Genomic DNA, 56937 nt, shown 5'->3' with positions numbered 1-56937 from the left:
ACGGCGTAGAAGGCGACATGGCCGGTGCGGCTGCGGAGGCCGGCGAGGACGGGCCGGATCAGCTCGATGGCGCGGCTGTCGTTCAAGGCTGCCGCGGCCAGGCCCAGCAGGCGGGGGCCGGCGCGGTAGCGGCCGCCCTCGGCGGCTTCCGCGAAGCCGTACTCGGTCATCGTCCTGAGGTGCCGGTGGACGGTGGGCTTGGTCAGCCCGGTACGACGCGCGATCTCCCCCAGCCGGTGAGGGCCGCCGGGAAGGACGAGCGCTTCGAGCACCTCCATCGCCTTGTCGACAGGGCCTTTCACGAGTCCCTGGTCCGCCGACCGGGTGTTGACCGCTTTCACCATGTCGCTTAGCTTAACCCAACCGCATTCCATCTGACGGAACGGAGGTGTTTTTTCATGGAACGAACTCTGCGCGAGAGCCCCACCAGCCACAGCGGTCCCAGCCGTCGCCACGTCCTGCGGACCGGGGGCCTGCTGCTGGGGGCGCTCAGCGCTCCGGCGCTCCTCGGCGCGTGCGGCACGACCGGCGGCGCGGACCGGGCCGGCAACGTCCTGCGGGTCTCCCAGCCGGGCGACCCCAAGACGCTGGACCCGCAGAAGCAGGGCGACATGGTGTCGATGAACGTCCTGATCAACATGTTCGACACCCTCACCACCCGCGGCCGGGACAACACGCTGCACCCGAGGCTCGCCCTCTCCTGGAAGGCGACCGACGCGCGGACGTGGCGGTTCACGCTCCGCCCGGGGGTGACCTTCCACAACGGTGAGGCGTGTGACGCGCGGGCCGTCGCCTTCAGCATCGAGCGCCTGCTCGACCCGGCGACCAAGTCCCCCATCGTCGAACTGCGCTTCGTCGAGGGCGTCACCGTCGTCGACCGGCTCACCGTGGACCTGCACACCACCGTCCACGACCCGATCCTGCCCGCCAAACTCTCCCTCTTCGGCGGCGTGGTGGTGCCACCCCGCCACCTCGCCGAGGTGGGCGACGCCCAGTTCGCCACGGACCCGGTGGGCACCGGCCCCTTCACCTTCGCCGGCTGGCAGCGCGACCACGAACTGCGCCTGCGCGCCTACGACGACCACTGGAACGGACGCCCGGCCGTCGACGGGGTGGTCTTCAGCCCCGCGCCCAACCCCTCGTCCTCCCTGGCCGCGCTCCAGAGCGGAGGCGTCGACCTCGTCGCCGGACTCACGCCGGACGCCGCCCAGCAACTCGACGGCTACGGCGGCGTCTCACTCGACGGCCACACCGGCATCCGCACCGCCTACCTCTCCCTGAACACCCTGGAACGCGGCCCGCTCCAGGACAGCCGGGTACGCCGGGCGCTCAACCACGCGGTCGACGTCCCCCTGCTGATCAAGGCGGTCCTCGGCGGCAAGGCCACCGAGACCCCCGCCCTCGTCCCGCGCGGCGCCTTCGGCTTCGACCCCACCGTCAAGCCCTTCACCCGCTCGGTCACCACCGCACGCGAGCTGCTCGCCGAAGCCGGCTTCCCCCGCGGCTTCTCGACCACACTCACCGCCTCCAACGTCGACGCCAACGTCGCGGAGGCCCTGTCGGGACTGCTCGCCAGGGCAGGCGTGGACGCCCGCGTCAACCTGCTCGACCCCGGCACCTACTCCGCCCGGCTCACCTCCGACAACCGGGGCGCCCTCGGCCCCGTCTACCTCGCCGCCAGCACCGTCTGGACGATGGATGGAGCCAGCATCGTCCAGTCCAACGTGCGCAGCGACCGCCGCCAGAGCCGCTGGCACTCGAAAGAGGCCGACCGGCTCGTCGACATCGAGGAACTGTCCGAGGACCCGGCCGAGCGGGAGCGGGCCTTCTCGGACCTCCAGCGCCTCATGCGCGAGGAGGCCCCGTTCGTCTTCCTCTACCAGATCGACAACATCTTCGCCCGCAACGAGCGGCCCCGCTGGACCCCCGGACCGGCGGGCGTCCTCGCCATGGAGAGCGCGGAGGTGTCCCGATGAGCGCCACCACCCTCGACACGCCACCCACCCCGACGGATGCACCAGCGCGCCGCCCGGACCGGGCGGGAGCCCTGCGCGGAGTCGCCAGGCGCCTGGCCACCGCCCTGTTCGTCCTCCTCTGCACGGCGACCGTCGCCTTCTTCCTCGTCCGCCTCTCCGGCGACCCCGTGAAGATCCTGCTGCCGCCGGACGCCACGGCCGAACAGGAGCAGGTGCTGCGCCACTCGCTCGGCCTGGACCAGCCCCTCTTCTCCCAGTACCTCGACTACCTCCGCGGACTGGTCCGCCTGGACTTCGGAGACTCCCTCGTCTACGGACAGCCGGTCAGCGAGATCCTCGCCGACCGGCTCCCGGCCACCGTCGAACTGGCCGCCGCCGCCCTCGCCGTCACCCTCGTGGTGGCGATCCCGGCCGGCATCCTCGCCGCCATGCGCCGGGGGCGGGGTGCCGACCACACCGTGATGACCGGCGTCCTGCTCGGCCAGTCCGCACCGCCCTTCTGGGTCGGCATCCTGCTCATCCTGGTCTTCGCCGTCTGGCTCCGGGTCCTGCCCGCCTCCGGGTACGGCACCCTCGCCAACCTGATCCTGCCCGCCGTCACCCTCGCCGTGTACTCCGTCGCCGTCGTCGCCCGCCTGCTGCGCTCCTCGCTGATCGACGTCCTCTCCTCCGACCACATCCGCAGCGCCCGCGCCAAGGGCTTCGGGCCGCTCCAGCTGGTGCTCCGCCACGGAGTGCGCAACGCCTCCCTGCCGGTGGTGACCGTCATCGGCCTCGAAGTGGGCAACCTGCTCGGCGGCGCCATCCTCACCGAACGCGTCTTCTCCTGGCCCGGCGTCGGCCAGCTCACCATCGAGGCGATCTCCAACCGCGACTTCCCCCTCGTCCAGGCCACCGTCCTCTTCTTCGCCGCCACCTTCGTCGTGGTGAACCTGCTCGTCGACCTCTCCTACAGCTTCCTCGACCCGAGGGTGAGGACGTCACGATGACCGTCGTACCCCCCGCCGCGACCGACCGCGCCCCGGCGAAGAAACTTGGCGGCCCGCGCTCCGTCGTCCTGCGCGCCCTGCTCCGCAACAGGCTCGCCGTACTGGCCCTCGCCGTCCTCGCACTCCTGCTCGTCGCCGCCCTGTTCGCCCCGCTGATCGCCCCCTACGACCCCAACACGCAGGACCTCCTGATCCGGCTGCGGCCCCCCGCCTGGCAGGACGGCGGCACCGGCGCCCACCTGCTCGGCACCGACCAGCTCGGCCGCGACATGCTCTCGCGCGTCATCCACGGCGCCCGCGTCTCCCTGCTCGTCGGCGCCGGAGCCGCGCTGCTGGCCGGCGTGATCGGCACCGCCGTGGGCCTGGCCGCCGGCTACTTCGGCGGCTGGGCCGACCGCACCCTCATGCGCCTGGCGGATGTCCAGCTCGCCTTCCCCTCGCTGCTGCTGGCCCTGGCCGTCGTGGGCTTCCTCGGCTCCGGCCTGTGGCTGGTGGTCCTGGTGCTCGGCTTCACCGGCTGGGTCTCCTACGCCCGGGTCGTGCGCTCCGAGGTGATGTCGCTGCGCACCCGGGACTTCATCACCGAGGCCCGCGCGATCGGCGTCACCGACACCACCATCATGCGCCGCCACCTGCTGCCCAACGTCATGGCGCCGCTGGCCACCATCGGCACCCTGCACGTCGCCGCCGCCATCGTCGCCGAGGCCTCCCTCAGCTACCTCGGCCTGGGCGTCCCCAAGGAGACGGTCACCTGGGGCGCCATGCTCGCCGACGGCCAGCTCTACCTGGGCACCTCCTGGTGGGTCGCCGTCTTCCCCGGCATCGCGCTGATGCTCACCTCCCTCGCCGTCAACATCACCGGCGACGCCCTGCGGGACGTCGCGGACCCGAAGGCCTACCGCCGATGACCAGTGAACGAGCGACCACCGACCCGCACCCGGCCGACAAGCGGCCACTGCTGGAGATCGACCACCTCAGCGTCGACTTCCGCCTGGAGAGCTCCGTCGTCCACGCCGTCCAGGACGTCTCCCTGCACGTGCACGCCGGGGAGACCCTCGCCGTCGTGGGGGAGTCCGGCAGCGGCAAGAGCGCCACCGCCCTTTCCGTGCTGCGCCTCAACCCGAGCCCGCCATGCGTCTACACCGGCGGCGAGATCCGCTTCGACGGCCGCGACCTGCTGACACTCTCCGAGAAGGAGCTGGGCCGGGTACGCGGCCGGGACATCGCCATGGTCTTCCAGGACCCGATGACCTGCCTGGACCCGCTGCAACGCGTCGGCGCCCAGGTGGCCGAGGTCCTCCGCCTCCACACCGGCATCTCCCGCGCCGAGGCCAGGAAGGCCGCCCTGGCCGCGCTGGACGAGGTTGGCATCCCCGACCCGGAGGTGCGCTACCGGCAGTACCCGCACGAACTCTCCGGCGGCCTGCGCCAGCGCGTCATGATCGCGACCGCCCTGGTGACCCGCCCCCGCGTGGTGATCGCCGACGAACCGACCACCGCCCTCGACGTCACCGTGCAGCGCCAGATCCTGGACCTCCTCGTCAGCCTCCAGGACAAGCACGACATGGCCGTCGTCCTGATCACCCACGACCTCGCCGTGGTCGCCGAGACCGCCGACCGGGTCGCGGTCATGAACAAGGGCCGGGTCGTCGAGACCGGCGAGGTCCTCGACGTCTTCGACCGGCCCGCCGACGCCTACACCCGCAGGCTGCTGGCAGCCACCCCGCGACTGGAGGCGGCATGACCACCGCGACAACCGCACCCGCGACGACCGGGCAGCCCCTTCTCGAACTGGACGGGCTACGCAAGGAGTTCGGTACCCGGCACACCAACGTCGCCGTCGCCGGAGTCTCGCTCCAGGTCCAGGAGGGCGAAACCCTGGCGCTGGTCGGAGAGTCGGGCTGCGGCAAGACCACCCTCACCCGCCTGCTGCTCGGACTCCTCGACCCCACCGCCGGCAGCGTCCGCTTCGACGGACGGGACCTCGCCACCCTCACCGCGCCCCAACTGCGCGCCGTACGCCGCCAGATGCAGGTCGTCCTCCAGGACCCCTACTCCAGCATGAACCCCCGCATGCGCATCACCGACATCGTCGCCGAGCCGCTCGTCACCCACGAACCCGAGGCCCGCGGGCGGCGCGCCCGCGCCCGCAACCGGGAACGAGTGGGCGAACTCCTCGAAGCCGTCGGCCTGGACGCCGCCATCCAGGACCGCTACCCGCACGAGTTCTCGGGCGGCCAGCGCCAGCGCGTCTCCATCGCCCGCGCCCTCGCCCTCCGCCCCCGTCTGCTCGTGCTCGACGAACCCACCAGCGCCCTCGACGTCTCCGTCCAGGCGACCGTCCTCGACCTGCTGGCCGACCTCCAGCGACAGCTCGGCCTGACCTACGTGTTCGTCTCGCACAACCTCGCCGTGGTGGCGCAGGTCGCGGACCGGGTCGCGGTCATGAGCCGGGGAAGCCTGGTCGAGGTGGGGGAGGCGGCAACCGTGCTGCGCACTCCGCAGCATCCCTACACGCGCCGGCTGCTGGACGCCGTACCGGTACTCGACCCCCGCAAGGGCCGCCGGGCCGCACGGCGCGCCGCCGCCCCGACGGGCGAGGCCGGCCGATGACCCGCCGCCCCCTACAGGCGGGACAGCACGAGCCCCGCCCCGCCGAGCAGCGCCACATCGTCGACGGCGGCCGTACCGACCAGGACCCGCGGCTGCTCGGCACCGGCGAAGGCGACCGCCTCGCGCAGCCGCTCCTCCACCAGGGTGCGGAACCGCTCACCGCCCTCCCGCGCCTCACCGTGCAGGATGAACAGCCCCGGCGCGAAGAGCTGCTGCACGTTCACCAGCCCCAGCGCGAGATTGTGCGCGTACTCCTCCACCACCTGCCCGGCCGGCGCGTCCTCGCTCCGCACCAACTCGTCCAGAGAGGCCTGCGCGAGCCCCGCGGCACGGGCCCGCGACCGCAGCCAGCCGGTCGTGGCCAGGGTCTTCCAGCAGCCCCGGCTCCCGCACGTACAGCGCTCACCGCTGGCCGACACGGTCATGTGCGCGCCGCTGCGCCCGCCGGGCGGCGCCATCACCTCACCGTCGTAGAGAACGCCCACGCCCAGCACCTCGCCGGTCGAGACCGAGGCGAAGGTACGCCGTCCCCGGCCCGCGCCGAACCAGCGGTCGCCGAGCACCTGCAACCTCGCCCGCTGCTCCACCCGCACCACGGCCCCGGTGAGCGCGCCGAGCCGCTCCGCGACCGGATAGCCGCGCAGCGCCGGCACGTCGTTGACCTCCAGGATCAGCCCGGCCAGGGGGTCCACGAGCCCCGCGGCGGCCACCCCCACGCCCAGGAGGTCGTGGGCGGCGAGGAGCTCGGCCACCTCGGCCAGCGCCTGGTCGAGGTCCTCGCCGGTCGCCCCGGCCGCGTCGTACGACACCTCGGTGCGGTCCAGCACCCGCCCCGCCATGGACACCACGGCCGCCCTGACCTGCCCGGGAACCAGCTCGACGGCGCCCAGCCGCCGCGGCGCCGGGGGAGTGGAGGGTTGCGGCGCGGCCTCGGGGACCAGTCGCAACAGAGAACTTTTGTGGACCATGAGCCGACTCTGCCACGGCCCTGTTTCGGAGAGGTAGCACCGTGAGCCAATCGAGACTGACCGAACTCACCTGGCGCGAGGTACGCCGCGCCGGGGAGGACGGCATCGCCCTGCTGCCCATCGGTTCGCAGGAGCAGCACGCCGCGCACCTGCCGATGGGGACCGACACCCTGCTGGTCGAGGCGGTCGTGGACCGGGCCCTGGCCCTCCTCGACCGCGAAACCCCGGCACCCGAGGTGGTGCGGCTGCCCGCGCTGCCCTTCGGGCACAGCCCGCACCACCTGTTCGCCGCCGCCGTCTCGCTGTCCGCGCAGACCCTCGGCGCGGTGCTGGACGACGTCCTGGACTCCCTCGTGACCAGCGGATTCCGCCGGATCATGGTGGTCAACGGCCACGGCGGCAACGACGAGATCATGCGGCTCGCGGTGAAGCGCCTGGCGCTGCGCGCCGAGGTGACCGCCGCCGCCTGCTCGTACTGGACCCTCAGCGACGGCGACCACGAAACCGGACCGGAGGCGGAGGTCGCCCCCGGCCACGCCGGCTGGTTCGAGACCTCCCTCATGCTGGCCGCCCACCCCGGCCTGGTGCGCACGCCCGTGCCCGCCCGCACCCCCGTGGAGCCACCGCCCCTCTTCGACCACCCGCCGCACCCCGGCCTGACCGTGGAGCGCCACGGCGAGTGGGAGCGGGTCGACGGCTCCACCGACGACGCCTCCGGCGCCGACCCCGACCGGGGCGGCCGGCTCCTGGACGGCCGGGCCCGGGGGCTGGCCCGCGCGATGCACGCCTTCGACCGGGCCACCAGGTCGTCCCCACGAACCGAGGAGAAGAAATGAAGATCACCGACGTCGACGTGTGGGTCGTCAACCTGCCCCTCGTCAACCCCTTCACCAGTTCCTTCGAGACCAAGACCGGCGAGACCCGCACCGTCGTGCGCATCCGCACCGACGAGGGCACGGAGGGCTGGGGCGAGACGATGTGGGGCGCCCCGGTCGCCGCGATCGTCCGGCAGATGATCCCGGACCTGATCGGGACCAGCCCCTTCGCCCGGGAGAGCTTCTTCCGCAAGCAGCACATGGTGCCCTTCTTCTACGGCTACCTGGGCTACGCGGCGACAGCCGCCGTCGACGTCGCCTGCTGGGACGCGATGGGCAAGGCCACCGGCCAGTCCGTCACCGACCTGCTCGGCGGCGCCGTACGGGACGAGGTCCCCCTCACCGCACTGATCACCCGCGCCGACGCCCCCGGCGCGAGCTCCGCCGACCTGCCCGCCGCCATGGCCGAGCACGCGGTACGCGTCGTCACCGAGGGCGGATTCACCGCCGTCAAGCTCAAGGGCACCCGCGACTGGGAGGGCGACGTCGCCATCCTGCGCGCCCTCCGCGAAGCCCTGCCCGAGGTGAATCTGCGCGTCGACCCGAACGCCGCCTGGTCCGTCCCCGACTCCGTCCGCGCCGGCATCGCCCTGGAGGAACTGGACCTCGAGTACCTGGAGGACCCGTGCACCGGCATCGAGGGCATGAGCCAGGTGAAGGCGAAGGTCCGCATTCCGCTCTGCACCAACATGTGCGTCGTCCGCTTCGAGGAGTTCGCCCCGGCGGTGCGGCTGAACGCGGTGGACGTGATCCACGGTGACGTCTACAAGTGGGGCGGCATAGCCGCGACCAAGGCGCTCGCCGCGCACTGCGAGACCTTCGGCCTCGGCATGAACCTGCACAGCGGAGGCGAACTCGGCATCGCCACGGCCGCCCACCTGGCCGTGGTGGCCAGCACCCCGGTCCTCTCCCGGGCCATCGACAGCATGTACTACCTGCACGCGGACGACATCATCGAGCCCCTGCACCTGGAGAACGGCCGGCTGCGTGTGCCCTCGGGACCCGGCCTCGGCGTGCGCGTCGACGAGGACAAGCTCCGCCACTACGCCACAGTCAACGAGCGCGAGGGGGACCTGACCGGATGAGCGAGCACCACGGCAACCAGGCCGTCCGCACCAGCGGGGCACCCCGCCCGGCGGGCGCCTACTCCCAGGGAGTGGTGGCGGGCGGCTTCCTGTTCACCGCGGGCTTCGGGCCGCAGGACCCCGACACCGGCGAGATTCCGGAAGGCGTCGCGGACCAGACCAGACAGGTGCTGCGCAACGTCGGCGCGGTCCTCGCCGCACACGGGCTCTCCCTCCGGGACGCCGTCAAGGTCACGGCGCACCTACAGCACCTCAAGCGGGACTTCGCCGCCTACGACGCCGCCTACCAGGAGTTCTTCGAAGAGCCCTGCCCCGTGCGCACCACCGTCGGCTCCGACCTGATGGACATCCTCGTGGAGATCGACGTGGTGGCGCTCCTGCCCGGCACCCACACTCCCGGGTGAACTCCCCGTGCTCGCCCGGCCCTCGGGCCCGGCGAGCACGCGCGGTGAACGGGTCGCGGCGGCCGCTCTCAGCAGCCGCCCAGCGCCCGCCGCAACGCCGCCACCTGCTCGGCCGCCGCCCGGCGGGAGAGCGTGACCTGGGGGAGGACCCCGTCGAAGCCGTGGAAGGCGCCGGGCGACAGGCGCAACTCGGCCGGTACGCCCGCCTCGGCCAGCCGCAGCGCGTACCGCGCGCACTCGTCGCGGAAGACCTCCAGCTCCCCGACGTCCACAGACGCGGCGGGGAGCCCGGACAGGTCGGCCGCGCGGGCCGGCGCCGCGTACGGCGGGACCCTCCCGGCACCGGCGAGCGGGCCGAGCAGCGCGGACCAGCCGAAGAGGTTGTCGGCGCGCGGCCAGGCGACCGCCCGGCTGAACTCCCTGCTGGAGGGCGTGGTGTTCCGGTCGTCCAGCATCGGGCAGAGGAGGAGCTGGAAGGCGAGGGCGGGCCCGCCGCGATCCCGGGCGAGCGGGGCGGTGGCGGCGGCGAGGCCGCCGCCCGCGCTGATCCCGCCCACCGCGAGGCGGTGCGGGTCGACGCCGAGCGCCTTGGCCTGCCCGGCCGTCCACCCCAGCGCGCGGTAGCAGTCCTCGACGGGCACGGGGTGGGGGTGCTCGGGTGCCGGCCGGTACTCCGCGGACACCACCACGCACCCCACGTCCCGCGCGTAGGCGGAGACCCGGGCGTCGTCCGTCTCCGGTGTTCCGAGCACCATGCCCCCGCCGTGGAACCAGACCAGGCACGGCGCGGGCACCGGGGCGCCGGCCTCGGGCCGGCGGCGAGCGCCGCCGCGGTCTCCGGGTCGAGCCGGGGGTCCAGGGGCATGGGCATGGCCTTTCTCGCACGGAGCGGCGGGCCGGGGCACGCCGGTGGAGGACCGGAGTGCCCCGGCCGGTGCCGTCAGCCTCGGGCGACCGCGAGGGAGCCGGCGAGCCGTTCCCCCGCCTCGTAGACCATGTACGGCACGCCCCGGTCGGTGCCGAAGCTGGGGGAGGCGGCGCGGCCGTTCTCCGGGGCGGCGCTGCCGGAGTCGTAGAAGACGCCGAGGTGGTCGCGGCGGGAGAAGTCGTTGCCGACCTCGCTGATCAGCATGTTCCCGCCGTTCTCCTTACCGGTGTGGTAGACGACGTAGGCGCTGCCTCCCCGGGTCAGCAGGTGGGGGCCGCTGAGGTTGTTCACGCCGACGTCCGAGTGACGGATCAGCGGCTGCTGGGCGAAGGTCCAGGCGCGGCCGTCGTCGGACCAGCCCCAGCCGATGTCACGGTGGTTCGACTGGTTGTTGACCATGAACAGCATCACGTACCGGGCGCCGCGCGCGGGCAGGTCGTGGCGGAAGACGCGGGCGTAGGAGGTCTCGTTGGTGCCCGCGGGGAGCATGTCCTTGGTGAGGACGGTGCGGTCGTAGGTGAAGGTGATGCCGTCCTTGGAGCGGGCGAGGCGGGTCGTGTGGTTCTCGCCGTGGAAGTACAGCCACAGCTCGCGCGCGTCCTCGTGCCACAGGACGTGCGGCGAGGAGACGTGGCTGACCTTGTAGTGGGGCTGCCAGTCGTTCGTGACCAGCGGGTTGGCGTGGTACTCGGTGAACGGCCCCTCCAGCGAGTCGCCGTAGGCCAGGCAGATGCCGCCGGGCGCGTCGTGCGGCGCGTAGTAGAGGTAGTAGCGCCCCAGCGGCGAGGAGAGCCGGTCGTAGACGCCCCGGATGCACGGGAAGATGATCTCGCCGGTGGGGTTGTACGTCAGCTGTGAGGGCGTGAGGAGGGGCTTGAGGTGGCGGTAGTCCGGGAAGCCGCCGGGGGCCGCGGCGGCGCTGCCCGCCCACGCGCCGCTCATGCCGAGCCCGGCGGCGGCCGCCGTCCCGGCCAGCGCGCCGCGCAGGAAGACGCGGCGGCCGGGCCCGGCCGGGCCGTCCCCGGTGTCCTGGTGCTGTGTCATGTCCTTCTCCGTCCCGAAGAGGTCGACGTTCACAGGTAGGTGGCGGCGGTGACGCAGAGACCGCCGAGAGCCACAGCCCACACGTAGGGCAGGGTCCGCAACATCACCTGCTGCGGGGTGGTCCCGGCGTACTGCGCGCTCCACACGGTCTGGGTGCTGGTGGGGTCGGCGACGCCGAACACCTGGTTGTAGGAGGTGGCGAGGCCGAGCACCGCGACGGCCGGGTAGATGCCGGCGGCGATGAGGACTCCGGCGATGCCCGCGCCGAGGCCGTAGACGTTCAGCGGCCCCCGGTAGAGGCAGAGCGGTACGAGCAGGGTGAAGACCAGCACGAACAGCACCGGGTTCTGCGGGCTGACGGCCTTGACCAGCGGCTCCAGCGACTCGACCGCGCCGGGCAGCTTCACCGCGGCGAGCAGGATGCCGATGGCGACGAACAGGACGATCGGAGCGGCCGCGACCTCGAAGGAGCCGTACAGCGTGCGCAGCAGCCGCTTGTTCATGTCGCGCGGCCGGGTCGTCGTGACCAGGGCGAACAGCACGCCCGCCAGCATCGAGGGGAGGATCGCCACCTCCAGGCCGAGAGCGAGGACCAGCGGGACGACCGGGGTGAGGAGCGCGTACCAGGGCGCGTCGCCGAGCTGCTGACGGCGCGAGGCGGGCTTCGCGGAGGCCGACGTGAGGGACCAGGCGTGTTCCACGCCCCGCCTGCGGGTCTCCACGAGCACGAAGAGGACGGCGGCGGCCAGCGCGAACGGGAAGAGCTTCAGCATGAACCCGCGCACCGTCGGCACGGGCAGTTCGAGCGCGGTGGAGAAGAACTGCCAGATGGGCAGTTCGAACGGCATGCCGGCGGCGATGCCCATGAGGATCGTCCCGGCGGCGGTCACCTTGGGGATGCCGACGGCGATCATGGCGGGGATGCCGATGATGCCGGCGAGCATCGCGGCGGGCGCGGACCCGGTGACCGTACCGACGAGGGTGGAGACCGCGAGGACGCCGAGGGCGACCACGACCGGGCGGTCACCGCCGAACTCCACGATCTTGCGCACCAGCGTCCCCGCGATGCCGGTCTCGTCCAGGAGCCGCCCCAGCCAGGAGCCGAGCAGGATCGCGATCATCGTGGCCGCGAGGGCCGGCGCGCCCTCCTGGAGGACCGTGTCCAGGACACTGTTCTCACCGGTCAGCGGTGCGCCGGCGACGAAGGCGATGACGACGCCGAGGACGACGAGCGCGAAGGCGGTGGGCAGTTTACGGGTGAGCATCGCGGCGACACCGGCCGCCATGACGAGAAGGATGACGACGCCCATGGCGTTACTTCTTTCTTCCGTGCGGGGAACCCTGCGGGCGGCCGGGGAGCGGTTCGACGGCGAGGGCCAGGGCCGCCGTCAGCAGCAGGGGACTGCGGCCCAGCCCGCAGACGGCGCGGGCGTGGCCGTGGGCGGCGATCTCGTCGGCCCCCGCGACGTGGCCGTGGACCGTGTGGCGCCCGGCGCGCAGCACCACGTGGCCCAGGGCCTGCTTGAGCGACTTCCTCGCCGGGCCGTGGTGCAGCTGTGCGTGCACCGCCTCGTGCGCGAGGGCCGCCGCCCGCACCGACCCGGCCGGGTACCAGTGCCGCCACCCGAGCCGGTCGACCAGCTCCTCGGCGAGGGCCAGCGTGTCGGTGAACAGCTCCACCGTGGGCACCGGCCGCGAGGAGTAACGGGCCAGCAGCCCCCGGGCCAGCCCGTCCTCGCTCTCCACGACCCGGGCCGACGCCTTGACCGGCGGCAGGTCCGCGCCGAACGCGTCGGCCGTACGGGCCCAGCGACGCAGCAGCTCCGCGTCACGTCCCGCGTGCGTCGGCGTGTTCGCGAGCAGCCGGGCGCCGAACTCGACGTCGTCCAGCCCGGCCAGCTCCGCGGCGGCCGCCAGGCCCGCCCGGTCCAACAGGACGGCGCTCATGCGCGCACCTCCACCACGGCGACGACCGGCTCGTCCGCGGCACGCGCCCGCAACTCGCTACGGGCGAGCGCCAGCAGCGGGTCCGGGTCGAGCACACCGGACAGGTCGGCGATGCGCGAGCCGAGCAGCAGCCGCAGCGCGGGGGCGCGGACCCCGCCGTCCCCGTACGACGTGGCCTCCTTCACCAGCCGCGCCAGCGTCTCCGGGGCCTGGCCGACGGTGGTCTCCGCGACCCGGGCGTCCGGCGCGTGCAGCCGGACCACGCCGTCGGCGTCCACCACCCGCACCGGGTGCCGGTCCGCGCGGAAACGGCGGTGCACCTCGGTGCCGTACACCGTGTGCGCGGGCGTCCCCGCGAGCACGCGCACCGCGGCGGGATCGGTGTGCAGGCTCTCGGCGGCGGCCCGCAGCCGGTCCGCCTCACCGGCCCGGTGGGCGCGGTCCTGGGTGCGCAGTTCGGTGGCGCCGGTCGCCACCGCCCGGACGGTGTGGGTCTGCGGGTCGACCGTGACCTCCACCTCCACCCCCTCGGCGGCGGCCCCCTGCGCGATGACGGCGGCCTCCGCCTCCGCCCGTACGGCGAGGATCTGCTCCTGGCCGGCGCCGGGGACGATGCGCTCGACCTGTTCCCGGACGAGGGCCAGGGCGACGCCGATGGGGCTGATCACCTCGTTGTGGCGGGCGATCCTGCCCGGCAGGCCGGTGACGGCCGCCAGGTGCGGGGTCACCGTGGCCGCGCCGCCGCCCCCGCCGACGAGGAGCGCGGTGTCCTTGTCGAGGCGGTAGTCGCGCATCATCTCCTCGGCCACCGAGCGCACCTGGTCCGCCCCCGCGTCCAGCAGCTTCGTCGCCGCCGTGGCGACGTCGGTGCCGAGGACAGCGGCGAGCGGGGCGAGCGCCGCCTCGGCCGCTGCCGGGTCGCAGCGGGCGAAGTCGCCCTCGGGTACCCGGCCCAGCGCGTTCGCCGCGCAGGTCATGGTGATCGCGTAGCGGCCCCCGGCGGCGTCGAGCACCGCGTAGTCGGCCGGGTCGTCCGCCATCGGCCGGACCAGGGTCAGCCGGGCGTCGCGCAGCTCCTGCGGGTCGGCGAAGCAGGCGTAGGGGAGCCCCGCGATGTGCGCGCTGCGCGGTCCCACGCCGACGACCTTCCGGCCGTCGACACGGACCATCGAACCACCGCCGACGCCGACGGTCCGCACGTCCAGCGCCGAGAGGTACGACGGGCGGCCCAGCATCGTCGCGTGCCGGACGGCGACCTTGCCGCGCCGGACCACGCTGATGTCGGTGGAGGTGCCGCCGGTCTCCAGGAAGAGTCCCTCGCTGACGCGTTCCTGCATCAGCGCTCCGGCGACGCCCGCGGCCGGGCCCGAAAGCACGGTCAGCAGGGGTCTGCGGCGCATCTCGTCCAGCGACATGACACCGCCGTCGCAGCGCATCACCATCAGCGGGGCGCTCACGCCCGCCTTGGTGATGGAGGCGTCGACCAGGTCGGCGGTGGCGAGCATGCGCGGCAGGATCGCCGCGTTCACCACGGCGGTCCGGGTGCGCTTGTGGAGCCCGTAGAGAGAGGTGATCTCGTGCGCCGCCGTCGTCGGCAGGCCGCGCGCCCGGGCGGCGGCCGCGACCGCGTCCTCCCCCTCCGGCCGGTCCACGCTGAACGGCTGGCTGGCGACGACGACCCGCGCCCCCTCCCGGGTGACCGCGTCGAGCGCCGCCGCCACGGCGGTCGCGTCGTCCGGGTCGTCCACGTGGGCGTAGGCGAGCGGCAGCCGCTTACCGGGCGTCAGTTCCAGCTTGCGGAAGGCCGCCAGCCTGCGGGTCAGCGCCCCGCCGGGGCCGGTGCCGACGCCGACCAGCCCGACGGTGGCCACATCGCCCTCCAGCAGGGCGTTGGTAGCCTGTGTCGTGCCGTGGGCGAGGAAGGTCACGTCCTCGGGTGTGTGGCCGGTCTGTTCCAGCAGACGGCCGAGAGCCTCGACGATGCCGTGTGCGACACCGTCCTCGTGGTGGTGGCTGGTCGGTACTTTCACCTGCCCCAGCAGGTCGAGGCTGGTGGCGTCTACGGCCACGGCGTCGGTGAAGGTTCCGCCCACGTCTATGCCGACGCGGATGCGGTGGGTGTTCATGGCTGGGCACCTCCTTGTGCGGATGGCAGGGCGAGGGCGGCGGGTACGGGTCTCGCGAGAGAGCCGGCCCCGGGCCGGGCGGGTACAGGTGGAGCTGTGCCCGCCCGGCGCTCCGCTCGCGCCCCGGGGGGCCGTGCGGTGAAGCGGGGTGTTGTCGCGGTGCGGCGGGTCAGTAACCGCGTACGTCCGGCCAGTGGCGCTGCACGCCGTCGCGGTCCAGCAGGGCGGCGAAGACCTCGAACCGCTTGTCCTCGGCCTGGACCTGACGCGGTTCCACGTCCTCGGCGACGCAGTGGGCGGCCAGGGCGCCGGCGACCTCGCCGATGTTCCATTCCACCGGGTGGAGCCGGTAGCAGCCGTTGGTGATGTGGGTCGTCCCGATGTTCTTCCCGGCCGGCAGCAGGTTGCGGACGCGGCGCGGGACGAGCGCGCCGAGCGGGATCTCGAAGGGCACCGAGCCGATGTCGACGTAGTTGTCACCGCCGGTCGAGGGGTGCAGGTCGATGCGGTAGTTGCCGACGCCCACGGAGTCCCGGTACCGGGTGCCGCCGTACGGTCCGACGAGGTCGATCGAGACGTCGTGCTCGGTGACGGTGGTGACCGCCTTGATCCGGCGCGACTCGCGCACGTACGGCGCCTTGGCCAGGCCGTCCCGGGTGCCGGTGACGTCCGGGCGCAGCCTCAGCCCCGGGAAGCCCCGGCCGCCGTCGGCGCGGGGCGCCTCGGTCTGGAGCCAGTACAGGACCGACAGGGAGAGCTGGCGTGCCTCCGCCAGCGCCTCGGCCGAGGTCTGTTCACCGCCGCCGATCAGCGGCTTCAGCCAGTAGTCGTTCAGCGGCCAGTTGACCAGCGTGATGTCGGAGTCGAAGGCGCCGGGCCGGTGCAGCTTGCGGGCGAGGATGCGGCGGAACCCGAACAGCTCCTTGTCGCCGGCGTCCGCGGACTGGTCGGCGTCGACGTCCAGCGGGTCCAGCTCCGGGTTGGGGACGAAGGTGCGCGGCACCGCCTGGAGGCTGCGCGGGTCGGGGGCGAGGAAGCCGAGCAGCGGCCCGGGCCAGAAGTCCGGCCGGTAGGAGCGCCAGAAGTCGTAGTCGGCCGGGCGCTCGATGGTGTGGTCCTCGCCCTCGTGGTGCGAGAGCGCGAAACACACCGTGATGCCCTGCTGGTTGAGGGGCTGGGCCTCCTCGGGCGCGTGCGGTTCGCCGAACTCGCTCCGCGCCTCGGCGCCGGTCACGTGCTCCACCCCGGCCAGTTCCAGCAGTTCGCCGGTCTCGGTGGCGTCGACGACGTACCGCGGCCGGAAGGCGCGCCGGTCGCCGGAGCGGAGGTCCGCCACCGTCACCGACCGCACGGTGTCGTCGTCGCCCGCCTCGGCGGCGACCGGCCGGTGCTCGGTCAGCAGCGTCAGCAGACCGGCGGAACGGTACGGCGCGATCATGGCCTCCAGGACCGCGAGCGCCACCCGCGGCTCGTGGCAGAGCTTGCTGACCCGGCCCGCTCCCGGGTTGAGGTTGCGCAGGGCCAGGGCCTCGGAGCGCAGCGGGTACCACTGCCGGTAGTAGTCCCGGACGGCCTCCCGCATCCTGCGGTACGAGGCGGTGGTGCCGAACTCCTCGACCCACGGGTGCTCGTCGGGCGGGACCGCCTGCGAGGTGAGCTGGCCGCCTATCCAGTCCGTCTCCTCGGTGAGGACGACGGTGCGTCCCGCCCGGCAGGCGGCGAGGGCGGCGGCCACGCCGCCGAGTCCGGCTCCCACGACGAGGATCTCGGGTTGGGATGTCACGGTTCTCCTTGAAGTGCTGTGCGTAGGTGTCGCTTCGGTGCGCCGCCCGCTCCTCACCGGGCGGAGTGGCCGGTCAGGGCTGCCCGGGGGCCGGGCCCGCCGTCGCGCCGGGACGGAAGGCGCAGGCCACCAGGGGTTCGGTGGCCTCCTCCCCGGCCACCAGTGCGGCGAGCAGCCGGACGGCGGCCGCGCCGAGCTGGGGCCGGGGCACGTCGAAGCCGGTGGGGACCGGATCGCCCGCCAGGTCCGGCGGCGGGCTGCCGAGGAGGGCGAGCGAGGCGTCGCGGGGGCAGTCGACGCCCGCGTCGCGCGCGGCGTCGCCCAGGGCGCGCCAGGCGTCGCCGGTGTCGGTCTCCTCCGCGACGAAGGCGGTCACGCCCTCGTCGAGCCAGTCCCGCAGCCGCTCGGCGGTCAGCTCGCGCCGGGGATCGGCGGAACGGAAGACGGCAGCGGGACCACCGGGCAGCCCCGCCTCCTCCAGCCCCTTGAGGAAGCCGTGCTCGCGGTCGGTGGAGGCCGGGGCGTCGTCGTCCTCGCGTACGAGCACGATCTTCCGGTGCCCGAGCGCGGCGAGCCGTGCGACGACCGTCCGGCTGGCGCTGATGTAGTCCGCGCCGACCCAGGCCAGGCCCTCCAGCTCGTCGCGCCGCCCGAGGTGGACGACGGGGAAGCCGTCGGCGACCAGCCTCAGCAGCTCGTCGGCGGGAGCGTGGCGTCCCAGGAAGAGGCAACCGTCGGCCAGCCGTACCCGGTTGAGGGCGTGGGGCCCGGCCGCACCGGCGCCGCCCGTGCTGGAGCCGGTGAAGAGCACCAGGTCGAAGCCGCGGGCCGCCGCCTCCCGCTCGACGCCGACCAGGAACGGGTAGTACGAGTGCTGCACGTCGGTCGGGAACGTCGAGGTGAAGCTGAAGACCCCGAGCAGGTTGTTCCGCGCGGCGGCCAGCCGGCTGGCCGCCGGGTCCGGGACGTAGCCCAGGGCCCGTACCGCGTCGAGCACCTTCTGCCGCGTCTCCTCGGAGATCGCCACGCCCTGCTTGCGGGCCCCCAGCACCAGCGAGACGGTCGCCTGCGAGACCCCGGCCAGCCGGGCCACCTCGGCCTGGCGCGGCCGTGACGTGCGACCGGCGGGGGTGGGCGTCCGCCCCCGCCGAGCCCGCTTCCTGGCTTCTTCCACGGTGTTCCTCCGGATCGCTAATGCGTATAAGTAATGCGCATTAGCGAGTACTGTGAACCCGTGTTCGGCACCGGTCAAGGGATCGCGCAAGACTTCTTTTCCGGCCGTTGTGGCCGAAGGACGATGCCGGGGAAGGAGGCGTCCCCGGCGTCGTCAACCTTTGTGGGTGGCAGCGGGTCTTCCCGGGTGACGTTCGGGACGAGAGGGGATGAAGACGAGTTGGTGGCTCTGCAAGCCTCGGTGACCTGGGTCGACGTACGGGAGAGGTTCCCGGAGATCGGGATGCCGGTCGCGGCGGCGATCACCGGGCGGTACCCGGCGGAGGGCGACGACGGTGACAGGGCGTCGGGTGAGGAGTTCTGGCTGGTGAGACCGATGTACTACACCGACCGGTACGAGACGCCGGACGGCGTCACCCACCACCACTGCTTCGTCGACTCCGACGAGGTCGTCCGCTTCCCCTACGACCGGGACAGCGACGACAGCGTGACGCACTGGGCGGAACTCCCCACGCTGCCCGGCACGGACACCCACTTCCTCGGCGGGCAGGACGTGGGGCCGGCGCTACGCCGTGCCTGGGAGACGCCCGCCGGCGCCTGAGCCGTGCCGCCGAACGGCAACGGGTGCGGCCCCGTCAGCACCTGACGGGGCCGCACCTCTTGATGTCGGCAGGCAGGTGGGCGTGGCAACGCCCGTGGTGGATCTGCCGGTCGGAGAGTCTGCTACCCGCAGTGGACCTCCGCCTGCGTCCGGGCCCGGACGTCCTCGACGGAGACGTCCGGTGCGAGTTCGGCCAGGCGCAGGCCCTCGGTGGTGACGTCCAGGACGCACAGGTCGGTGATGACCCGCTCGACGACGCCCTTGCCGGTGAGGGGCAGGGAACACTCCTCGACGATCTTGAAGCTGCCGTCCCTGGCCACATGCTCCATCAGGACGACCACCCTCCTGGCGCCGTGCACCAGGTCCATCGCGCCGCCCATCCCCTTGACCATCTTCCCGGGGATCATCCAGTTCGCGATGTCGCCCCGCGCCGACACCTGCATGGCGCCCAGTATCGCGGCGTCGATCTTGCCGCCCCGGATCATGCCGAAGCTGGTCGCGGAGTCGAAGAACGAGGCGCCCGGGCGTACGGTGACGGTCTCCTTGCCCGCGTTGATCAGGTCGGGATCGACCTGGCCGTCGGCCGGGTAGGGGCCGGTGCCGAGGATGCCGTTCTCGGACTGGAGCACCAGTTCCACGCCGGCCGGGATGTGGTTGGGCACCAGCGTCGGCAGACCGATGCCGAGGTTGACGTAGTCCCCGTCGGACAGCTCCGCCGCCGCGCGGGCCGCCATCTGCTCGCGGCTCCAGCTCATCGCACCATCCTCTTCTCGATCCGCTTGTCGGCGGCCTGTTCGGGCGAGAGGGCGACGACGCGGTGCACGTAGACGCCGGGCAGGTGCACCTGGTCGGGATCGAGCGCGCCGGGCTCGACCAGTTCCTCGACCTCCGCGACGCAGATCCGGCCCGCCATGGCGGCCAGGGGGTTGAAGTTCCGGGCGGCCTTGTCGAAGACGAGGTTGCCGTGCCGGTCGCCACGGGCCGCCCGTACCAGGGCGAAGTCCGCCACGACGGCGCGCTCCAGCACGTAGGCGCGGCCGTCGAACTCCTGGGTCTGCTTGGGAGGGGAGGCGATCTCGACGCCGCCCGCGCCGTCGTACTTCCAGGGCAGGCCGCCCTCGGCCACCTGGGTGCCGACGCCGGTGGCGGTGAAGAACGCGGGAATGCCCGAGCCGCCGGCCCGCAGCCGCTCGGCCAGCGTGCCCTGGGGCGTCAGCTCGACCTCCAGCTCACCGGCGAGATACTGCCGGGCGAACTCCTTGTTCTCGCCGACGTAGGAGGCGACGATGCGGCGGACGCGGCCCGCGTTCAGCAGCAGACCCAGTCCCCAGTCGTCGACACCGGCGTTGTTGGAGACGACCTGGAGCCGGTCGGCGCCCGACCGGAGAACGGCGTCGATCAGCACGGCGGGTATGCCGCACAGGCCGAAGCCGCCCACCGCCAGCGTCGCTCCCGAGCCGATGTCCCCGACCGCCGCGTCGGCGGAGGTGACCACCTTGTCCATCAGACCTCCCGGCCCTGTCGCGCGGGGACGACGCGTCCGCGCGCCTCACCGAAACCGATACGGGTACCGCCCGGCCCGGGGGCGGTGGCGCGCAGCACCACCTCGTCCCCGTCCTCCAGGAACGTCCGCTGCTCCCCGGCGACCGTCACCGGCTCCGCCCCGCCCCAGGTCAGCTCGATGAAGGCACCGCGCTGTTCCTTGGCCGGCCCCGAGACGGTGCCCGAGGCGAACAGGTCACCGGTGCGGGTGGGTGCGCCGTTGACCGTGAGATGGGCCAGCATCTGCGCGGGCGACCAGTACATCGCGGAGTACGGCGGCCGGGAGACCACCTCGCCGTTCCACTCGACCTCCAGGTCGATGTCCAGGCCCCAGGGCACGTCGAGCGCGAGGTAGGGGAGGACCTCCGGTTCCTGGACGGGGGTGCGCACCCTGGCCTCCGTCAGAGCCAGCAGGGGCACGACCCAGGGGGAGACGGTCGAGGCGAACGACTTGCCCAGGTTGGGCCCGAGTGGCACGTACTCCCACGCCTGGATGTCGCGGGCGGACCAGTCGTTGAAGAGGACGACGCCGAAGAGGTGCCGCTCCGCCCGCCCGGCCGCGACGGGCTCACCGAGCGCGTTGCCGGTGCCCACCACGAAGCCCAGTTCGGCCTCGATGTCGAGGCGTACCGAGGGTCCGAAGACCGGTGCCGGGTCGCTGGGGCCCTTGCGCTGTCCGGCGGGGCGGACGATGTCGGTCCCGGAGACCACGACGGAGGCGGCCCGGCCGTGGTAGCCGACCGGGAGGTGCTTCCAGTTCGGCATGAGGGGCTCGGGGTTGTCCGGGCGGAACAGCCGGCCGAGGTTGGCGGCGTGGTGTTCCGACGCGTAGAAGTCGACGTAGTCGGCGACATCGAACGGCAGGTGGAGGGCCACCTCGGCGGCGGGGTGCACCGCCTCGCGGGGGATCTCCCCGCGCAGCGCGCCGGCGATCGCGGAGCGCACCTCGACCCAGCGGTCGTGGCCCTGGGCCATGAAGGGGTTGAGCGAGGGACCCGCGAACACCTCGTCGCCGAGGAGTGTCGCGAGGTCAACGACGTGCTCGCCGTAGCGGGTCCCGACGCGGGGGGCGCGGCCGGGCGGTGAGTAGACCCCGTACGGCAGGTTGTGGATGCCGAACAGGTCGTCCTGGGGCACGTCGAGGCGGACGGTGGGGGATGTGGTCACAGGAGGTCCTTGGTCAGGTCCGGGTCGAGCAGGCCGAGAGCCGCGAGCTCACCGACCGGCTCCGCGAGGGAACAGGTGCCGAAAGAGCGGAAGGCCGGCCGGACTTCCGGGGAGAGGGCGCCGACGAGCCCGGCGACCGTGGTCGCGTCGCGTTCGGCGAGGACCGCGACGACCTCCTCTTCACCGGCGCCGCCGAGCGCGGCGCCGGTGGCCGCCAGCAGGTTGAGGTGTCCGTGCTGCTCGAAACCGGTGCGCGGGTCGGTGTTGCGCACCGCGTGATGCAGCCCCGCCGTGGCCTTGAACGGGACCTGGGCCCGTACCGCGAGGAGCACGGCGCGTGCCAGTTCCCGCTCGTCGGGGTACAGCCCGGCCCGCACCCCGCCGGTGCGGAACTTCGCCAGGAAGGGGGAGTCCGCCAGCGAGGCGATCAAGCCGGGCCGGCGTTCGTCGCGCGGCACCTCCACGTACACGGTCACCCCGGTGCGGTCGTCCGCGTTCCTCAGGGCGGTGGTCAGCCGGGGCACGATCTCCGCGGTGGGCACGCCCTCGGGAACGGCGACCTCCAGGACACGCAGCCGGGCCGTCGGCAGCGCGGCGACCGACGCCAGCGCCTGACCGGCCGCCTCGGGGGAGGGGACCGTGACCGCGAGGTCCAGGGACTGCCTCTCGTGGCCCGCCGTCAGCTCGGCCAGTTCGGGCAGCCGGGCCTGCGGCACCACGAGGGGTCCGACGAGCGGCGCGTGGGCGGCGGTGACGTGCCGGAGGTGGGCGGGGACGGCCTGGGCCAGCGGCAGCTCGCCGGGCGGAAACACCGCGGCGTCGTCGCAGAACGCGGCGAACAGCTCCGCCGGGACCGGTCCGGCGCCGGGCGGTACGGAGGCCGTCACTTCCCGGCCTCCTTGCCGCCCTTGGCCCAGGAGTAGGCGTAGACGCCGTCGTCGCACGCGCGGGCCGCCTCACCGAGTTCCAGCGGCCGGAAGGTGTCGACCATGACGGCCAGCTCGTCGAAGAACTCCGCTCCGACGGACCGCTCGTAAGCGCCGGGCTGGGGTCCGTGCGGGTGGCCGCCGGGGTGCAGGCTGATCGAGCCCTGCCCGATCCCGGAGCCCTTGCGGGCCTCGTAGTCCCCGCCGCAGTAGAACATCACCTCGTCCGAGTCCACGTTCGAGTGGTAGTACGGCACCGGAATGGCGAGGGGGTGGTAGTCGACCTTGCGCGGCACGAAGTTGCAGATGACGAAGTTGTGCCCCTCGAACACCTGGTGGGCCGGCGGCGGCTGGTGGACCCGGCCGGTCAGCGGCTCGAAGTCGTGGATGCTGAAGACGTACGGGTAGAGGCAGCCGTCCCAGCCGACCACGTCGAAGGGGTGGTGCGGGAGCGTGTGCACCGTGCCCGCGATGCCCCCGGGACCGTTGCCCCGGTGCTTGATGTACACCTCGACGTCCCGCTCGTCCACGACCCTGAGGTCCTCGGGGCCGCGGAGGTCCCGCTCGCAGAACGGGGCGTGCTCCAGGAGCTGCCCGAAACGGGAGAGGTAGCGCTTGGCGGGGGTGATGTGGGAGTTGGCCTCGACGGCGTACACCCGTACCGGCCCGTCCGGGACGATCCGGTAGGTCGTCGCGCGGGGGATGACGACGTAGTCGCCCTCGCCCACCGGCAGATCCCCGAAGACCGTCTCGACCCGGGCCGCGCCGGCCTCCACGTAGAGGCACTCGTCACCGATCGCGTTGCGGTAGTACGGGCTGGTGGTGTCGGCGACGACGTAGGAGAGCCGGACGTCGGCGTTGCCGAGCAGCAGCCTCCGGCCGGTCACCGCGTCGGTCCCCGAGGTGCCCTCGCCGAAGAGGTCGTGCGCACGGAGGTGGCGCGGCGTCAGGGGGTGATTGGGGACGAGCGACTGGTCCGGCAGCTCCCAGACCCGGTACGCCGCGATCGAGGACGGGATGTTCACGTGGTAGAGCAGCGAGGAGTCGGAGGAGAAGCCCTCCTCGCCCATCAGCTCCTCGAAGTACAGCGACCCGTCGGGTGCCCGGTGCTGGGTGTGGCGCTTGGGCGGGATGTTCCCCGCCACGCGGTAGTACGGCATGCCTGTCCCTCTCCTGTCGGCGGTTCGCCCTCGGCGGTCGGTACCCGGAGCCGGACGTTGTCGCGCCGGGGCGGGAGTCGGCCGCGGGGAAGGCGCGGCCCGCGCCGGACGGTCTGCGCGGGCTTCGCGGTCCGGGAGACGCGCCCGGCGGTTTCGTCCCGGAGGTGTCGTCGTCGCTCCGACCGTGTGTGCGCCTGGCGCACACTTCTGTGCGGTGTCCGCAACCTGGGTGCAACATAGTTCGCGTCCCGGGTGGGGTCAAGAGCCGCTGTGGCGCGCGTCGGCCGAGGTGGGAGCCGTGTGCCCGTGGCCGGGACGCCGGCGGAGGCCGGGAGCCGTCGGCGTCCCGCGCTGTCGCGGTGGCTAACCTTCGAGTGGCCGCACCGGCGCCCGAAGGCGCGGTGCGCCACGACCCGCGGAGCGAACACAGGAGGAAGCCCCCGTGGCCACCTTGCAGAGTCTGGACCGTGGCCTGCGTGCCCTGAGCCTCGTCTCCCTCGCGCCCGAGGGGCTCACGGTCGCCGAGATCGCGACGCAGCTCGGCACCGACCGGGCGACCGCCTACCGCATCGTCGACACGCTGGAGCAGCACGCGCTGGTGACCCGGGGCGTGGGGAAGAGGATCCGTCTGGGGGCCGGTGCGGTCGTCTTCGCCGGCCGCTTCCAGCCCCAGCTCGTCCGCGCGGCCGGACCCGTCCTCCAGGAACTCGCCGACGCCGCCGGGGTGGCCGCCTTCCTCTCCCTGGCCCAGGGGGACGACGCGTGCGTGCCCGTGCTGTCCGCGGAACCCGCCCGGCAGACGATCTTCCAGGTCAGCTACCGCATCGGGGCCGGTCACCCGCTGGACAAGGGCGCCAACGGCATCGCCATCCTCGCGCTCCAGCCGGAGGTAGAGGGTGACTCGGCGGCCGTGCGGCAGGCGCGGGAGGCCGGGTACAGCGTCACCGCCGGAGAGCTTCAGCAGGGAGCCGTCGGGGTGGCAGCGGGCTTCGAGGTGCCGCACCTGCTCGGCGCTTCCGTCGGTACGGTCGCGATGGGGGAGGTCGACGTCGACCGTCTGGGTGAGCTGGTGCGCGAGGCGGCCGCGCGGCTCGCCCGACTCGGCCGCGCCTGACTCCCGACCCGCCGAAGCAGCGAACGCCGGGCCTCAGGCCCGGCGTTCGCTGTTCCTCCCCCGGCGGGGGTCTTCAGTCGAGCAGTTCGCCCAGGCTCCTCGCCGCGCGGGAGACCAGGGTGCCGAGCTGTCCGAGGTCGGTGTACTCGAAGACCGAGACGCCGATGCTGGCCGCCGCCGTCCCGTCGGCCGAGGGCACGGCGGCGGAGACGCCGGTGACGGCGGGGATGACCTCGCCGGTGGTGACCGCGTACCCCTGGGCGCGGGCCTCGGTGACCTCGGGGCGCTCGCCCTCGCGGTACGGGCCGTGGGCGAGCACGGCGACGCCGCCGGAGCCCTGCTCGATGGAGTGGGTCTGCCCCGGCCGGAAGGAGACGTGGACCAGCGCGCCGCGCGGTTCCACCACCATGAGCGCGCGCATCTGGGTGTCTCCTTCCCGGACCAGCAGGTGCGCGGTGGCCCGGGTGCTTTCGGCCAGCTCGTCCAGGACCGGGCGGGCCAGTGCGCGCAGGTCCTGCTGGACGGGTTCGGCCAGCGACACCAGCCCGGTGCCCGGGACGATCCGGCGCTGGTGATCGCGGCGGCACAACTGGTGCGCCTCCAACGTTCGCACCAGGCGGTGCGCGACGGTGCGGTGGACCGAGATGGCGTCCGCCAGCTCGCTGACGGTCAGGCCCTGGGGGTGCTCCGAGATGACTCTGAGCAGCAGCAGTCCGTGGTGGAGCGTCTTGGACATGCCCGCGTCGAGTTCGGGGGCCGACCTGGTCGGCGGAGGTGAAGTCACGAATTCATCCCTTGACGGGTTTCAGCCAGCTCCCTATGCTCCCATTAATCGCACAGGTGGTGCGAATATCGCACACAATCTCGGTGTGTCGCAAGCTCTCCTCTTCAGCGGCCGGACGACTGCCGGAGAAGGACACGAGCCGAACGGATCTCCGTATGCATCCTCACGCGCCCTCGCCTGCCCCCGGTGCCCGGCTGGCCGAAATCCACCAGCTCTACCACCTCCAGAGCCACCTCATCGACGGTGGCCGCGCCGCCGACTGGGCGGCGACCTTCACGGCGGACGGCAGCTTCACCTCACCCACCTATCCGGCCCCGGTGACCGGCACCGCCGCGCTGACCGCGTTCGCGGAACGGTTCGCCGCCGACTGCGCCGCCGGGCGGGTGACACGCCGGCACGTGGTCAGCAACGTGGCCCTGACCGGCGACGACGGGGCCGGGACGCTCCAGGTCCAGGCGTATCTGCAGATCGTCGCGACACCCGAGGGCGGCACCCCGCACACCGAGCGGTTCACCACCCTCACCGACCGGGTCGTCCACGACGGCAGGGGCTGGCGGATCACCACCCGCGTCGTCCACCGCGACGGCACACCGGCCGCCCCCCAGGCCTGACGCCCGGGCCCCGCGATCCGGCCCCGCCTGCGCACACCTCCGGCCGGGGGGCACCGGTACCCGCCCCGGCACCGCATCACCGCGCACGACATCTGACCGCGACCCGCGCCTCCGCGGTCGCCGACGACCCCCAGCGATTCCACTCAAGCTTCCGCGCGTTCTAAGGACCGATCCATGGCAGACCTGAGAGCCGAAACGACCGCGTCGCAACCCTCAGGCGAGGGGTCGCCCACGGCCGGCGAGAACCCCGCCACCACCCTGAGAGTCATCCGGGCGGCGATCCTCGGCACCGTCGTCGAGTACTACGACTTCGGCATCTACGGCTACATGGCCACCCTGCTCTCGGCGCACTTCTTCGTCGAGAGCGACCCGAACACGGCGCTGCTCTCCACCTTCGCCGCCTTCGCCGTCGCCTTCTTCCTCCGGGCGCCCGGAGGCATCCTCTTCGGCCACATGGGCGACAAGTACGGCCGCAAGAAGGCGCTCACCTGGACCATCCTGTTGATGGCGGTCGCCACCACCGGCATCGGGCTGATCCCCTCGTACGCCACACTGGGCATCTGGGCGACCGTCCTGCTGGTGCTGTGCCGCTGCCTCCAGGGCTTCGCGGCCGGCGGTGAACTCGGCGGCGCCAACGCCTTCGTCTCCGAACACGCCCCGGCCCACCGGCGTGCGTTCCAGACCTCGTTCGTCAACACCGGCACCTACCTCGGCTCGCTGGCAGCCTCGCTGGTCGCCCTGGTGCTGACCTCGGCCGTCAGCACGGACACCCTGAACGCCTGGGCCTGGCGCATCCCGTTCCTGCTCAGCGCGGTGATCGGTCTGATCGGCCTCTACATCCGCAGCCAGCTGCCGGAGACCGAGCAGTTCGAGGCGGTCCAGCAGAGCGACTCGATCGAGGTGGCGAAGTACCCCATCGCCGACGTCTTCAAGCACGCGTGGCGCCAGATCGTGCTGGTCTTCTTCCTCGGGGCGCTGATCGTCGGTGGCTACTACGTGGCCGGCGTGTACGCCGCCAGCTACCTGCAGACCGAAGGAGGGCGCTCGGCCGACTTCGCGTTCACCTCCACGAGCATCGCCATGATCGTCGCGGTGATCAGTCTGCCCATCGCCGGATACGTGGGCGACCGCATCGGCCGCCGGCCTGTCTTCTTCTTCGGAAGCGGCGTCACGGCGATCATCTCCCTCCCGGCGTTCATGGTGATGCGTGACGGCAGCCCGGTGGCCGCGATCGTCGCCCAGTCCTCGCTGACCTTCTTCATCGGCCTCGTCAACGGTGTCTCGTTCGCCGCCTACGCAGAAATGTTCCGGGCTCGCTACCGCTACAGCGGAATCGCGATGAGCAACAACGTCACCAACATGGCGCTGGGCGGCACCGCGCCCTTCATCGCCACCCTGCTCATCAGCACCACCGACAACAACCTGGCCCCGGCCGGCTACCTCCTCGCCACCGCCCTCATGACCTTCGTCGCCACCTTCTTCCTCAAGGAGACGCGAGGAAAGGAACTGGAACTGTGAGCCCCGCGCAGACCGGCCCCCGCAGGTTCGCAGGCCGATCCGTCCTGGTCACCGGCGCGGCCGGGGGCCTCGGCCGGGCCGACTGCCTGGCGCTGGCCTCGGAGGGGGCGCACATCTGGGCCGCCGACATCGACGTGGCCGCGGCCGAGAGCCTCGTCCCCGAACTCACGGAAGCCGGCGGATCGGGGCAGGCCGTCCACCTGGACGTCGCCGACATCGACTCCTGGAGTGCGCTGGCCGCCCAGGCCGAGTCGGCCGGGCCGCTGCACGGCCTGGTCAACAACGCCGGCGTCAGCCTGCGCGCGGGCATCGCCGACACCACCGTCGAACAGTGGCGGCGCGTCATGGACATCAACCTCTCCAGCGTCTTCTACGGCCTCAAGACCCTCACCCCCGCCCTCGCCCGAGGCGCCGAGGACGGCGGCGCCGCGGTCGTGAACGTCTCCTCCATCGCCGGGATGGTCGGCTACTTCTCCGCCACCTACGGCACCAGCAAATGGGGCGTCCGCGGCCTGTCGAAGGTCGGCGCCCTCGAACTCGCCGCGCACGGCGTCCGCGTCAACTCGCTCCACCCCGGCCTCACCTCCACACCCCTGCTCCACCAGGCCCCCGACACCACCTTCGTCGACGAGAGCCTGCGGTCGGTGCCCGCGGGCCGGCTGGCGGCCCCCCAGGAGATCGCGCGCGTCGTCGCCTTCCTGCTCTCCGACGACGCCGCGTACATCACGGGTGAGGAAGTCGTCGTCGACGGCGGACTGACCTCCGGCGGGCTCTACCACCGCATCCTCGCGGGACTGGCCGGCAGGCCGTGAACCGGCCGGCCGAGCCCGCCCGGAACCGGCTCCGGCCGGCCACCCACCCCACCACACCTGAAGGAATTCCCATGACCACCACCCAGGCGCCCGACGACAACCCCGGCCGCGTCAACCACGACGCCCTCCCCGCCGTCAACCCCGAACTGGTCGGCCGCACCGTCGTCGTGACCGGCGCCGGCCGGGGCATGGGCGCGCTCTTCCTGGAGGAACTGGCCCGCCGAGGCGTCAACGGCGTCGGCGGCGACCTCGACCAGGAGGAGATGGCCTCCGTCGCCGAGAAGATCAACGCCCGCCTTGCCGGAACCAGCGGCGCGGGCCGCGTGGTCGGCGTCGGCGCCGACGTCACCGACCCGGCCGCCGGCGACGCACTGGTGGCCACCGCCCTGCGCGAGTTCGGCCGCCTCGACCTCTGGGTCAACAACGCCGGCGTCTTCCCCCAGGCCGCCTTCACCGACATCACCCCCCAGCAGCTCGCTCTCACCTACGGCGTCAACGTCAACGGCGTCGTGTACGGCGGGCAGGCGGCCGCCCGCCACTTCCGGACCGTCGGCGGCGGCGCGATCGTCAACATGTCCTCGGTCGCCGCCGTCCGCGCCCGGCCCACCCGGGCCACCTACAACTCCTCGAAGGCCGCCGTCCGGCACCTCACCACCTGCATGGCCGTCGAACTCGGCCCCGACAACATCCGCGTCAACTCCATCGCCCCCGGCTACATCGACACCGAGATGACCCGCTGGATCCGCGAGGACCACGCGGCGATGGACCGCGCGCTCACCACCGTCCCGCTGCGCCGGATCGGCGCCCCCATGGAGGTCTTCGCCGCCCTCTACTTCCTCCTCTCGGACAGCGCCCGGTACATCACCGGCGTCAGCATCCCCGTGGACGGCGGTTCGCAGCATGTCTGAGCCCCACGACACGGCATACGACTACGACGTCATCGTGGTCGGCGCGGGCGGCGCCGGACTGGCCGCCTCCGTCTCGGCGGCCGAGGCGGGAGCACGCGTGCTGCTGCTGGAGGCCGAGGACGAGATCGGCGGCTCCACCCAGCTCTCCGCCGGACTGCTGACCGCCTCGGCCACCAGCGTCCAGGAGAGCCTCGGCGTCGACGACTCGCCGCTGCGCATGTTCCAGCACTACATGGACCTGAACGGCTGGCGGGTCCGGCCCGGCCCCGTCCGGATGTTCTGCGAACAGTCCAGCGGCACCGTCGAGTGGCTGCTCGGCCTGGGGGTCGAGATACCCGCCCAGGTCTCGCGCAGCGCCCACGAACCCGGGCTGACCCGGGCCGGCGTGGAGGACGTCTGGCGCGGCCACGTCCCCAAGGACCAGGGCTACGGACTGGTCCAGGTGCTCGACAGGGCCCGCGCACGGCTCCACGTCGACCTGGCCCTCGGCAGCAGGGTGGAGGACCTGGTCGTCCGGGACGGAGCCGTCCACGGCGTCGTCCTGGAGGGTGAGGAGGCCACCGCACCGGCCGTGGTCATCGCCAGCGGCGGCCTCGCGGCCGACCCGGACCTGGTCCGCCGGTTCCTCCCCGACGCCCGGACCGCGGGCGACGCCCTGTTCGTGGTGGCCGCGCCCGGCGCCCGGGGCGACCACGTCGGCCTCGCCGAACGGCACGGCCTCTCCCTGTTCGGCCAGGGCTGGGGCCTGCTCCTGGTGACCGCCGAGTTCCAGCGGTACCACCACTGGCAGAGCGGATTCCCGCCCGCCTCCCGCATCCACGTCGGACCCGACGGACGGCGCTGCATGGACGAGGACGCCCCGTACGCCGTCAGCCCCGGCATCCTCAAGGACCACGGCGGCTGGGTCTGGTCCGTCTTCGACGACGACGCCCGCGCCTCGCTGCCGCCCGGCTACGCCGACTGGGACGCCGACCGCGTCCTGGAGGAGGCCGCCAAGGGCGTCGTCCTGCGCGCCGACACCCTGGAGGAACTGGCGGGCCTGATGGACGTGCCCGCCGACCACCTGACCGCGAGCGTCGCCCGCTTCAACACCCTCTTCGCCGACGGCGCCGACGAGGACTTCCTGCGCCACGAATCCCTCGCGGCCAAGGGCGTCGACCCGCACCTCGCCCCGATCGCGACCGGCCCCTTCCACGCCGTACGGATGCTCCCCGCCGAACTGGTCTGCACCCACACCGGCCTGGAGGTGGACGCCCGGACCCGCGTGCTCGGCACCGACGGCCGGGCCCTCCCGGGGCTCTACGCGGCGGGCGAGGCCGCCGGCGGAATCCTCGGCGAGCGCTACGTCGGCGGCGGCAACTCCGTGGCCCACGCGCTGGTCCTCGGCCGGGTCGCCGGCCGTGAGGCGGCCGCCCGCGCCGCCGTGCTGTCGTCCCGTCACGAGGAGGAGCCCGTATGAGCCGCGCCGACGACCGGTTCGAGATCCAGGACGTCCTGTTCCGGTACGCCCGAGCGGTGGACCGCCTGGACCACGACGCCATCGCCGCCTGTTACTTCGACGACGCGGTCGACGTCCACGGCGGGTACACCGGCGACGCCGCGGGTCTCGTCGAGGACATCCGCTCCCGGCACCGCACCATCGACTCCTCCCAGCACTTCGTCTCCAACGTGCTGGTGGAGTTCACCGGCCGGGACAGCGCCGACGTCGAGTCGTACTGCCTGTGCTTCCTGCGGCAGAAACCCGCCGAACCCGGCGGGGAGCAGGAGCTGGCGGTCATCCGCTGCCGGTACGTCGACCGGTTCGAGCGGCGGGACGGCTCCTGGCGCATCGCCGACCGGGTCGTCGTGTTCGACGAGTCGCGCGTCGTCCCCGTCGTCGACAGGCTGGCTCCGGACTGGGTCGCGTCACGACGCGACGGCACCGATCCCGTGTACAGCTGGGGAGGCCGGGGCAGCGCGTAGGCCGTGGACAGCACGCCCGGGCCCGCGCGACCGACTTTCGTCGCGGGCCCGGGCGACGAAGGGCCACTGCGGCGGCCGCCGGGCGGGGCCTAGCGTGGGGGTGTGACTCGTGTGGAACCCATGCCCCCCGCAGTATCCGTACACCCCGCCCCGCCGGTCAGGCCGCCCCTGGCCTCCCGGCCGGCCGCGCTGTGGCGGGCCCTGACCGCCCCCGGGATGTGGCCTCCCCGGCGCATCGCGGGGGAGGCGTCGCTCGCCCTGTTCCTGGTGCTGCTGGCGGTCGCCTTCGGCCTGCTGGGAGATCGCGGCGTGGCCGAGACCGCCGGTGTCGCGGTGGGCGTCGGGCTGCTGACACCGCTGCGCCGGGTGCTGCCCGCGACCGTGCTGCTGGCGAGCGTGGCCGGCTCCGTCGTCTTTCCGGGTTCCGGACTGCTCGTCCTGATCGCCGCCTGGTCGGCGGGGCGCCGCATCGGCGGCCTCGGCCGGGCGGCCGGTGTCTTCGCCCTCGCCTACGCCCTGTCGCTGGGACTGTCGATCGCGGGGGAGCAGTCGCTCCTGTCGCCCTCGCTCCTGCTCTTCAGCGGCCTGTGGCTGCTGGTCTCGCTCATCGTGCCCGGCCTCGCCGGACGGTACTGGTCGCAGCGCCGCACCCTGACCGACACCCTCTACGAGTACAACTCCCAGCTCATCCGCGAACGCGCGATGATAGCCGGGCACGCCAGGATTCGTGAGCGCCAGCGCATCGCGCAGGACATGCACGACAGCCTCGGCCACCAGCTCGCGCTGATCGCGGTCCACACCGGCGCCCTGGAGGTCGACCGCGAACTGACCGGACGGCAGCGCGAGGCCGTCGGGGTGCTGCGTGAGGCGTCCGTGGCCGCCATGCACGAACTACGCGACGTGGTCGGGCTGTTGAGGGACGGCACCGAGACACCTGGCATCGAGGGCACGGAGCCGGCCACAGCGCCGGACGCCGGGAGCCCCGGGGCGCCGTCGCGTGGGGTGGCAGGCATCGACAGCCTGGTGGAGACCTCCCGCAGGGCGGGGGCGACGGTGGGGCTCCGGCGCACCGGCGAGGTGCGCCCGCTCGTCCCCACCGCGGACCACGCCGCCTACCGCCTGGTCCAGGAGGGCCTGACCAACGCCCACAAGCACGCCCCGGGCGCCTCGATCACCGTCGCCCTGCGGTACGAGGAGGACTCCCTGGTCGTCGAGGTCACCAACAGCCCGGCCGCCGCGCCGGTGCCCGGCAGCGTGGCAGGCGGCGGCCAGGGCCTGACCGGGCTGGAGGAGCGGGCCCGGCTCGTCGGCGGCATGGTGCACGCGGGCCGCACGGCCGACGGCGGCTTCCGCCTGGCGGGCGTCCTCCCGTACACCTCGCAGGGCGGCAGCCACGCGACGTTCGTCGCCGCCCCCGAAGACTTTCGGGGGCAGCGTCCGGCCGGTCCCTTCGGCGAGATTGACCCCGTCATCGAAGGACAGGGTCTTCCGAAGGAGCTGGCCAAGGCAATGAGCAGGAACAAGAGGGGCAGCGGCATAGCCATCGGCTGCGGAGTGGCGGCGCTGGTCGCCCTGGTGCTGCTGGCCGCGCTGATCGTCGGCGGTGTCTTCCTCTTCCGCGAGGCCGACGACGCCATGATCGAACCGAAGCAGTACGACGCGGTGAAGGTCGGCCAGTCCGAGGCCGAGGTCCGGGAGCGGCTTCCCCACGGGAACTCCTTCCTGACCAGCGACGTGGAGAAGGGGGCACCGCCCGTCCCCGAGGGAGCCCGGTGCCTCACCCTGCTCTCCACGGAGTTCGGGACCACCTGGGACGCGGAACCGGTGTTCCGCTTCTGCTTCAAGGACGGTGTACTGGTGGAGAAGAAGTCCTTCGAGGTCGAGAGCTGAGGAACTGCGGTGGCCGGCGTCGAGGCGAACGGCACGATCGGGGATGATGGTCCGATGCGCGCGGAGACGGCGCACGGCACGGACCGTGGGGGAGAGTCGTGATCAGGGTTCTGGTGACGGATGACGAGCCGCTGATCCGGGCGGGCATCCGGATGATCCTCTCCTCGGCCGAGGACATCGAGGTCGTCGCCGAGGCGGCGGACGGCCGGGAGGCGGTCGAACTCGCCCGGACCCACCACGTCGACGTCGCCCTGCTCGACCTCCAGATGCCGGTCATGGACGGGCTGACCGCCCTGGCCGAACTCCAGCGGGCGGCGCCCCGGGTGAGGGTCCTGATCCTGACGACCTTCGGCGAACGGCAGAACGTGCTGCGCGCCCTGAGCGGCGGCAGCGCGGGCTTCCTCCTGAAGGACTCGGCGCCCGCGGAACTCATGCGGGCCGTACGCGCGGCGGCGGCCGGCGAGGCGTACCTGTCACCCGGCGCCACCCGGCACGTCGTGGACTCCCTGGCCTCCGGTGGCACCGCGCACCGCGAGGAACGGGCCCGCCGCCGGCTGGAGAAGCTGACGGAACGGGAGCTGGACGTGCTGGCCCTGCTGGGCGAGGGCCTCTCCAACGCGGACGCGGGGCAGCGCATCCACATGAGCGAGGCCACGGTCAAGGCGTACGTGAGCCGCATCCTCGCCAAGCTGGAGTGCGAGAACCGGGTGCAGGCGGCGTTGCTGGCGCGGGACGCGGGTCTCGGCGTGTGAGCGGGTTCCGGCCATCGCTCAGCGGCCGGGGGCTCCCGCGCGCAGCCCGTCCATGACGAGGTCCAGCAGGCGGGTGGCCCGTGGCTGCCAGTTCTCCTGAGGGTCGATCTGCCACAGGCCGGCGACGGCCAGGAAGAAGTCGTCCGGGGTCACCCCGGGGCGGATGGTGCCCGCCTCCTCGTTGGCGCGCAGCAGGACTCCGGCCGCGTCCATCACCGGGGTGGGGCCGGGTTTCGCGGGGGCTCCGGGGGTGCTGGTGACGAGCCGGATGGCATCCGCGAGACCGGCCTTGGTCAGGGCGAACCGGGCCAGGCGGTCCATCCACTCACGCAGCGCCTGTTCCGGTTCCCGGGTGGCGAGCAGGGTCTGCGCCGCGTCGGCGACCTGCCGCATCTCGTGGCGGTAGACCTCCAGCACGAGCGCTTCGCGGTGCGGGAAGTTGCGGTAGAAGGTGCCCTGTCCGACGCCCGCCTTCCTGGCGATCGCGCTCAGGGGGGCGTCCGCGCACCGGGTCAGTTCCACCGCGGCCACCTGGAGGATGCGCGCGCGGTTGGCCCGGGCGTCCGAACGCCGGGGAGTGCCGTTGCTCGCTCCGGGCACGCGTCCTCCTCGCGGGGTCCTGGCCGAATCCCGTCCTTGTTGAGCGGACAGCTGTCCGTTACGTTCACCGGAGTGAGCGGACACCTGTCCGGTTAGGTTCACCTTAGCGCCGCATGCCGTCGGCCGTCACCCTACGCCCGTACCCCCAGCCCTGATTCCTGTCCTCGAACACCAGAGAAGGCTGATCATGGCCCCAGAAACGTCGCCGACATCCAGCGCGATCACCCTGCACATCAACGGCGAGAAGCACCACCTCTCCGTCGACCACCGCACCACCCTCCTCGACGCCCTGCGCGAGCGCCTCGACCTCACCGGCACCAAGAAGGGCTGCGACCAGGGGCAGTGCGGCGCCTGCACGGTCCTCGTCGACCGGCGGCGCGTCGTCTCCTGCCTCACCCTCGCCGTCACCGCCCAGGACCGCGAGGTCACCACCGTCGAAGGCCTGGCCGACGGCGACGACCTCCACCCCGTCCAGCAGGCCTTCCTCGACCTCGACGGCTACCAGTGCGGCTACTGCACCCCCGGCCAGATCTGCTCCGCCATCGCCCTCATCGAGGAACACGCCGCGGGCTGGCCCAGCGCCGTCACCCCCGACGTGGACCCCGACGCCACCCCCGCACCCCTGACGCCCGAAGAGATCCGCGAACGGCTGAGCGGCAACCTGTGCCGCTGCGGCGCCTACGTCTCCATCGTCCAGGCCGTCGCCCACGCCGCCGGAACCCACGGCCGGAACCCGGCCCTCACCACCGAGGAAGGGGTTGCATGAGGGAGTTCGACTACCACCGCGCCCACGACGTCCAGCACGCTCTCGCCCTGCTCGACGCCGACCCCGACGCACGGTTCCTCGGCGGCGGCACCAACCTCGTCGACCTGATGAAGACCGGCGTCGAACGGCCCACCCGTCTCGTCGACATCCGCGAACTCCCCCTGGAAGGCATCGAGCCCACCCCCGACGGCGGCCTGCGCATCGGCGCCACCGTCACCAACAGCGACCTCGCCGCCCACCCCGGGGTCCGCCGCCACCACCCCGCACTCGCCCAGGCCGTGCTGGCCGGAGCCTCCGGGCAACTGCGCAACATGGCCACGGTCGGCGGAAACCTCCTCCAGCGCACCCGCTGCGGCTACTTCACCGATGTCAGCCGGCCCTGCAACAAGCGGGTCCCCGGCAGCGGCTGCTCCGCCGTCACCGGCGAGCACCACCAGCACGCCGTCCTCGGCGCCTCCGACCACTGTGTCGCCGTCCACCCCTCCGACATGGGCGTCGCCCTGACCGCACTGGACGCCGTCGTCGCGTACGAGACGGGGGAGGGGCCCGGAGAGACGCCGATCACCGACTTCTACCTCCCCGTCGGCGACACCCCGCACCGCGAGACCGCCCTCCCGCCGGGCGCGCTCATCACCCACCTCATCCTCCCGCCCCCGCCCGCCGGAGCCCGCTCCCGCTACCGCAAGGTCCGCGAACGCGCCTCGTACGCCTTCGCCATCGGCTCCGTCGCCGCCCGGCTCACCGTCGAGGACGGCCGCGTCGCCGAAGCCCGGCTGGCGCTGGGCGCCGTGGCCTCCCGGCCCTGGCGCGCCCACGCCGCCGAGGCCGTCCTGGCCGGAGCGCCGGCCGACGGCGCCACCTTCGCCGCGGCCGCCGACGCCGAGCTGGCGGCGGCCCGCCCGCTGCCCCGCAACGGATACAAGGTGCCCCTCATGCGCAACCTCGTCGTCTCCGTCCTGACCGAACTCGCCGAGGAGGCCACCCGGTGACGACCACCCCACCCGCCCACAGCTCCGTCGGCACCGCCCGCACCCGCGTCGAGGGCCGCGACAAGGTCACCGGCGCCGCCCGCTACGCCGCCGAGATCCCCTTCACCGGCCTGGCCCACGGCTGGCTGGTGCTGTCCACCGTCACCCGCGGCCGCATCCGCGACCTCGACACCGCCCCCGTCCTCGCCATGCCGGGCGTCCTCACCGTCCTCCACCACGGCAACGCGCCCCGGCTGCACACCGACTACGTCGGCCTGCTCGGCGTCCCGCCGGACCCCGCCGCCTGCGTCTTCCAGCACGACCGGGTGCCGTTCGCCGGCTGGCCCGTCGCCCTGGTCGTGGCCGAGACACCCGAGCAGGCCCGCGAGGCGGCCGAGGCCCTCACGGTGACGTACGAGGAGGAGCCGCACGACACCGCACTCACCGCGGACCACCCCGACACGTACGTCCCCGAGGGCGGGATGCCGGCCGAGACCTCCAAGGGTGACCTGGAGGCAGAACTCGCCGCGTCCGCCGTCGTCGTCGACGAGGAGTACACCACCCCCGAAGAACAGCACAGCATGATGGAGCCCCACGCGGCCACGGCCCGATGGGACGACGGCCGCCTGGAAGTCGTCGACTCCAACCAGGGAGCGGGCTGGGTCCAGGGCGAACTGGCCACCCTCTTCTCCCTCGACCCGGCCGCCGTCCGCGTCCGCTCCGAACACATCGGCGGCGGCTTCGGCAGCAAGGGCCTCCGCGCCCACCAGGTCAGCGCCGTCATGGCGGCCACCGCCCTGGACCGCCCGGCACGCGTGGTCATCTCCCGCCGCCAGCTCTTCTCCCTGGCCGGCTACCGCAGCCCCACCATCCAGCGCGTCCGCCTCGGCGCCGACGCGGACGGACGACTGAGGGCCCTGGAACACCGCTCCCTCAATCAGACCTCCCGGGTGTACGAGTTCGTGGAGCCCAGCGCGGGTGTGGCCCGCGTGATGTACGACGCGCCCGCCCACCGCACCGCCCACCGACTGGTACGCCTCGACGTGCCCTCGCCGACCTGGATGCGCGCGCCGGGCGAAGCCTCCGGCTCCTTCGCGATCGAGGTCGCCCTCGACGAACTGGCCGAACGCACCGGCACCGACCCGATCGAGCTGCGCCTGCGCAACGAACCCGACGCCGGCCCCGTCTCCGGACTCCCCTTCAGCAGCCGCAACCTGGCCGCCTGCTTCCACGAGGGCGCCCGCAGGTTCGGCTGGCAGGACCGCGACCCCCGCCCCGGCCTGCGCCGCGAGGGCCGCTGGCTCCTGGGTACCGGCACCGCGGCCGCCTCCTTCGGCGCGGGCGCCGCCCCCTCCACCGCACAGATCACCGCCGAGGCCGACGGCTCCTTCACCGTACGGATCGCCGCCGCCGACATCGGCACCGGCGCCCGCACCGCCCTCACCCTGATCGCGGCCGACGCCCTGGACACCACCCCCGAACACGTCCGCGTCCGGATCGGCGACAGCGACTTCGGCCCGGCGATGATCGCGGGCGGCTCCATGGGCACCCGCTCCTGGGCCTGGGCGGTCACCACCGCCGCCCGCGACCTCCGTGAACGCCTGATCCCCGGCACCGAGGTCCCCCCGGACGGCATCACGGTACGTGCCGACACCACCGCGGCCGTGGGCGAACTGAGCCAGAAGGAGCGGCACTCCTTCGGCGCCCAGTTCGCCGAGGTCGCCGTCGACACCACCACCGGCGAGATCCGGGTACGCCGCATGCTCGGCATTTTCGCCGCCGGCCGCATCGTCAACCCTCTCACCGCCCGCAACCAGCTCCTCGGCGGCATGACCTGGGGCATCTCCATGGCCCTGCACGAGGAGGCGGTCCGCGACCACCACACCGGCGCCCACTACGCCCCCGACCTCGCCGGCTACCACGTGGCCACCCACGCCGACGTCCCCCACATCGAGGCGGACTGGGTCGACGACCACGACCCGGACGACCCGGTCGGCATCAAGGGCATCGGCGAGATCGGCATCGTCGGCGCGGCGGCGGCCCTCACCAATGCCGTCTGGCACGCCACCGGCATCCGCCACCGCGACCTGCCCCTGCGCCCCGACCGCATCCTGACGGCGGCCCACGGCACGAAGGGCGAGACCACGAGGAAGTCCTGACGCCCTCGCCCCGGCACGGGAACGCCGGGTCCGGGACGAGGCCTTCCGCGGGGCCCGCTCATCGCCTCGCACAAGGCCCTCACCCGGACCCGGCGCGCCGCCGTGGGAGCCCGCGACAGTACGTGGCCGCGGCGCAGCCACCCCCGCCGCGTGCTGCAACTCGTCGCCGTTCGTGTCGAGTTGTTCCGCCGGTGGTAAGCCAGGGCTTCCGTCTCTTGTGTCGTTGTCGCCCGCGCGTCGAAGCTGGCGGGGCTGTTGCCACACGCATCCCCCCACCACCACGCGTCCGGGCAGTCGCGCCAAGCGACGGAGCGGTACGCCCCACGCGAGCACCCGGGCGCCGGTCGGCCACGACCGGGACAGCACGGGCGCACGCGCGTACCGCCGGCCCGGCGTCCTACTCCAAGGAGTGGCGTTGCGCACTTCCCCTTCCCTCTCCCCCCGCGCGGCTCTGGCGGCCGCCGCGATCGCCGCCGGCGCGGTGCTCGCCGCGCCCGGCAGTGCCCAGGCCGTGGCATCGCCCGCCGCCTCCACGGCCGCGCCCGGCCAGGGCCTGGAGTGGTTCCAGGCCCGGCACGGCCTGCCCCGGACCGGCTCGGTCGACGGCGCGACCGCGAAGGCGCTCCAGCAGGCGCCGGACGCGGAGCTGCGCCGCACCTTCCGCACAGCGCAGGACCTCGGTCCGGAAGAACTGGCCAACGCCCGCACCGTCATCGGAGTCGGCAAGGGCGCGAACATCCCCGAACAGGGCCAGGTCATCGCGCTCATGACGGCCATGCAGGAGTCGAAGTTCGTCAACTACACGGTGCCCGTCGACCACGACTCGCTCGGCATATTCCAGCAGCGCCCGAGCACCGGCTGGGGCACACCCGAGCAGATCACCGACGTCCCCACCTCGTCGAAGTCGTTCTACGGAGTCGCCCCGTTCGGCAGCAACCCCGGCCTGATCCAGATCGCCGGCTGGGAGACCATGGCGCCCGGCGACGTCTGCCAGGCCGTTCAGCGGTCGGCCTACCCGGACCGGTACGCGCAGTGGGAGGGCTTCGCCCGTGACCTGCTCGCGCGCGAGAGCCCGACGGTGCCACCGATCTTCTGACCGCGCCCCCTCCCAGCCATCCGAAGCACGACCCCCCCCACGGCCGGGCCCGGCACACGAGCCAGGCCCGGCCGGTCAGCATCAGGAGCTGCCCATGCGCAAGAGACTCGCCGCGACCGCCGTCGCCCTCGCCGCCGCCGGCTGCCTGCTCGCCCCCGGCGCCGCCCAGGCCACCGCGACCGGGCCGGGCCCCGTCGCCGTACTGGAGCACGGTTCGGCCGCCGGGACCGCCGTCGTCAGCGGCATGAACGAGCCCGGGACGCGGCTGCACGCCGACGCCGTCCGCACCAGCACGGTCCGCACCCTGGAGATCGACTACCAGGTGCAGGAGACCGGGTACTGGTGCGGCCCCGCCGCCACCCGCATCGCCCTCTCCGCCCGGCTCGCCCCGCCGAGCCAGACCGCTCTCGCCGCCGAACTCGGCACCCACACCGGGGGCACCGACCACATCAGCCAGGTCACCCGCGTCCTCAACGCCCACGTCGGCACCGGCTGGTACGAGACCAAGGAGATGCCGAACGACCCGCCGACCCAGGCCCAGAAGGACCTGCTCTGGCGGGACGTCGTCCTCGACATCGACAACAACTACCCGCTGGTCACCAACATCGTCGCCCCGCCCGGCAACCAGCCGCCCGGCTACCCGCCCGGCGAGACGATCTACCACTACTTCACCGTCATCGGCTACGACGACGTGAACCGCACCGTCCTCATCGCCGACCCCGCCTCCTTCGGCGGCAACCAGATCTACTGGCTCTCCTTCGACCAGCTCGCCTCCCTGATCCCGCCCAAGGGATACGCGGCCTGACAGCACCCGCCGGGCGGGGTCCGTCAGCGCCCCGTCCGGCGATCCGCGAGGCCCGACAGGAAAATCCCGCCTGCGCGCGGGGCGATCCTGCACCCCGGAGCCGCCTCGGGGGAGCGGGGCCGATCTGCGGAATTTCCCTCCCCGAAACCTCCCCCACGCGGAAGACCCCCTGGTCGGGCGTGGGTCGTGCAGGATTCCACCGTTGACGGGTCTCCCGGACGGTGATTAACGTCCCTGCCATGAGACCCCGCGCCCACGCAGGCATGATCGACGAGCTGGACCGCCGCGTCATCGCCGCGCTCCAGCTCAACGGCCGTGCCTCGTGGAACTCCGTCTCCCGCTGGGTGGGAGCCAGCGAGACCACCGCGCAGCGGCGCTACCAGGCGCTGCGCGAGCGGCGGCTCGTCCACGTGGTCGGCGCGGTGGAACTGGACCGCACCGGAAGCGGCTCCTCCATGCTGGTGAGGGTGCACGCCAAGCCGGGCAAGGGCCTCGAACTCGCCGAGCTGCTGGCCGCCTGCCCGGAGACACGGTTCCTCGCCGTCGTCACCGGCACGGCCGACCTGATCGTCGACTTCGTCGCCCGGGACAACGAGGAGCTGATGAGGCTGCTCTTCACCGACCTGCCCGGCGCCCACCTGATCACCAGCACCGAGTGTGTCGCCGTCATCCGCAGCTTCACCTCGGCCGCGATGTGGGACACCGGCCTGCTGCCCCCCGAGGCCGTCGCCGACCTGCGGCCCGCCACGCTCGCACCGTCGTGCGACCGTGACGACTGGGACCGGGCGCCACAAGCGCTCTCCACCCTCGAACAGGCCGTCACCGACGGCCTGGCCCAGGACGGCAGGCTGCCGGTCAGCGCCCTGGCGCGCCGGCTGGACCGCAGCGAGTCCAGCGTCTCCCGGGCGCTGGAGCGGCTCGTGGCGCGCGGAGCCCTGCACTTCCGCACGCTGGTCGAGCCCGCACTCCTCGGCTACCAGGCCGAATTCATGGTCTGGCTCTCCATCGAGCCGGACCAGCTCGACGCCGCGGGCCGGCAACTCGCCCGGCACCCCGGCACCAAGTTCCTGGCCGCCGCCACCGGCCGGTTCAACCTGGTGGGGCACATGGTCCTGCCCCGCCGTACCGATCTGTACCGCTACACCGGTGAGGTCATCGGTGCCCTGCCGGGGCTCAACGCCTCGGACGTCACCGTCCACCTCGCCACCCTGAAGGGCGCCTGGACCCGGCTGGACCAGGCCGCCTGACCCGCCCGCCGGGCGACCCCGTACGGCTGCCGCGCGCGGCCGCCGTACCCGTCCCGCACATCTGCACATCAGTACATCCGCATCCGCATCCGCGCAGCGGCACCCCCCCCCGCACCCGCGCATCGGCACGTCCGGCGTACGCCGACGGCCTCCCCAGCCGTACCCGCACACCGAGCGCACCCCCCGAGCCCCACCGGAGACCACCATGTCCACCAACGATCCGGCGACCACCACCCCGAGCTGGCAGTGGCCCGAGACCACCTGGCGCCGCCATGTCCACGCGGTCCGCGCCGGGCGCCCGCTGCGGCCGGAGCGCTGGCCGGACGGCGCCCGCGCCGCCGTCGCCCTGTCCTTCGACTCCGACCACGAGACGATCCCGCTCCGGGACGGGCAGACCAGCCCCGGCCTGCTCGCTCAGGGAGAGTACGGCGCCCGGGTCGGCGCACCACGCGTCCTGGAACTCCTCGCCCGCTTCGGCGTCCCGGCCACCTTCTTCATGCCCGCCGTCTGCGCGCTGCTCCACCCCGAGGAGGCCCGGGCCTACACCCGCGACGGCCACGAGATCGCCGTCCACGGCTGGATCCACGAACGCAACACACTGCTCACGGCCGACGACGAGAAGGAACTGGTACGCCGGGCGCTGGAGACCCTCACGGAGATCACGGGGGAGCGGCCCACCGGCATCCGCACCCCGTCCTGGGACTTCTCCGACTCGACCCTGCGAACCATCCTCGACCTCGGCTTCGCCTACGACTCCTCACTCATGGCCGACGACGAGCCTTACGAGATCCTCGCCGAGGGCAGGCCCACCGGACTCGTGGAGATCCCGGTCGACTGGATCCGCGACGACGCGCCCTACTTCACGATGGACCGCTACGGCGCCGTCCGCCCGCACAGCCGCCCCCGGGACGTGCTGGAGATCTGGCGGGACGAGTTCGACGCGGCCTACCGCTCCGGCGGCGTCTTCCAGCTCACCCTCCACCCGCACGTCATCGGCCACCGCTCGCGCCTGACCGTCCTGCGCGAACTGCTCGACCACATCTCCGCCCACCCCGGCGTCTGGTACGCCACCCACGCGGAACTGGCCCGGACCGTCCGGACCGCCCCCGCCGCCCACGAGACCCCGGAGCACACCGCATGAGCACCGAGCCCCGCACAGCCCCCGCCCCGGGTCCCGCGCACAAACTCACCGGCAAGCAGCGCAAGGCCATCGTCGCCGGGACCATCGGCAACACCGTCGAATGGGTCGACTGGGCCCTCTACTCGATCTTCGCCAAGATCATCGCCGACGAGTTCTTCCCCTCCGGCAACGAAGCCGTCGCCCTCCTCTCCACCCTGGCCGTCTTCGCCGTCGGCTTCGTCATGCGGCCCGTCGGCGCGGCCGTCCTCGGCGTCTACGCCGACCGCCACGGCCGCAAGAAGGGCATGACCCTGACGGTCGGGCTGATGGCCGGCGCCGCCTTCGTCATCGCCCTGACCCCCAGCTACGACACCATCGGCGTCGTCGCCCCGCTGGTGCTGCTCCTCGCCCGGCTGGTCCAGGGCTTCTCCGCCGGCGGCGAGTTCGGCTCCTCCTCGGCCTTCCTCGTCGAGTCCGCCGCCCGGGGCCGCCGCGCCTTCGCCGGATCGTGGCAGCAGGTCTCCGTCGCCGGCGGCGTCCTGATCGCCTCCCTGCTGGGCACGCTCACCACCTCCCTGCTCAGCGACGAGACCCTGCACTCCTGGGGATGGCGCATCGCCTTCGTCATCGGCGGACTCCTCGGCCTGGTCGGGCTCTGGCTGCGGGTCTCGGTGGAGGACACCGACTCCTTCACCCGCGCCCAGGGCTCGGGCCGCACCCGCTCCAACCTGCTGAAGGCGATGTTCGTCGAACACCCCGGCGCCGCGCTGCGGGTCGCCGGCATCACCATCGCGGGCACCCTCACCTACTACATCTGGGTCAACTACCTCCCGACGTATGCCAACCTCACCACCGGCATCCCGCTCAGCACCGCACTGCTCTCCCAGACCCTGTGCCTCGTCGTCTTCGTCGTCCTGCTGCCCTTCGTCGGCCTGCTCTCCGACCGGCTCGGCCGCAAGCCGACCATGGCCGCCTTCGCCGGCGGGTTCGTGGTGCTGGCCTGGCCGCTGCTGCACCTGCTGGACAACAGCTTCCTCAGCCTCTTCCTGGTGCAGCTCACCGGCATGCTGCTGATCCTCGGGTACTCCGCCAACTGCGCCGTCATCATGGCCGAGCAGTTCCCCGCCGAGATCCGGGCTACCGGTATCGCCCTGCCGTACGCCCTGGCCGTCGCCCTCTTCGGCGGCACCGCCCCGTACCTCACCACCTGGATGCACGAGAGCGGCCACAGCGACCTCCTGTGGCTGTACGTCGCCGGGGCGTCGCTCGTCTCCTTCCTCGTCTACGTGACGATGCCCGAGACGAAGAACAAGGAGTTCCACTGATGCGCCACGTCCTCGTCACCGGCGCGGCCGGCGGCATCGGCCGGGCGATCGCCGCGCGGTTCGCGGCGCAGGGCGCCACCCTCACCCTCGCCGACCGTGAGCGCGCCCCGCTCGACGACCTCGCCGCCCTCCCCACCGCCACCGGGGTGCTGACCGCCGACCTGACCGCCCCCGACACCCCGGCCGACCTGGTCCGCCGGGCCTGGGCCGACCAGGGACCGGTGGACGTGCTGGTCAACGCCGCCGGCGTCTACCCGTCCCTCGACATGGCCGAGCTGACCGCCCAGGCGTGGGACCGGCTCTTCGCCGTCAACCTCCGGGCCCCCGTCCTCGCCACCGCCGCTTACGCACGCCTCGCCGCCGAACGCGGCGAGGGCGGCACGGTCGTCAACATCTCCTCCGGCTCGGCCCTGCGCGCCCGTCCCGGCGGCGGCCCCTACGCCAGCTCCAAGGCCGCCCTGGAGATGGCGACCCGCGCCGCCGCCCTCGAACTGGGCGCCCACGGCATCCGGGTCAACGCCGTCAGCCCCGGATTCGTCCCGGTCGACAGCGCCTGCAACCCGGTCTCCGAGGAGTACGCCGCCGCCATCGGGGCCAACCCCCTCGGCCGGCAGGGCGCCCCCGAGGACATCGCCCGCGCGGTCTGCTGGATCGCCGGCCCCGAGGCCGCCTGGATCACCGGCGAGATCCTGCGCGTCGACGGCGGCTCCAGCACCGGCGCCCTCCACCTGCCCCGTATCTGGCCCCCCGCCACGCCCGCACCCGCCGACGCCACGAAGGGACACCCCGCATGAGCAGCACCGACACCTACACCGTGGTCGGAGGCGGGGCCATCGGCGGAACGCTCGCCTTCAGCCTCGCCCGGGCGGGCCACCCGGTCCGCCTCGTCGACACCGACGCCGCCCACGTCGCCGCCGTCCGCGAGCACGGACTGACCGTCGCCCGGGGCGAGCAGCGCGAGAGCGTACGCGTCGAGGCGGTCACCCCCGACGCGTGCGACGCCACCCTCGGCCGCGTCCTGCTGGCCGTCAAGGCCCAGGCCACCGGCGCCGCCCTCGACTGGATCGAGCCCCGGCTCGCCCCGGACGGCTGGGTCGTCTCGCTCCAGAACGGCTTCAACGAGGAACTGATCGCCCGGCGGATCGGCGCCGGACGCACCGTCGCCGCCTTCGTCAACATCTTCGCCGACGTGACCGAACCCGGCGTGATCATGGACGGCGGCGCCGGAGCCCTGGTGATCGGCGAGCGCCACGGCGCCCCCGTCTCCGGCCGCGTCCGCTCCCTCGTCGCCGACCTGCAGAGCTGGGGACCCGCCGTGGCCAGCGACAACGTCGAGGGGTACCTCTGGGCCAAGGCCGGGTTCGGCGCCATGCTGGCCGCCACCGCGCTGGCCGACGCCCCGATGGCCGAGCTGATCGACCGCCACCCCGCGACGATGGACGCCGTCGCCGCCGAGGTCCTCGCCGTCGCCGACGCGCTCGGCGTCACCCTGGAGCCGTTCGACGCCTTCGAGCCGCACGCCTTCCGCCGGGACGGGCCCGAGGAGATCCGCCGCGCCGCCACCGCCCGCCTCACCGCCTGGCTGCGCACCCAGGCCAAGGACCGCAGCGGCATCTGGCGCGACCTGGCCGTCCGCCGCCGCCCCGTAGAGGTGACCACCCACTACGCCGAGGTCTTCACCGAGGCCGAACGCCACGGCGTAGCCACCCCCGTCCTGCGCGCCGTTATCGCCCAGCTGCGCGAGCTGGAGCGTGACCCCGGCCTGATGACCGAGGCCCGCCTGGACGCTCTGGACAGGCTCGCCTCCGACAACCGGGGAGGGTTCGGCGACACGGCCGCCCCGGACCAGGAGCAGGCTGCCGCCGTACGGGCCTGGCTGACGGCCCACCGCGAGGAGATGGTCGCCGACCTGGCCGAGTACACCTCCCGGGAGAGCGCCAGCGACGACCTCGAAGCCCTCGACGCCTGCCTCGCCTGGGTGCGCCACTGGCTCGACGGCGCCCTGGGCGCCCCGGCGCACGAGGAGATACGGCCCCGCACGCAGGCCGGCGACCTCATGATCCGCCGCTACCCGGGCTCCGGCGCCCGCCCCGTCCTGCTGCTCGGCCACTACGACACGGTCTGGCCCACCGGCACCCTCGGCCAGTGGCCCTTCCGGCGCGACGGCGACCGGATCACCGGCCCCGGCGTCTTCGACATGAAGGCGGGCCTGGTCCAGGCGGTGTGGGCACTGAAGGCGCTGGACGCGCTCGGGCTGGCCCGCCCGGCCTGCACCCTCCTGCTCAATGGCGACGAGGAGACCGGCAGCCTCGCCTCCAGCGACGACCTCGTCGCCGAGGCGCGGGAGAGCCGCGCAGCCCTGGTCTTCGAGGCGGCGGCCGACGGCGCCGTCAAGACGGCCCGCAAGGGGGTCGGCCTCTTCACCGTCACCGTCACCGGCCAGGAGGCGCACGCCGGACTCGACCCGGAGGCCGGGGCCAGCGCCACCGAGGAACTGGCCCACCAGATCCTCCGCCTCGCCGGGCTGCGCGACCCCGCGGCGGGCACCTCGCTCAACGCCGGGGTGATCGAAGGCGGTACGCGCAGCAACGTGACCGCCGGCCGGGCGAGTGCCCGCCTCGACGTCCGCGTGGCCACCGCCGCCGAGCAGGAGCGGATCGGCGCCGCGCTGGCCGCACTGCGGCCCGTCGACGCGCGCACGACCGTCGAGGTCTCCGGCGGCTGGAACCGCCCCGTCTTCGAACGCACCGGCCAGGTCGCGGAGTTGGCGGGCCTCGCCCAGAGGTGCGCGGCCATGCTCGGCCTCGACCTGCGCGAGGCGGCGGTGGGCGGCGCCAGCGACGGCAACTTCGTCGTCGCCGCCGGCGTCCCCGTGCTGGACGGCATCGGGGCAGTCGGCTCCGGGGCGCACGCCCGCTCCGAGAACACCTCCGTCAACGGCATGGTGGAACGCGCCGCCCTGACGGCGACGGTCCTCACCGCCCTGGCCGGGAGCTGAGCCGACAGCTTCACCCTCCCGAGTGGATTTCATCGAGCGGGAGTTGGAGAGCGACGAATCCGCCAGGCACAGACGCCGGAGTTGGGGAAGGATGCGGGGCGTTTGCCAGGAACGCCTCTCGGCCGAGGGGATCGCCGCCGGCCGCCGAAGCCCTTTCGTTTCGGCGGAGAAGCCGGAGAACGGCGCCCCCGCGCACGGGAGGACACTCCCGCCCCGAAAGGAATGGGTCATGCGCGTCGCCCGTCCGCTCTCCCTCTTCGCCGCCCTCTCGCTCGCCCTCGCGGGTGCCGCGGGCACCGCCACCGCGGCACCCGCGGCACCCGCCCCGGCCCCCAAGGCCGTAGCCGCCGGCAGCGGCTACGCCGCCCCGACCATGCTGCACTGCAAGCTGAACGTCCGCACCGCCACCAGGTCCTCCGCGACCGTGCTCCGCACACTCCACAACCGCAACGGCAACTGCCCGGGCAAGGGCGGCCACGACTCCATCCCCTGCTGGCTGAACAAGTGCGGCGGTATCACGGCGGGCGGCAGCTACACCTGCCAGTCGGGCGGCAAGTCCTACAAGAGCTGGCTCCCCGTGAAGCACAAGGGGAAGCGCGCGTGGGTCGCGATCAAGTGCGGGACGTACGTGACTCCCTGAGCCTCGCCGGACCGGCCTGCCCCACTCCCGGTTGCCCCATGTCCCACAGGCCCCGAATGTCGGGAAATGCATCCTCCGCAACCGGGGGTTGACCGATGCGTCACGGCTCTCTAGGTTTCTCGCAACCTGCTGGTATATCGATTAACCAGCGTCGTCGCCCCTTGGTTGGAGACATCTCGCTGTGCGCTCACCTCTGAGTCGGCGCGGCTTCCTCGCCGCAGGCTCCGGCCTCGCCGCTGCCACCACCCTCCCCGCCCTGACCGGGTGTTCCTCCCTCGCCCCGGCCGATTCCGATCCGGGGACCCTCGTCGTCCACACCCAGCTCGGCACCACCGCGCCGGGATCGCCCACCTACCGGGCGCTGGTCAAGGAGTTCCACGCGGAACACCCCGGTCTGCGGATCAAGAACCTGGTCAACGGCGACGATCTCCCGCAGGTGTACGAGACCTCGCGGCTGGCCCGTAAGGAACCGGACGTCGTCATGGTCAACCTTTACGACAAGACGCTGGCCTGGACCGAGCTCGGGGCGACCCTCGACGTGAAGGGATACCTGGACGACTGGGGCCTGCGTGAGCGGGTGCTGCCCGCCGCACTGAAGGAGTGGACCGACGACGAGGGACGGCTGCGCGCCTTCCCGTACTTCGCCGCCAACTGGCCCGTTGCCTTCAACACCAGCCTGCTGGAGCGGGCCGGGATCGGTTCCGTCCCCACCACCGGCGACCAGCTCATCGGCGCGGCCCGCAAACTGCGGGCCAAGGGCATCGCCCCCGTGACCGTCGGCGGCAACGACTGGACCGGGCAGAAGCTGCTCGCCCAGATCATCCAGACCTTCCTCACCCCCGAGGAAGCCCGCAAGGTCTACGCGAGCGGCGACTTCGGCGGCCGCCGGGTCCGCGAGGGCATCGACTACTTCACCGATCTGCGGGACGCCGGTGTCTTCGCCGACAAGGCGCAAGGACTCACCTCGGACACCATGACCACGCAGTACAACACGGAGGCCGCAGCGATCCAGTCCGCGATGTCCTCCGCGCTGGCCAAGGTCCCCGAGCGGACCGCCGCGCACAGCGAGGTCGGCGGCTGGCCGCTGGCCCCGGGAGCGGCCCACGCCAAGCCCACCATCATGCGGTCGTACACCCTCATCGGCTTCTGGATCAGCCCCAACGGGGCGAAGAAGATCTCCGCGGTCGAGAAGTTCCTGCGGTTCATGTACCGGCCCGAATCGGTCTCGCGCTTCATCACCGAGAGCGGGCGGGACATGGCTCTGCGGACCGACACCGTCAGTAAGGACTTCCCCCTGGTGGCCGCCGCGCAGCGGCTCGGCGACGACGTCGGCCAGGTGCTCCTGCCCGACCTGTACGTCCCGCCGACCGCCACCCAGCCGCTGATCACGGCGACCAGCACCGCCTTCACCCGTGGCACCAGCGCGGCCACCGTGCGCTCCGCCCTCGAATCCGCCTACCGCACGGGCTGATCCCGCGCGCCCGAGTCCCGAGGGGATTCCCCATGACGTTGCTCTCCTCCGCCCCACCCGGCGCCCCCGCCACCCGGAGCGCTCCGCAGGCCCCCGGCCGCACGCCCCGCCGCAAGCAGGGCGGAGTCATCCTCGCCGTCCCGGCGCTGGCCTGGTACCTGCTCTTCATGGTCGGCCCGCTGGTCGCCATCTTCGTCATCGCCGCCCTGCACTGGCCGGGCATGCTCCAGCCGGTCTCCTTCGCCGGGCTCGGCAACGTCCGCACCGTCCTGGCCGACCCGGTCTTCGCCGACGCCCTCGTCAACACCGGCGTCCAGCTGGCCGTCGCCCTGCCCGTGATGATCGTCGGCGCCTACATGCTGGGCTACTACGTCGCCCAACGCCCGCCGGGCCACCGGTTCCTGCGCTATCTGCTCTTCATCCCCGGCCTGATCTCCACTCCCGCCAAGGCGATGGTCTTCTACGCCGTCCTGTCGCCCGACGGCCTGTTCAACGGGGCGCTGGACAAGGCCGGCCTCGGCTCGCTGACCGACGCCTGGCTCGCCTCGCCCTCCACCGCCCTCGCCTGCCTGATCGTGCTGGACGTGTGGAGCGGCATCGGCTTCACCGCCGTCCTCTTCGCCGCCCGGCTCGGCAGCGTGCCGGACGAGGTCGGGGAGGCGGCGCAGCTCGACGGGGCCGGGCACTGGCGGGCCATGTGGCGCATCCACTTTCCGATGATCCGCGACTTTGTCGGCGTCGTGACCATGCTCCAGTTCCTGTGGACCCTGTTCGGCTCCGCGCAGAACGTTCTGCTGCTCACCCAGGGCGGCCCGGGCTCCTCCTCGACGACCCTCTCCTTCCTCGTCTACCAGAAGGCGTTCATCGCGGCCGACCTCGGCTACAGCCAGACCGTGGGCGTGTTCCTCTTCCTGGCCGGCCTGGCCGGGCTGCTGACCATCCGTCGCGTCTTCCGCCAGAACTACTGATCGGAGCGGTCCCATGAAGTTCGGAAGGTCCTGGCTGCCCGCCCACCTCCTCGCCTGGCTGTACGCGGCACTGCTCCTCGTCCCCCTCTACTACCTGCTGATCTCGGCGTTCAAGACCAACGACCAGATATTCGGCTCCCCCTTCGCCCTGCCGACCTCGCTCTCCCCGCACAACTTCACCGAGGCGTTCACCTCCGCCGACCTGGGAGCCGCGGTCGTCAACTCCGTCGTGGTGACGGCGCTCGCCCTCGCACTCACCCTCGGCCTCGCGATCCCGGCGGCCTTCGCCCTCGCCCGCTCCGACGGACGGCTCGGCGCGTTCGTGGAACGCGTCTTCTCCCTCGGCTTCCTCGTGCCGACCTTCGCCGCGCTCTTCCCCACGTTCCTGCTCGCCGCCTCGACCGGCCTGTTCCACACCCGGGCCTTCATGGTGCTGTTCCTGCCCGCCACGGCGATGCCGCTGTCGGTGGTGATCCTGGTGCAGTTCATGCGGACCATTCCGCGCGAGATGGAGGAGGCGGCCCGCATGGACGGCGCCTCCACCTTCGCCGTCCTGCGCCACGTGTACACCCCGATGTGCATGCCGGGCATCGCGACGATCCTGCTGCTGAACTTCCTGACCTTCTGGAACGAGTACCTCTACTCGCTCGTCATCATCGGCCCCGACCCCGGCCTGCGCACCGTGCAGGTCGCACTGCCCACGCTCAAGTCCCTCACCGGTACCGACTACGGCATCCTGACCGCGGGCACGGTCCTCACCCTGGTCCCGGTCTGGGCGGTGTACACCGTGCTGCAGAAGCGTATGCAACAGGCACTCGTCAGTGGGGCGGTGAAGATGTGAAGGAACGTCTTGAGGGGCGACCGGGCCGAAGCGTGCCCGGCAACGGGACACGGCCGACCATCAAGGCGGTGGCCGCGGCGGCGGGAGTCTCCACCGCCACGGTCTCCCAGGCGGTCAACGACACAGGCCGGATATCGGAGGCGACCCGCCGCCGGGTCCTGGCCGCCGCAGACGAACTGGGCTGGTCGCCGAGTGCCCCGGCGACCGCGCTGCGCAGGGCCAGGACCCGGACGATCGCGCTCGTGGTGCGCCGTCCGACGGACGTTCTGGGCGCCGACCCCCACTTCAGCGAACTCATCACCGGCCTGGAGGGCCAACTGGCTCCCCGGGGCTACGGCCTGCTGCTGCACCTGGTCCCCGACATGGCCGAGGAGAGCGCACTGTACGAACGGCTCGTCGCCGAAGGCCGCATCGACGGTGCCGTCCTGACCGATGCCCGCGCCGACGACCCGCGCCCCGGGCTTCTCCAGGGCCTTGGTCTGCCCGGCGTGCTGCTCGGCGCGCCGGACCCTGCCGCACCCGTGCCCGGGGTCGGCCTCGGGCAGCAGGAGGCGGGCGTCCGGGAAGCCGTCACCCACCTGCTGAACCACGGACACCAGCGCATCGCCTACGTCGCCGGCCCCGCCGACCTCGTCCACTCCGGGCTGCGGCGCGCGGCGTTCGAGAGCGCGCTGGCCGAGGCGGGACTGCGCCCCGTGGCCGTGCGGCACACCGACTTCACCGAGGAGGCCGCCGTCACCGTCACCGCCGAACTCCTCGCCCGCCCGGACCGGCCGACCGCCCTGGTCTTCCCCAACGACTCCATGGCCGTCTGCGGGATGGGCGCCGCCCAGCGCGCCGGGCTGCGCGTCCCCGAGGACGTCTCCGTGGTCGGCTACGACAACCTGCCGCTCGGCCGGTGGCTGCACCCCCGCCTCACCACGGTGGACCAGCAGGTCCAGCGGGTCGGCGCGGCCGCCGCCCTCACCCTCCTCACCGGCTGTGGCGAAGAGGTCCCGGCCCCCTTCCTCGACGGCCGGCCCCGCCTGGTCGTCCGGGAGTCCACCGGCCTGGCCCCCGCCGGCCGGCCATGACGCCCACCTCCCGTACCCCCCGCGGGCCGCCGCGCCCCCAGCCGCACCGACCGACCGAACGTGTACACCGAGAGCATCCGAGAAGGATCATGCGACGTCACAGCGCCCAGCTCACCCATGACCACGCCGTACTGCCCTGGCTCGGCGCCAACTTCTGGTCCCGCACCGGCGGCCCCCTGATGTGGCGGGAGTACGACCCGAAGACCGTGCGCGAGGAACTGGCCGTCCTGCGCGAGCACGGGCTGACGATGACCCGCTCCTTCTTCTACTGGCCCGACTTCCACCCCGAGCCCTTCCGGATCGACGAGGAACTCTGCGACCGTTTCCGGGACTTCCTCGACGCCCACACCGAAGCGGGAATGGGAACCGTCCCGACCTTCATCGTCGGCCACATGTCCGGCGAGAACTGGGACCCGGTCTGGCGCGGGGGCCGGGACCTGTACGAGGACGTGTGGCTGGTCGGACGGCAGGCCTGGTTCGTCTCCCAGATGACCCGGCGCTTCAAGGACCACCCGGCGGTCACCGGCTGGCTGATCACCAACGAGATGCCCGGCTACGGCCGGATCTACCAGGAGAACCCGCCCTCCAGCGACGTGGTCACCGCCTGGGCCCAGTTCATGTGCGACGCCGTCCGCGCCGCGGGCGGCACCCAGCCCGTCTCGCTCGGCGACGGCGCCTGGGGCATCGAGGTCACCGGCCGCGACAACGGCTTCTCGCTCCGCGACACGGCCGAGTACGTCGATTTCGTCGGCCCGCACGTCTACCGCTCGGACACCGACAGGCCCCGCCAGCACTACCGCGCGGCCTTCGAGTGCGAACTCGCCGCCGTCACCGGCCAGCCGGTCGTCCTGGAGGAGTTCGGTCTCTCCACCGACACCGTCTCCGCGGCCAACGCCGGCATCTTCTACCGGCAGACCCTGCACAACTCCCTGCTCGGAGGTGCCACCGGCTGGATCGCCTGGAACAACACCGACTACGACGCCCTGTGGGACCGCTCGCCCTACGACCACCACCCCTTCGAGATGCACTTCGGCATCACCGACAGCGAAGGACGACCCAAGGAGCCACTGCGGGAACTCGCCGATTTCGCCGCCGTGCTGGAGCGCGTCGATTTCGCCCGCTGCCGGCGCGCCGACGCGGACGCCGCCCTGGTGGTCCCCGCTTTTCTGGAACGCGGCTACCCCTACAGCCGCCCCGCCGACCGCCCGCTGATCTTCACCTCCCTCCACCAGGGATACGTGGCGGCCCGTGGCGCCGACCTGCCCGTCGCCCTTACCCGCGAGGCCGACGGGCTGGCCGAGGACGCCGCGCTCTACCTGCTGCCCTCGACCCGCCAGTTCACCACCCGCACCCGCCGCGCCCTGGAACGCCGGGCCCGCGAAGGAGCCACGGTCTACCTTTCCTTCTGCTCGGGCGAACACCCCGGCACGCGCGGTCCGTGGTTCGACGACCTCGACGGCCTGTTCGGCGTCGAACTCCAGCTCTCCTACGGCGTCGCCGAGCCGATCGAGGACGACGTGCTGGAGATGACTTTCACCGAGGAGTTCGGGACCATCAAGGCGGGCGAGACCCTGACCTTCCCCGTCGCCGGGAACGAGGACAGCCGCGCCTACCTGCCCGTGGTCCCCAAGGGCGCCCGGGTGGTCGCCACCGACGCCCACGGCCGCCCGGCCCTGCTGCGCCACGAGACGGGTCAGGGCCGTACCGTCCTGGCGACGTACCCGCTGGAGCACATGGCGGCCCGCACCGCACGTGTCAACCCCGAGCAGACCCACCGCCTCTACGCCGCGCTCTCCGAGGTCGCCGGGGCGGCGCGCCCCGTCACGGTGGACAGCCCGTACGTCGCGGCGGACACCCTTGTGCACGAGGACGGCCGGCGCTTCGTGTGGCTGGTCAGCCAGTCCGGCACGGAGCTGACCGTCCGGCCGTCCGCCGACGGCGCCCTGTACAGCCTGGAGGGCGGCGACCCCGTGCGGGACGTGTCCCTGCCGCCGTACGGGGTGCGCGTCCTGGAGCAGCGCTGACCCTCGCCCCTCATCCTCCCCCGCCCCGCTGTGAGGTCAGGAGACCCAGCCATGGCCGACCCTCTCTACCGTGACCCTGCTGCCCCCGTCGCCGCTCGGGTACGCGACCTCCTTGCGCGGATGACCCTCACCGAGAAGGTGGGACAGGTCAACCAGCGGATGTACGGCTGGCACGCCTACGAGCGCACCCCGTCCGGGTACCGGCTCACCGAGGCGTTCCGCACCGAGGTCGCGGCGTTCGACGGGATGGGCGCGCTCTACGGCCTGCAACGCGCGGACCCCTGGTCGGGCGTGACGGCAGAAACGGGCATCGGCGCGGCGGACGGCGCCCGCGTCTCCGACACCGTCCAGCGCCACGTGGTCGAGAACACCCGGCTCGGCATCCCGGTTCTCATGGTCGAGGAGATGCCCCACGGCCACCAGGCGCTGGACGGCACCCTGTTGCCGGTGAACCTCGCCGTCGGTGCCACCTGGAATCCGGAGCTCTACGAGGAGGCCGTTGCCTTGGCCGCCGCCGAGCTACGGGCGAGGGGCGGCCACGTGGCGCTCGTGTCCGCACTCGACCTGGTGCGCGACCCACGCTGGGGGAGGACGGAGGAGTGCTTCGGCGAGGATCCGTACCTGGCGGCCCGGTTCACCGAGGCGCTGGTGCGCGGCGCGCAGGGGAGGCCGGCCGAGCGGATCGCGCCCGACCGCGCGGCCGTCGTGCTCAAGCACTTCGCGGGCCAGGGCGCGACGGTCGGCGGCCGCAACAGCGCGGCGACCGAACTGGGCATCCGGGAACTCCACGAAATCCACCTGGAGGCCGCGCTGGCGGGGGTACGGGCCGGGGCCGCCGGCGTGATGGCCGCGTACAACGAGTTCGACGGCCTGCCCTGCGCCGCCAGCCACGAACTGCTGACCGGCATCCTGCGCGAGAAGTGGGGGTTCGACGGGGTGGTGATGGCTGACGGGCTGGCCCTGGACCGCCTGGTGCGTATGGCCGGGGACCCGGTCGCGGCCGCGGCGACCGCTCTCTCGGCCGGCTGCGACCTGAGCCTGTGGGACGCCTGCTTCCCGCGCCTGGCGGAGGCGATCGACCGGGGGCTGGTCGAGGAAGGGGCGCTGGACGCCGCAGTGGGCCGCGTCCTGGCGCTGAAGTTCCGGCTCGGCCTCTTCGAGCAGCCGTACACCGGTGAGCGTCCCGCGGTCGCCGGCCTCCGCGAACTGAGCCGACGCCTCGCCCGGGAATCGGTCACACTCCTGGCCCACGACGGAACGACCCTCCCCCTGTCCGGCCCGGCGCGGATCGCGGTGCTGGGCCCGAACGCCGACTCCCTGTCGCAGCAGCTCGGCGACTACACCGCACCCCAGCGCCCCGGCGTGGGCCTCAGCCTCCTCGCGGGACTGCGGGCGGCCGCCCCAGCAGGCACCGACATCACCTACGCCCACGGCTGCGATCTCGTCGGCGCGGACCGGTCGGCCCTCCCGGAGGCGGTGGCCCGCGCAGCCGAGGCGGACGTCGCGGTCCTCGTACTCGGAGGGTCGAGCGCCCGGGCAGCCGAGACGCACTTCGACGCCAACGGCGCCGCCCAGGTCACCGGAGACCCCGACGGCATGACCTGCGGCGAAGGCATGGACCTGGCCGAACTGGCGCTCCCAGAAGGCCAGTCGGCGCTCCTCGACGCGATCACGGCCACCGGCGTACCCGTGGTGGTCGTCCTGGTCCAGGGTCGCCCGCACGCCTTGCCCGATCTGGCCGGACGGGCGTCAGCGCTGCTCACCGCCTGGTACCCGGGCCCCTGGGGCGGCCAGGCAGTGGCCGACGTACTGCTCGGCACATCGGAACCCACCGGCCGGCTCCCCGTGTCGGTCCCCCGCTCCGCCGCCCAACTGCCCGTCTTCTACAACGCGAAGGACCACGGCTACCGCGGCTACGTCGACCAGCCGGCCACCGCCCGCCACCCCTTCGGCCACGGCCTCTCCTACACCACGGTCGAGTACGGCGCGCCCCACCTCACCCGCCCGGCCGCCACGCTCGCGGATTTCGACGAGGCGCACGGTGGGCCACCGCTGGTGTGCTCGGTCGAGGTACGCAACACCGGCGACCGGCCGGTGCGCGAGACGGTCCAGCTCTACGTCCGCCGCGTGCTCGGCGGCACCTCCTGGCCCCGGGTACGCGAACTGCGAGGCTTCCGCCACACCGAGCTCGCCCCCGGAGAGACGGCCGAGATCTCCTTCACCATCGACGCCCGGACGCTCGCCTCGGTCTCCCGCTCAGGCGAACGAGAGGTGGAGCCAGGCAAGTTTGCCATCGAGACCGGCCCCTCCTCCACCCGAACCCAGGCCACCCGGTTCACCGTCCTCCCGTCACCCACCACCCGGGCCTGACCCGACGTCACCGCTGCCTACGAGGCAGGACGGTGCACGTGTCCGTGGTGGAAGAGGCCGCGACTCACAAGCGGATCCGCATGGCAGCTGACTTCCCCATGGCCCTGACCAGAACAGCTGCGACCGCCACCGGGGCCTGGACGGGAGGCATGCTCGAACACAAGGCTGCTGTTGGCGGTAGATACCGTCGGAGGCGGGAACCGATCCTTGGGGTGGGGTATATTTGATCTTGAGGTTGCCAGGCCGTTCCGGCCTTACGGCATCCGTGCGTTGGTGGTCCAAGGAAAGACGCCCCGCTTCCTGCGGGGAGATGCAGGTGCAAGGCCTGCCCAGCGCTCTGCGAAGGATGGGGCTCGTTCCTGTAGTTGCAGGAACGAGCCCCATCTCTATGTACGGGAGCGGCCGGCGCACTCTCTGGTCGGAGTCAACCCACCCAGAGCGGGGGAGTAGCTGGCGGCCCCCAACTGTACATTCTGCATCATCAAACAACACAGGCGGATCGTGAGGCCAGGCCCGCACTAGCGAAGCGACTGAGCTCCGCCTGCTTTTCTGGAGCGCAGCGGAGGAAAATCCCTCGCACAGCGAGGAGCAGGGAGCGCAGCGACCCCGTGTTCGAGTGGGCAGCCGGAGCGCAGCGACCGGTTCTCGGAGCGCAGCGTAGAGAAGCCCCCGCGGACCGGAGAGGGAGCGCAGCGACCGTGCTCCTTTAGCACCCGGAGCGCAGCGGAGGGTGCTCCCCGCGCAGCGGGGGAGGGGCGCAGCGACCGGTTCACTTGCACAGCGCGCAGCGCTGTGGGACCCGCTCCGC

General features: G+C 72.8%; 51 protein-coding genes (1 of these 51 only partly in view). 35 read left to right on the top strand and 16 right to left on the bottom strand.

Annotated features, from left to right (window positions below; translation table 11 throughout):
• Positions 1–344: the start of an IclR family transcriptional regulator gene (locus tag OIM89_RS00255; protein WP_264490851.1), read on the bottom strand. It extends 493 nt beyond the left edge of the window; only the first 344 of its 837 coding nucleotides appear in the window; it begins with the start codon at positions 342–344; the stop codon falls past the left edge of the window.
• A 54-nt stretch (positions 345–398) separates the two neighbouring features.
• Between OIM89_RS00255 and OIM89_RS00250 the strand changes: the two genes are divergently transcribed.
• From OIM89_RS00250 to OIM89_RS00230, 5 genes are read left to right on the top strand one after another with little or no spacing between them, the layout of a single operon-like run.
• Positions 399–1976, top strand: coding sequence for an ABC transporter substrate-binding protein (locus tag OIM89_RS00250; protein ID WP_257381036.1), 1578 nt, complete (start codon positions 399–401; stop codon positions 1974–1976).
• Entirely contained in the window at positions 1973–2965 is a 993-nt protein-coding gene (locus OIM89_RS00245; protein ID WP_030697479.1) for an ABC transporter permease, read from the top strand. Before OIM89_RS00250 ends, OIM89_RS00245 begins: the two co-directional genes overlap by 4 nt.
• Positions 2962–3873, top strand: coding sequence for an ABC transporter permease (locus OIM89_RS00240; RefSeq protein WP_030697478.1), 912 nt, complete (start codon positions 2962–2964; stop codon positions 3871–3873). The genes OIM89_RS00245 and OIM89_RS00240 overlap by 4 nt, the downstream gene beginning before the upstream one ends.
• The gene (locus tag OIM89_RS00235) at positions 3870–4709 is read left to right on the top strand and encodes an ATP-binding cassette domain-containing protein (protein WP_052231021.1); all 840 of its coding nucleotides are present in this window, start codon (positions 3870–3872) and stop codon (positions 4707–4709) included. Before OIM89_RS00240 ends, OIM89_RS00235 begins: the two co-directional genes overlap by 4 nt.
• Complete coding sequence (locus tag OIM89_RS00230) at positions 4706–5578, top strand: ATP-binding cassette domain-containing protein (protein ID WP_175456923.1); 873 nt, start codon at positions 4706–4708, stop codon at positions 5576–5578. The genes OIM89_RS00235 and OIM89_RS00230 overlap by 4 nt, the downstream gene beginning before the upstream one ends.
• 11 nt (positions 5579–5589) lie before the next feature.
• Here the strand turns inward: OIM89_RS00230 and OIM89_RS00225 are convergent, their stop codons facing one another.
• Positions 5590–6525 carry an ROK family protein gene (locus OIM89_RS00225; protein ID WP_195731411.1) on the bottom strand — a complete coding sequence of 312 codons (936 nt, stop codon included), beginning with the start codon at positions 6523–6525 and terminating at the stop codon, positions 5590–5592.
• A 62-nt stretch (positions 6526–6587) separates the two neighbouring features.
• Between OIM89_RS00225 and OIM89_RS00220 the strand changes: the two genes are divergently transcribed.
• Genes OIM89_RS00220 through OIM89_RS00210 form a run of 3 tightly spaced genes read left to right on the top strand, consistent with a single transcriptional unit; the run spans position 6588 to position 8910 of the window.
• A complete protein-coding gene (locus OIM89_RS00220; protein ID WP_175456922.1) occupies positions 6588–7382 on the top strand; it encodes a creatininase family protein in 795 nt (264 codons plus the stop codon).
• The gene (locus OIM89_RS00215) at positions 7379–8506 is read left to right on the top strand and encodes a mandelate racemase/muconate lactonizing enzyme family protein (protein WP_264490850.1); all 1128 of its coding nucleotides are present in this window, start codon (positions 7379–7381) and stop codon (positions 8504–8506) included. Before OIM89_RS00220 ends, OIM89_RS00215 begins: the two co-directional genes overlap by 4 nt.
• Positions 8503–8910: a RidA family protein gene (locus OIM89_RS00210; RefSeq protein ID WP_030697473.1), complete on the top strand. Its 408-nt coding sequence runs from the start codon at positions 8503–8505 to the stop codon at positions 8908–8910. Before OIM89_RS00215 ends, OIM89_RS00210 begins: the two co-directional genes overlap by 4 nt.
• A gap of 68 nt (positions 8911–8978) precedes the next feature.
• On the opposite strand, the gene OIM89_RS00205 is transcribed toward OIM89_RS00210, so the two are convergent.
• From OIM89_RS00205 to OIM89_RS00175, 7 genes are all read right to left on the bottom strand, one after another.
• Positions 8979–9665 (bottom strand): alpha/beta hydrolase fold domain-containing protein, encoded by a 687-nt coding sequence (locus OIM89_RS00205; protein ID WP_413747414.1) that lies wholly within the window; start codon positions 9663–9665, stop codon positions 8979–8981.
• Between the two features lie 185 nt (positions 9666–9850).
• The gene (locus OIM89_RS00200) at positions 9851–10882 is read right to left on the bottom strand and encodes a hypothetical protein (protein ID WP_030697471.1); all 1032 of its coding nucleotides are present in this window, start codon (positions 10880–10882) and stop codon (positions 9851–9853) included.
• 29 nt (positions 10883–10911) lie between these two features.
• Positions 10912–12192 carry a TRAP transporter large permease subunit gene (locus tag OIM89_RS00195; protein WP_030697470.1) on the bottom strand — a complete coding sequence of 427 codons (1281 nt, stop codon included), beginning with the start codon at positions 12190–12192 and terminating at the stop codon, positions 10912–10914.
• 4 nt (positions 12193–12196) lie between these two features.
• Entirely contained in the window at positions 12197–12829 is a 633-nt protein-coding gene (locus OIM89_RS00190; protein ID WP_030697469.1) for a hypothetical protein, read from the bottom strand.
• Positions 12826–14955, bottom strand: coding sequence for a hydantoinase/oxoprolinase family protein (locus OIM89_RS00185; protein WP_030697468.1), 2130 nt, complete (start codon positions 14953–14955; stop codon positions 12826–12828). The genes OIM89_RS00190 and OIM89_RS00185 overlap by 4 nt, the downstream gene beginning before the upstream one ends.
• A gap of 169 nt (positions 14956–15124) precedes the next feature.
• Entirely contained in the window at positions 15125–16738 is a 1614-nt protein-coding gene (locus OIM89_RS00180) for an FAD-dependent oxidoreductase (protein ID WP_030697467.1), read from the bottom strand.
• Positions 16739–16811: 73 nt separating this feature from the next.
• Positions 16812–17912, bottom strand: coding sequence for a LacI family DNA-binding transcriptional regulator (locus tag OIM89_RS00175; protein ID WP_107049093.1), 1101 nt, complete (start codon positions 17910–17912; stop codon positions 16812–16814).
• Between the two features lie 222 nt (positions 17913–18134).
• Here OIM89_RS00175 and OIM89_RS00170 point away from each other — a divergent pair, with 222 nt between their 5' ends.
• Positions 18135–18512 carry an AQJ64_40280 family protein gene (locus tag OIM89_RS00170; RefSeq protein WP_308053810.1) on the top strand — a complete coding sequence of 126 codons (378 nt, stop codon included), beginning with the start codon at positions 18135–18137 and terminating at the stop codon, positions 18510–18512.
• A gap of 122 nt (positions 18513–18634) precedes the next feature.
• On the opposite strand, the gene OIM89_RS00165 is transcribed toward OIM89_RS00170, so the two are convergent.
• From OIM89_RS00165 to OIM89_RS00145, 5 genes are read right to left on the bottom strand one after another with little or no spacing between them, the layout of a single operon-like run.
• Positions 18635–19267: a CoA transferase subunit B gene (locus OIM89_RS00165; protein ID WP_030697464.1), complete on the bottom strand. Its 633-nt coding sequence runs from the start codon at positions 19265–19267 to the stop codon at positions 18635–18637.
• Complete coding sequence (locus tag OIM89_RS00160; protein WP_030697463.1) at positions 19264–20016, bottom strand: CoA transferase subunit A; 753 nt, start codon at positions 20014–20016, stop codon at positions 19264–19266. Before OIM89_RS00160 ends, OIM89_RS00165 begins: the two co-directional genes overlap by 4 nt.
• Positions 20016–21221, bottom strand: coding sequence for a fumarylacetoacetase (gene fahA, locus OIM89_RS00155; RefSeq protein WP_030697462.1), 1206 nt, complete (start codon positions 21219–21221; stop codon positions 20016–20018). The genes OIM89_RS00160 and fahA overlap by 1 nt, the downstream gene beginning before the upstream one ends.
• On the bottom strand, positions 21218–22108 hold the full coding sequence (locus tag OIM89_RS00150; RefSeq protein ID WP_030697461.1) for a hypothetical protein: 891 nt from the start codon (positions 22106–22108) through the stop codon (positions 21218–21220). The genes fahA and OIM89_RS00150 overlap by 4 nt, the downstream gene beginning before the upstream one ends.
• Positions 22105–23307 (bottom strand): homogentisate 1,2-dioxygenase, encoded by a 1203-nt coding sequence (locus OIM89_RS00145; RefSeq protein WP_030697460.1) that lies wholly within the window; start codon positions 23305–23307, stop codon positions 22105–22107. The genes OIM89_RS00150 and OIM89_RS00145 overlap by 4 nt, the downstream gene beginning before the upstream one ends.
• Before the next feature lie 442 nt (positions 23308–23749).
• On the opposite strand from OIM89_RS00145, the gene OIM89_RS00140 reads away from it, so the two are divergent.
• Entirely contained in the window at positions 23750–24421 is a 672-nt protein-coding gene (locus OIM89_RS00140; RefSeq protein ID WP_151167256.1) for an IclR family transcriptional regulator, read from the top strand.
• A 73-nt stretch (positions 24422–24494) separates the two neighbouring features.
• Here the strand turns inward: OIM89_RS00140 and OIM89_RS00135 are convergent, their stop codons facing one another.
• Positions 24495–25157 (bottom strand): IclR family transcriptional regulator, encoded by a 663-nt coding sequence (locus tag OIM89_RS00135; protein WP_030697458.1) that lies wholly within the window; start codon positions 25155–25157, stop codon positions 24495–24497.
• Between the two features lie 203 nt (positions 25158–25360).
• Here OIM89_RS00135 and OIM89_RS00130 point away from each other — a divergent pair, with 203 nt between their 5' ends.
• The 8 genes from OIM89_RS00130 (at position 25361) to OIM89_RS00095 (ending at position 33658) form a co-directional block, all read left to right on the top strand.
• A complete protein-coding gene (locus OIM89_RS00130; RefSeq protein WP_264490848.1) occupies positions 25361–25816 on the top strand; it encodes a nuclear transport factor 2 family protein in 456 nt (151 codons plus the stop codon).
• Positions 25817–25990: 174 nt separating this feature from the next.
• Complete coding sequence (locus OIM89_RS00125; protein WP_030697456.1) at positions 25991–27334, top strand: MFS transporter; 1344 nt, start codon at positions 25991–25993, stop codon at positions 27332–27334.
• Positions 27331–28146: an SDR family NAD(P)-dependent oxidoreductase gene (locus tag OIM89_RS00120; RefSeq protein WP_030697455.1), complete on the top strand. Its 816-nt coding sequence runs from the start codon at positions 27331–27333 to the stop codon at positions 28144–28146. Before OIM89_RS00125 ends, OIM89_RS00120 begins: the two co-directional genes overlap by 4 nt.
• 71 nt (positions 28147–28217) lie before the next feature.
• Positions 28218–29054 (top strand): SDR family NAD(P)-dependent oxidoreductase, encoded by an 837-nt coding sequence (locus tag OIM89_RS00115; RefSeq protein ID WP_264490847.1) that lies wholly within the window; start codon positions 28218–28220, stop codon positions 29052–29054.
• Entirely contained in the window at positions 29047–30513 is a 1467-nt protein-coding gene (locus OIM89_RS00110) for an FAD-dependent oxidoreductase (RefSeq protein ID WP_030697453.1), read from the top strand. The genes OIM89_RS00115 and OIM89_RS00110 overlap by 8 nt, the downstream gene beginning before the upstream one ends.
• Positions 30510–31016: a nuclear transport factor 2 family protein gene (locus OIM89_RS00105; RefSeq protein ID WP_030697452.1), complete on the top strand. Its 507-nt coding sequence runs from the start codon at positions 30510–30512 to the stop codon at positions 31014–31016. The genes OIM89_RS00110 and OIM89_RS00105 overlap by 4 nt, the downstream gene beginning before the upstream one ends.
• Before the next feature lie 216 nt (positions 31017–31232).
• On the top strand, positions 31233–32906 hold the full coding sequence (locus tag OIM89_RS00100) for a sensor histidine kinase (RefSeq protein ID WP_030697451.1): 1674 nt from the start codon (positions 31233–31235) through the stop codon (positions 32904–32906).
• A gap of 98 nt (positions 32907–33004) precedes the next feature.
• A complete protein-coding gene (locus tag OIM89_RS00095) occupies positions 33005–33658 on the top strand; it encodes a response regulator transcription factor (RefSeq protein WP_030697450.1) in 654 nt (217 codons plus the stop codon).
• 18 nt (positions 33659–33676) lie between these two features.
• Here the strand turns inward: OIM89_RS00095 and OIM89_RS00090 are convergent, their stop codons facing one another.
• The gene (locus OIM89_RS00090) at positions 33677–34258 is read right to left on the bottom strand and encodes a TetR/AcrR family transcriptional regulator (RefSeq protein WP_030697449.1); all 582 of its coding nucleotides are present in this window, start codon (positions 34256–34258) and stop codon (positions 33677–33679) included.
• A gap of 187 nt (positions 34259–34445) precedes the next feature.
• Here OIM89_RS00090 and OIM89_RS00085 point away from each other — a divergent pair, with 187 nt between their 5' ends.
• The 17 genes from OIM89_RS00085 (at position 34446) to OIM89_RS00005 (ending at position 56129) form a co-directional block, all read left to right on the top strand.
• Positions 34446–35024 carry a (2Fe-2S)-binding protein gene (locus OIM89_RS00085; RefSeq protein WP_195729938.1) on the top strand — a complete coding sequence of 193 codons (579 nt, stop codon included), beginning with the start codon at positions 34446–34448 and terminating at the stop codon, positions 35022–35024.
• Entirely contained in the window at positions 35021–36013 is a 993-nt protein-coding gene (locus OIM89_RS00080) for an FAD binding domain-containing protein (RefSeq protein ID WP_047466949.1), read from the top strand. The genes OIM89_RS00085 and OIM89_RS00080 overlap by 4 nt, the downstream gene beginning before the upstream one ends.
• Positions 36010–38151, top strand: coding sequence for a xanthine dehydrogenase family protein molybdopterin-binding subunit (locus OIM89_RS00075; RefSeq protein WP_047466951.1), 2142 nt, complete (start codon positions 36010–36012; stop codon positions 38149–38151). Before OIM89_RS00080 ends, OIM89_RS00075 begins: the two co-directional genes overlap by 4 nt.
• Before the next feature lie 415 nt (positions 38152–38566).
• A complete protein-coding gene (locus tag OIM89_RS00070; protein ID WP_030697445.1) occupies positions 38567–39247 on the top strand; it encodes a hypothetical protein in 681 nt (226 codons plus the stop codon).
• 94 nt (positions 39248–39341) lie between these two features.
• Complete coding sequence (locus OIM89_RS00065; RefSeq protein ID WP_030697444.1) at positions 39342–40052, top strand: C39 family peptidase; 711 nt, start codon at positions 39342–39344, stop codon at positions 40050–40052.
• Positions 40053–40315: 263 nt separating this feature from the next.
• Positions 40316–41299: an Lrp/AsnC family transcriptional regulator gene (locus OIM89_RS00060; protein WP_018468595.1), complete on the top strand. Its 984-nt coding sequence runs from the start codon at positions 40316–40318 to the stop codon at positions 41297–41299.
• 205 nt (positions 41300–41504) lie between these two features.
• Positions 41505–42440 (top strand): polysaccharide deacetylase family protein, encoded by a 936-nt coding sequence (locus OIM89_RS00055; RefSeq protein WP_264490846.1) that lies wholly within the window; start codon positions 41505–41507, stop codon positions 42438–42440.
• Positions 42437–43744 (top strand): MFS transporter, encoded by a 1308-nt coding sequence (locus tag OIM89_RS00050; RefSeq protein WP_264490845.1) that lies wholly within the window; start codon positions 42437–42439, stop codon positions 43742–43744. Before OIM89_RS00055 ends, OIM89_RS00050 begins: the two co-directional genes overlap by 4 nt.
• Entirely contained in the window at positions 43744–44538 is a 795-nt protein-coding gene (locus OIM89_RS00045) for an SDR family NAD(P)-dependent oxidoreductase (RefSeq protein ID WP_264490844.1), read from the top strand. Before OIM89_RS00050 ends, OIM89_RS00045 begins: the two co-directional genes overlap by 1 nt.
• Entirely contained in the window at positions 44535–46742 is a 2208-nt protein-coding gene (locus OIM89_RS00040; RefSeq protein WP_047466962.1) for a 2-dehydropantoate 2-reductase, read from the top strand. Before OIM89_RS00045 ends, OIM89_RS00040 begins: the two co-directional genes overlap by 4 nt.
• A gap of 229 nt (positions 46743–46971) precedes the next feature.
• Positions 46972–47382: a hypothetical protein gene (locus tag OIM89_RS00035; protein ID WP_030697439.1), complete on the top strand. Its 411-nt coding sequence runs from the start codon at positions 46972–46974 to the stop codon at positions 47380–47382.
• 181 nt (positions 47383–47563) lie between these two features.
• A complete protein-coding gene (locus OIM89_RS00030; protein WP_264490843.1) occupies positions 47564–48853 on the top strand; it encodes an ABC transporter substrate-binding protein in 1290 nt (429 codons plus the stop codon).
• Positions 48854–48885: 32 nt separating this feature from the next.
• Positions 48886–49821, top strand: a complete 936-nt coding sequence (locus tag OIM89_RS00025) for a carbohydrate ABC transporter permease (protein ID WP_047466966.1) — start codon at positions 48886–48888, stop codon at positions 49819–49821.
• Positions 49822–49834: 13 nt separating this feature from the next.
• Positions 49835–50662: a carbohydrate ABC transporter permease gene (locus tag OIM89_RS00020; protein ID WP_195729930.1), complete on the top strand. Its 828-nt coding sequence runs from the start codon at positions 49835–49837 to the stop codon at positions 50660–50662.
• On the top strand, positions 50659–51735 hold the full coding sequence (locus OIM89_RS00015) for a LacI family DNA-binding transcriptional regulator (RefSeq protein ID WP_051727347.1): 1077 nt from the start codon (positions 50659–50661) through the stop codon (positions 51733–51735). The genes OIM89_RS00020 and OIM89_RS00015 overlap by 4 nt, the downstream gene beginning before the upstream one ends.
• 89 nt (positions 51736–51824) lie before the next feature.
• A complete protein-coding gene (locus OIM89_RS00010; protein WP_264490842.1) occupies positions 51825–53759 on the top strand; it encodes a cellulase family glycosylhydrolase in 1935 nt (644 codons plus the stop codon).
• A 51-nt stretch (positions 53760–53810) separates the two neighbouring features.
• Entirely contained in the window at positions 53811–56129 is a 2319-nt protein-coding gene (locus OIM89_RS00005; RefSeq protein WP_264490841.1) for a glycoside hydrolase family 3 N-terminal domain-containing protein, read from the top strand.
• Positions 56130–56937 lie beyond the last annotated feature (808 nt).

The organism is Streptomyces sp. BI87, assembly GCF_025957665.1.
GTDB lineage: Bacteria > Actinomycetota > Actinomycetes > Streptomycetales > Streptomycetaceae > Streptomyces > Streptomyces albidoflavus.
This window is presented reverse-complemented; position numbering and strand designations above follow the sequence as displayed.

What these genes read in the sequence shown, in the direction of transcription:
- OIM89_RS00165 (WP_030697464.1), bottom strand. Translation starts at nt 19,267, where the DNA reads ATGAGCTGGAGCCGCGAGCAGATGGCGGCCCGCGCGGCGGCGGAGCTG.
- OIM89_RS00065 (WP_030697444.1), top strand. Translation starts at nt 39,342, where the DNA reads ATGCGCAAGAGACTCGCCGCGACCGCCGTCGCCCTCGCCGCCGCCGGC.
- OIM89_RS00245 (WP_030697479.1), top strand. Translation starts at nt 1,973, where the DNA reads ATGAGCGCCACCACCCTCGACACGCCACCCACCCCGACGGATGCACCA.
- OIM89_RS00100 (WP_030697451.1), top strand. Translation starts at nt 31,233, where the DNA reads ATGTGGCCTCCCCGGCGCATCGCGGGGGAGGCGTCGCTCGCCCTGTTC.
- OIM89_RS00045 (WP_264490844.1), top strand. Translation starts at nt 43,744, where the DNA reads ATGCGCCACGTCCTCGTCACCGGCGCGGCCGGCGGCATCGGCCGGGCG.
- OIM89_RS00040 (WP_047466962.1), top strand. Translation starts at nt 44,535, where the DNA reads ATGAGCAGCACCGACACCTACACCGTGGTCGGAGGCGGGGCCATCGGC.
- OIM89_RS00135 (WP_030697458.1), bottom strand. Translation starts at nt 25,157, where the DNA reads ATGTCCAAGACGCTCCACCACGGACTGCTGCTGCTCAGAGTCATCTCG.
- OIM89_RS00085 (WP_195729938.1), top strand. Translation starts at nt 34,446, where the DNA reads ATGGCCCCAGAAACGTCGCCGACATCCAGCGCGATCACCCTGCACATC.
- OIM89_RS00020 (WP_195729930.1), top strand. Translation starts at nt 49,835, where the DNA reads ATGAAGTTCGGAAGGTCCTGGCTGCCCGCCCACCTCCTCGCCTGGCTG.
- OIM89_RS00050 (WP_264490845.1), top strand. Translation starts at nt 42,437, where the DNA reads ATGAGCACCGAGCCCCGCACAGCCCCCGCCCCGGGTCCCGCGCACAAA.
- OIM89_RS00005 (WP_264490841.1), top strand. Translation starts at nt 53,811, where the DNA reads ATGGCCGACCCTCTCTACCGTGACCCTGCTGCCCCCGTCGCCGCTCGG.
- OIM89_RS00230 (WP_175456923.1), top strand. Translation starts at nt 4,706, where the DNA reads ATGACCACCGCGACAACCGCACCCGCGACGACCGGGCAGCCCCTTCTC.
- OIM89_RS00110 (WP_030697453.1), top strand. Translation starts at nt 29,047, where the DNA reads ATGTCTGAGCCCCACGACACGGCATACGACTACGACGTCATCGTGGTC.
- OIM89_RS00105 (WP_030697452.1), top strand. Translation starts at nt 30,510, where the DNA reads ATGAGCCGCGCCGACGACCGGTTCGAGATCCAGGACGTCCTGTTCCGG.
- OIM89_RS00145 (WP_030697460.1), bottom strand. Translation starts at nt 23,307, where the DNA reads ATGCCGTACTACCGCGTGGCGGGGAACATCCCGCCCAAGCGCCACACC.
- OIM89_RS00185 (WP_030697468.1), bottom strand. Translation starts at nt 14,955, where the DNA reads ATGAACACCCACCGCATCCGCGTCGGCATAGACGTGGGCGGAACCTTC.
- OIM89_RS00240 (WP_030697478.1), top strand. Translation starts at nt 2,962, where the DNA reads ATGACCGTCGTACCCCCCGCCGCGACCGACCGCGCCCCGGCGAAGAAA.
- OIM89_RS00205 (WP_413747414.1), bottom strand. Translation starts at nt 9,665, where the DNA reads ATGGTGCTCGGAACACCGGAGACGGACGACGCCCGGGTCTCCGCCTAC.
- OIM89_RS00190 (WP_030697469.1), bottom strand. Translation starts at nt 12,829, where the DNA reads ATGAGCGCCGTCCTGTTGGACCGGGCGGGCCTGGCGGCCGCCGCGGAG.
- OIM89_RS00235 (WP_052231021.1), top strand. Translation starts at nt 3,870, where the DNA reads ATGACCAGTGAACGAGCGACCACCGACCCGCACCCGGCCGACAAGCGG.
- OIM89_RS00195 (WP_030697470.1), bottom strand. Translation starts at nt 12,192, where the DNA reads ATGGGCGTCGTCATCCTTCTCGTCATGGCGGCCGGTGTCGCCGCGATG.
- OIM89_RS00200 (WP_030697471.1), bottom strand. Translation starts at nt 10,882, where the DNA reads ATGACACAGCACCAGGACACCGGGGACGGCCCGGCCGGGCCCGGCCGC.
- OIM89_RS00055 (WP_264490846.1), top strand. Translation starts at nt 41,505, where the DNA reads ATGTCCACCAACGATCCGGCGACCACCACCCCGAGCTGGCAGTGGCCC.
- OIM89_RS00160 (WP_030697463.1), bottom strand. Translation starts at nt 20,016, where the DNA reads ATGGACAAGGTGGTCACCTCCGCCGACGCGGCGGTCGGGGACATCGGC.
- OIM89_RS00210 (WP_030697473.1), top strand. Translation starts at nt 8,503, where the DNA reads ATGAGCGAGCACCACGGCAACCAGGCCGTCCGCACCAGCGGGGCACCC.
- OIM89_RS00025 (WP_047466966.1), top strand. Translation starts at nt 48,886, where the DNA reads ATGACGTTGCTCTCCTCCGCCCCACCCGGCGCCCCCGCCACCCGGAGC.
- OIM89_RS00060 (WP_018468595.1), top strand. Translation starts at nt 40,316, where the DNA reads ATGATCGACGAGCTGGACCGCCGCGTCATCGCCGCGCTCCAGCTCAAC.
- OIM89_RS00125 (WP_030697456.1), top strand. Translation starts at nt 25,991, where the DNA reads ATGGCAGACCTGAGAGCCGAAACGACCGCGTCGCAACCCTCAGGCGAG.
- OIM89_RS00250 (WP_257381036.1), top strand. Translation starts at nt 399, where the DNA reads ATGGAACGAACTCTGCGCGAGAGCCCCACCAGCCACAGCGGTCCCAGC.
- OIM89_RS00130 (WP_264490848.1), top strand. Translation starts at nt 25,361, where the DNA reads ATGCATCCTCACGCGCCCTCGCCTGCCCCCGGTGCCCGGCTGGCCGAA.
- OIM89_RS00010 (WP_264490842.1), top strand. Translation starts at nt 51,825, where the DNA reads ATGCGACGTCACAGCGCCCAGCTCACCCATGACCACGCCGTACTGCCC.
- OIM89_RS00215 (WP_264490850.1), top strand. Translation starts at nt 7,379, where the DNA reads ATGAAGATCACCGACGTCGACGTGTGGGTCGTCAACCTGCCCCTCGTC.
- OIM89_RS00035 (WP_030697439.1), top strand. Translation starts at nt 46,972, where the DNA reads ATGCGCGTCGCCCGTCCGCTCTCCCTCTTCGCCGCCCTCTCGCTCGCC.
- OIM89_RS00115 (WP_264490847.1), top strand. Translation starts at nt 28,218, where the DNA reads ATGACCACCACCCAGGCGCCCGACGACAACCCCGGCCGCGTCAACCAC.
- OIM89_RS00080 (WP_047466949.1), top strand. Translation starts at nt 35,021, where the DNA reads ATGAGGGAGTTCGACTACCACCGCGCCCACGACGTCCAGCACGCTCTC.